Source organism: Caballeronia ptereochthonis (assembly GCF_001545075.1).
Classification (GTDB): Bacteria; Pseudomonadota; Gammaproteobacteria; order Burkholderiales; family Burkholderiaceae; genus Caballeronia; species Caballeronia ptereochthonis.
Window position 1 is genome coordinate 1 of record NZ_FCOB02000007.1, and the last position, 57,671, is coordinate 57,671.

Consider the following 57,671-nt stretch of genomic DNA (forward strand, 5'->3'; position numbering starts at 1 on the left):
GGCGTGTGTGGCGCGGGGTCGGGCGCGGCACTTATCTGGGCGCGCGTCCGTTGAAGTTTTCGGCGTCGCTACGCAGCTTGCGCGCCGGTTCGAGTCCGGCTGATATCGCGGAGATGCGGCTCGTGCTCGAACCTGCGTTCGTCGAGCTGGCGACGCGCAAGGCGAGCCCCGACGACCTCGCGGAACTGGAGAAATGCGCCAGGCGCAACGCCATGGCGAATGACGACGACGAATGGCAGCAGTGGGATCACCGCTTTCATCTGCTGATCGCGCAGGCCACGCGCAACCCGGCGATCATCGCGCTGATGGAGGTGGTCAACGGCATGCGCATGAAGCCGAATCTGCGCGAAAAGACCGCCGATCAGGAAACGCGGCGGCATTTCGCCGAGCAGCATCAGGCCGTTGTGAAGGCGATGGTCGAGCGCGACGGCGCAACGGCGGCAGCGTGCATGCGCGACCATCTGCTGAACGTGCAATGGCGGATGCCGTCGAAGCCGCCCTGAGTTTGCGCGCGTGGTCGCGCATGCGCCGCATCGACGCGATCATCGGCATGCCGGAACGGATGAACGCGGCGCGGCGCGGCGAGTGAGGGAGGCCAGTACTCAGCGCAGCCATGCGAAGGCCGCGAGGGCGGCCATTACCGTGATCGCGCCGCCGATGCGCGTCGCGATCTGCGCGAACGGCATCAGCTCCATGCGGTTGGCGGCGGTCAGAATGGCCACATCTCCGGTGCCGCCAAGCCCGCTGTGCGTCGCGTTGACGATGGCCGCCTCGACCGGATGCATGCCCGTCCAGCGCGCGACGAAGAAGCCCGTCAACGTGAGCGTAAGCACGGTCGACACGGCCGTTACGATGTTGACCCAGTGGAACGCGGTGACGATCTCGCCCCACGGCGTCATCGCGACGCTGATCGCGAACATCAGCGGATAAGTGACGGCAGTCGAGAAGAAGCCGTACATGAAGCGCGCCCCGCCTCGCACGCGCGGCGACACGACCTGGAAGAACTGCGCGGCGACGACCAGCACGAGCATCACGACGGGCGCGGGCCAGTCGAAATACTGGTGGCTCAGCACGCCCAGCAGATAGAGCGCGACGGCCGTCGCCCCTGCCGCCGCGACGGAGCTCACGTCGAATTCGAACGAAGCGCCTTTCGAGTCGGCGACCTCGTCGCCGCCTTCGGCGATGGTGAGCCGCCCGTTGCCCGTGAGACGCGGGCGGCGCGCGCCGAGATAGTTGAGCAACCCCGCGCAGCAGATCGCCGCTATGTTGCCGAGCATCACGGCCGAAAGCACCTGCGCGAAAAGCGGTCCCTGTTCGGCGCCGAGAATCTGCGCATAGCCGGCTGACAGCGGCAGTGCGCCTTCGCCGACGCCGCCCGCCATGATCGGCACGACGACCATGAAAAGTGCGTGCTTCATGTCGAGGCCGAGCGCCGTGCCGAGCGCGGTTCCCACGATAGCCGCCGCCACCGATCCGCTCGCGACCGGAATGAAGATGCGCACGAAGCCCTTCACGAGCGTCTGCCGATCCATGCTCAGCACACTGCCGACGATGATCGCCGCGATGAAGAGGTAGAGGAAGTTCGACTGCTTCGTGAACGTCGTCACGGCCTTCGTAATCGGCGCGGGCATCAGCTTGTAGTAGACCAGCATCGACGGGATGAAGGCCGCGAAGATCGACGTCGCGCCGATGTGGCGTATCCACGGAATGCGCTTTGCGAGCTCGGCGCAGGTGAAGCCGCCGACCGTCACCAGTGCGATGCCCGTCGGCAGATCGGAGGCGAGCGCGCCGTGAGCGCTCATCGCGGCGAGCACGGCGATCAGCACCAGATAAACGGGCAACGGCAGCGCGCCGATGCGCACGTCGAACACGCGCCACCAGCGCTCTTTAAGGCTCATGCTTTCACGGGGCTGCAGAGATTGTGTCGTCGTGGACTTCATCGATTCGTCTCCGTTCATCGTGCTTCAGATGAAGATCAGCAAGGCGGCGCCATACACGATCAAGCCGACCGCGAACGTCATCACCGTGAAGCCGAGCACGCGCTGCACGCCGACGCCCGCCATCGCGACGACGGGCGCGGCCCAGAACGGCTGCATCATGTTCGAGACCTGCTCGCCCATCGCGACGGCCATCGTCGTCGCGGGAACGGAGGCGTGCAGCGCGACGGCCGCGGGCACGACGAACGGCCCTTGCACGGCCCAGTGTCCGCCGCCGCTCGGAATGAAGAAGGTGACGATGAGCGAGCACACGTAGCTCCAGAACGGCAGCGTGTGCGCATTCGAGATCGCGATGAAGAAGTGCGAGATCACATCGGGCAGGCCGGTCGCGTCCATCATGCCCATGATGCCGCCATAGAGCGGATACTGAAGCATCATCGAGCCGGTTTGCTTCGCGGCGTTCTTGATGGCGTCCGCATACGCGAGCGGATAGCCATGCAGGATCACGCCCGCGATGAACATCACGAAGATGACCGCATTCACGCCTGAAAACGCGATGTGCCGGGACTGCCCACCGACGAAGACAAGCACGATCAGCGCGATGCCGGCCGCGCCGATGAACGCGCTGCCGATCCACGAATGCTCGATCCAGCGCGCGAAGCTCAGCTTGCCTTCGGGCTTCTTGCGAAGCGGCGCGTCCGGATGCTGTTCGGTGTCGAGCACGACGGCGTCTTCGTCGCGCGGCTTGAGCCAGGTGAGCACGAAGGGCATCGCGAAGAGCATCACGAGCGTCGGCACGAGATTGAAGCGCGTGAACACGGTTTCGCCGAATGGCAGCACCGCGCCCGTCAGCTTCTGCACGACGTTCATCGAACTGCCCGGTGTCGACTGCGCGAGGGCGATGGAGCTCGAAATGCCGCTTGCCCACACGACCCAGCCCGAGAAGCCCGCCGCGACGATCCACGCGAAATCCACGCGGATGCGTTTCGCCACTTCACGCGCGAGCAGCGCCGCGACGACGAGACCCATGCCCCAGTTGAAGAACGACGTCACCGCGACGAGCACGAACGTGAGCGTGGCCGCCTGCGCAGGCGTGCGCGCGATCGACACGAGCGCCTTGAACATGCGCTGCACGGGCGGCGCGTGTGCGAACGCGTGGCCCGTGACGAGCACGAGCGTGATCTGGAACGCGAACGTGAAGATGTCGAAGAAGCCCTTGTACCAGCCGCCGATCATCTTCGGCACGGACGCGTGCGGCGCGAAGATCAGCGACAGCGCCGCGACGATCGCGGTGATCAGGATCGCGAGCACGAACGGATCGGGAATGGTGCGCTCGAAGAGCCGGATGGTTGCTTCGGTGAAGCGTGTCTTGCGCACGGGTGACGGCGCGGTGGCGGATTTCATGCTGTGTCTCCTGAGGTATTTGTTCTTTTAGATCGCGAAGCCGTACAGCATGGCGGGATTCGTGACGAGGATGCGCTCGCGGGTCGCTTCGTCGTCGACCCATTCGGAGAGCAGGTCGATCAGGAATACGTCGTCGGGCTTGTGCGTCTCCGTCACGTGCGGCCAGTCGCTGCCCCACACGAGGCGTTCGGGCACGGCCTGAACCCATGCGCGCGCCATCGGCGCGATGTCGGCGTAGCGGTGTTCGAGACCGACCGCCGAGTCCAGATAGGGGCCGGAGAGCTTGATCCACGCGCGGCCCGCATCCGCGAGACTGCGCACGATATCGAATGCCGCGTGATGCACGCCGTCCTTCGACGGCAGGCGCGCACGATGGTCGAAGACCATCGGCGCGGGCAGACGTCGCAGCATCGCTTCATGCTCGACGATCTGCTCCGCGGTCCAGTGCAGTTGCACATGCCAGCCGAGTTCCGCGACGCGCCGCGCGAGCGGCTCGACCATATCGAAGCCGACCGCCGCGTTCTTCGCCGTGTAAAGCGTGAAGCGGATGCCGCGAATGCCGCCCTGGTCCAGCGCGGCGAGCTCATCGTCGGTGACATCGGGATTGAGCACCGCGATGCCACGCGCATTGCCGATGCCGAACTGGCGAATGGCATCGACGGTGACGGCGTTGTCCGTGCCGTAGACGCGCGGCGTGACGATCACCACGCGCTGCGTGCCGATGCGCGTCTGCACCTTGCGATATGCGGCGACATCGTCGTTGTCGACGAAGCCTTGCGGGCGCGGTTGCTTCAGGAATGCGCGGTCATGGATATGGATGTGGGAATCGCATTTCATCGCGATGTGTCTCCGAGTTTCTTATGTCGTCGCACGGGTTCAGAGCACCGCGCGCTTCGCACGCAACGCTTCGATCCGTTCATCGCTCAGGCCGGCCTCGCGCAGCAAGGCATCGCTGTGCTCGCCGAATGCGGGCGCCGCGAACGGCTCGGGCAGGGGCGTCGCGCCGAAGCGCACCGGATGCTTGAAGCCGCGATACGCGCCCACCCCGGGGTAATCGAAGCGCGCGACCATGTCCTCGGCGAGCACTTGCGGATCGTCGAACATGTCTTCGACACTGCGCGCGGCGGCGCAGGGCACGGCGTCGCCGAAAAGCGCTTCCCATTCCAGCGCGGTGCGTTGCGCGAGCGCCGCGTGGAGCTTCGGCACGATCTCGTCGCGATGGATCGCGCGCTTGCGAACGGTGTCGTAACGCTCGTCGCCGGCGAGCGCTTCGAGGCCCGTCAGCTCGCAGAGCGATTTCCAGAAGTGCGGGGTATTCGCGGAGAGATACAGATAGCCTTCCCGCGTTGGATGGATGCCCGTGATGCCGCCCGAACGCATGTCGCGGCCGACGTCCTTCGGTTCGCTGTCGGCCCAGATCATGCGCGCGGATTGCATCGTGAGCGCGCTGCGCAGCAGCGACACGCCGACGTACTGCCCGTCGCCGCTCTTCTCGCGCGCGAACAGCGCCGACGACACGCTCGACGCAACCAGCGCCGCCGCGTAGTAGTCGACGACCGAGCCATACAGCACTTCAGGAGGCCCATCGGCGGGGCCTTGCAGCGTGCACATCCCGGTCATCGTTTGCAGCACCTGGTCGTAGCCGGCCTTGTCCCTGCTCGGACCGGTTTCGCCGTAACCCGTCACCGCGCAATAGACGAGACGCGGGTTGATCTCACGCAGCTGCTCGTACGCGATGCCGAGCCGCGCCGGCACGCTCGGACGAAAGTTATGCACGAGCACATCGGCCTCTTTCACGAGCGAGAGCAGCACGTCGAGCGCTTCCGGCTGCTTCAGATCGAGCACGAGCCCGCGCTTGCCGCGATTCACGCCGAGAAAGGCGCGGCTTTCCGCTTCGAGCGTCGATGGATACTTGCGCAGATTGTCGCCCGCGGGCGGCTCGATCTTGATGACTTCGGCGCCCTGATCCGCGAGCAGCGTGCAGCCGTAAGGCCCCGCGATATACGCGCTCAGATCGAGCACGCGCACGCCGGAAAGCGGACCGCCTCGCCCAACGTTCTGTTCCATGAAACCTTCTCCTTCTTCAAATTCCGGCGGCCACGCGCTGCTCTTGCGAGAGCAGGCCGAGGCGCGCCGCATCCCGCACGAGCGCGCGCGCACGCTCGACGAATGGCGGATCGATCATCTTCCCGTCCACGACATAGGCGCCGATGCCTCGTTCATCCGCCGCGCGCGCCGCCTCGATGACGCGCACCGCATGCGCGACGTCTTCATCCGAAGGGCGGAACACGTCGTTGGCAATCGCGATCTGGCTCGGATGAATGCAGCTCTTGCCGATGAAGCCGAATGCGCGCGCCATCTCCGCTTCGGCACGAAAGCCGTCGATGTCCTTGATGCTGGCGAACGCGGTGTCGTAGGCGAACACGTTCGCTTCGCCCGCCGCGATGCGCAGCGTGAACATCGCCTGGGCAATCGCGGCCGTTTCGCGACGCGCGATCGAAAGCGGCTCGAACAGATCGCCGAGACCGAGCTGCAGGCCCGCGACACGCGGATGGGCGTGCGCCAACTCGGCGGCCATGCGCAACGCGCGCGGCGATTCGACATTGAGCAGGAGCCCGATCGGCGCGGTGACGCCGTTCGCGCGCTCGGCGGCTTCGAGCGCCTGGGCGGCGGCGCGCACGTCGTCGGGATGCTCGGGTTTCGGCAGATTGACGAGCGACACGCCGTTGCGCGCGACGGCATCGATATCGGCGGCGAAATGCGGCGTCGACAGCGCGTTGACGCGCACGATCAGCGTCTTGTCGCTGGCGAGCGCGTCGTCGGTGGCGAGCAGCGCGCGAAGGTCGGCGCGCGCCTGCGGCTTGCGTTCGGGCGCGACCGCATCTTCAAGATCGAACGAAAGGGCGTCCGCGGCGCTCGCGAGCGCCTTGGCGAAGAGTTCCGGGCGCGATGCCGGCACGAAGAGCTTGCTTCTCATGCGTCTCCCTTCATTTTCGATATGCCGGCCAGTCTACGGATGCCGATGTTTTAGATAAACTATCCGTGTCTATCTTTAAAAGAAAGCAAATCTATCCGATGGATACGGCATTTCTCGCCAGTCTGCTGCTCGTCGTCGATACCGGCTCGATGGCGGAAGCCGCGCGGCGCGTGGGCGTGACGCCGGCGGCGATTGCGCAGCAGATGTCGGCGCTCGAGCGCGAGCTGGGCGTCACGCTCCTGGTGCGCGCCGGGCGCACGGTGATTCCAACCGAGGCGGGGCATCGCGTGATCGAGCGGGCGCGCGGCCTCGTCGCCGATTTCGCCGATCTGAAAGCGCACGCGCTCGAAGGCGAGGCGGCGGGCGAATTGCGCATCGGCACGATCACGACGGCGCTGCTGAGCCTTCTGCCCGATGTGCTCGCCAATTTCGCGCGCTCGTTTCCGCGCGCGAAGGTGCTGATTCGGGCGGGCACGTCGATGGAGCTGTACGACACGCTGCAGCGCGGCGATCTCGACGTCGCGATCTGTCTGCACCCGGCGTTCGCGCTGCCGAAGGCGTACGACTGGCATTTGCTGCGCGAGGAGCCGCTCGTCGTGCTCGCGCCGGCACGGCTCGCGAAGGACGACCCGCACGAGCTGCTGCGGCGCGAGCCGTTCATCCGCTACGATCGCTCGCTCGGCGGCGGCAAGCAGGCGGATCAGTATCTGCGGGCGGCACGCATCGTGCCGCGCGAACTCTTCGAGCTGAACGCGCTGATGGCCATCGCGATGATGGTCGATCGCGGACTCGGCGTGTCGCTCGTGCCGGATATCGTCTCGCCGATGACGGCCGCGCTTTCAGTCGCGCGCCTGCCGCTGCCGATTCCGACCGAGCCGCGCCGCTTCGGCGTGGTGTGGCAGCGGGCATCGCCACGGGCGCGCCTGATACATGGTTTGCTGAAGTGCGCGGATGAGGTGGTTGCGGCGAGTGCTGGGCTTCGCTTCGCCGATCCGCGCGATGACAAGTAATCCGCTCTTCGTTCATCGATCCGTGCCTCGTCCCGACGAACGCGCAGGCGCGAAAGCGGATCGCATCGCGGCGCCGCAGCCGCCGGAGGCAATGCGGCTCATGCCGTGTCCGGAGTCGCCGCGGCTCGATGTTAGTGACCGGCGCGGCGATATCTGCTTTTCGTGAACGGTCGAGAAATTGCGCACTGAGTAACCCCGGTAGCTACGCGGCATCGGGCTCGTGCCGAAGTGGCATCAGGTCGATGCGGACGTCAGCTGCGCGCTGTCCAGGCGCACGGACATCCCTATGTCGATGATTTACCAGCGGCTCGCGGGCGTGCGTCACCGCTTCCGATGCTTTGAACCGTCAGCGCGGGACGGCCTTCACCGGCGCGAGGCGGCCCGCGCTTCAACCCGGCCGCGTCTGCTGGCATTCCGTTTGATACCAGCGGTCGACCAGCCGCTGCGCCGCGTGCAAATCATCGGGATAGTAAGGATCATAGAACGGCGACGGGTTGTAGCCGGCCTTCTGCAGCGCCGCCAGTTCGCTCATGTTGCGCTCGTGGGTGATGGGCGCGTTGCTTCTGAGCGCGGTGAGGTCGCGGCATTCCTGCAAGCTCAGATGCGTCGCGCCTTCGGGCATGGGGGCGGTGACGCAGCCGGCGAGCAGCAGCGCGCATGCGCAAATCATCGGATGAATGGTCGGCGGGTTCTTCATGTGGCGTCTCCTTCCGGTCACGGAACACACTCACGCCGCCGCGCGATGACGCAGGACACACAGGTCGATGCAGCGTTCACGTCGCCTATCATACGTCGCCCGATATGGATGAGCGGAACGTGCCGATGATCTGGGTGGGGGCATGAGACGGGGAACGGCAAGGGTGCAGCCACCGCTTTTCAAGGGGCCCGATCACGCCGCCGCCGATTTCCATTAAAGCCGTGGACAAATTTGCCGATAGTTATACCAACCAGTTAATAAACACACCTTGCGGACCCGCATGAAACTTTCGACAAAACTGCTTGTTCTCGTTGTTACGGCGCTCGTGGGCGTGGCGAGTGTCGTCGCCACGGCGCTCTATTCGCTCAATGCGTCGCTCATCGAGAGCCGCCAGAGCCAGATTGTCAATCTGTTGACAAAGGCCGAGCATCTCGTCCAGTTCTACCGGCGGCTCGAAGCCTCTGGGCAGATGACCCGGCAACAGGCGCAAGACGCCGCGAAGCAGGCGCTCAACCAGTTGAACGCCGACAAGAAAAGCTACTACTGGGTCACCGACACGGACAGCATCAACCTCGTTCATCCGAACGCGAGCCTCGTCGGCACGAAGACGAGCGGCAACCGCACGCCGGGCGGCAGCACCGATACGGAAGCGTACAAGCAAGGGCTCGCCGCCCATCACGTCGCGCTCGTCGACGTGCTGATCCGGCGCGCGCAGGACGCGCCGCTCGAAGCGAAGCTGCAGGGCGTGGTCTCGATTCCCGAATGGGGCTGGTGGATCGGCACCGGCTTCTTTTATGACGACATCAACGCCACCTTCTGGAAACTCGCGACGACGCTGCTCGTCATCTCGCTGGCGATCTTCGCTGCAGTCGGCGCGCTAGCGTTCGTCATGGCACGCAGCGTGCGCCACGCGCTCGGCGGCGAGCCCGCCGACGCTGCCGCATTCGCCGCACAGATTGCGGAGGGCAATCTCGACGCCGAAGTGAAGCTCGCGTTCGCCGACCGTTCGAGCCTGCTGTTCGCGTTGAGCCAGATGAAGACGAAGCTGCGCACGCTCGTCGCCGAGATCCAGCAGTCGAGCGAATCGATCGCCGCCGGATCGGGCGAGATCGCGCAGGGCAATACGGACCTGTCGCAGCGCACTGAGGAGCAGGCTGCCGCGCTGCAGGAAACGGCCGCCAGCATGGAGCAGCTTACCTCGACGGTCAAACAGAACGCCGAAAGCGCGCGGCAGGCCAGCCACCTCGCGGAGCTCGCTTCGCAAGCGACCGGCCGTGGCGGCGAAGCGGTCGAGCAGGTCGTCAGCGCGATGCGCACCATCGCGGACGAGTCGCGGCGCATCGGCGACATCATCGGCGTGATCGAAGGCATCGCGTTCCAGACCAACATCCTCGCGTTGAATGCCGCAGTGGAAGCCGCGCGGGCCGGCGAGGAAGGCCGCGGGTTCGCGGTGGTCGCGGGCGAAGTGCGCGCGCTGGCGCAGCGCAGCGCGACGGCGGCAAGGGACATCAAGGAGCTCGTCGGTTCGTCGGTATCGAAGGTCGATGACGGCACCGGTCAGGTCGCCATCGCGGGCGAGCGGATGCGCGAGATCGTGCAATCCATCAGCCGCGTCAGCGAGATCATGGTCGAAATCGCGGCGGCCTCCGCCGAGCAGAGCACCGGCATCGAGCAGGTCAACCGGGCGGTGGCCGAAATGGACGACGTGACGCAGCAGAACGCCGCGCTCGTCGAACAGGCCGCGGCGGCGGCCGCCTCGCTCGATGAACAGGCCGAGCGCCTGCGCGACACCGTCAAGGTGTTCCGCGTCGCGGCCTGACAGCACGTTACGTCGCCAGAACGATGACGAGTTTGGTTAAGTAGCCGGCCGGATTCTCGAGATAGCAAGGAGCGTCGAACAGAAACATGGAGCAGCGGAACGCGATTCCTGTTTCCGGCCCACATTGATTCACTCTGCCATTAGCGATATCCTTAATTCGTTCGTGGTCGTCGAATGCTGCTCAACCCGGAGGCAACCGTTTCGTGAAGCGAGCGTGGGCTTTCTCTTGCATCCTCGCCTTGAACGCGATCCTCGGCGGATGCGGCAAGGACGGATCGCAAAACGCTGCTCAGGAATCGGGCGCATCGGCGAGCCAGGCGCCCGTTCAACTCGGGCAGTCCGCGAGCGGCACGGCCGCCGCATCGGGCGCACAGGAGCGGAGCGCGCCGGCCGCCGTCACTAAGGCGCAGTTGCCGGGAGAAGCAACCGAAACACTGCGTCTGATCAAAGCGGGCGGCCCGTTCCCTTTTGGCGAGGACGGTGTCTTGTTCCGCAACAGCGCGGCATTGCTGCCGCAGCATCCGCGCGGCTACTACCATGCATACACAGTGCGCACGCCCGGCTCGGCGGATCGCGGGCAGCGACGGATCGTATGTGGTGGACCGCGCAGGCAGATCAGCGACTGCTATTACACCGACGATTACTATGCCAGCTTCAAACGCATCGCAGAATAACTTGAGCCAATGATAAAAGCCACGGGCTCCTACCAGGGAGACGCCGTGGTGTGTTGTGTTTTCAGAGACTGTGCCGCGATGACATCAGTGGCCGAGGTAACGGGGCTGCTTCTTCACACTCGTATTCGATCGACCCGCGACAGACCGTGTCTTCCTCGGCGTGGGGGCTTGCGACAAGAAGGTGCACCGAAGCTTGAACTGATGGTTCAGCCAGCTATCCAGTATTAGCGCCGATCGCGGCGAATCGGTTATAGCCGCTCCGGCGACATCGTAGGCAAGAGGCCGTGCCATCTTACGTTTCTGCTTCTGGGAAGACCGAAATGCGTCAGTCGCTTCCGGCTTACGTCAATCGCACGCCAGATGCGCTATCCACGTCCTATAGTTGTTCGACGCGCTTCAAAGAGGAACGAGAGGCGACAGCGCCTGAAACCTCCATGCAGCGGGGTGTTTTGACGTGGCGCCCGCAATTTGCGCGCGCCGGTGAGGCCATTCCAGCGATGCGGTACCGGCGTCTTGGCTCGCCATCAAGACGTTGGCCTCACGATGAGGGAGGGAAACCAAATGGCAGCTTCCCGCTTTGTTATGTACATGGCGCATGTTCTCTCTCGTCGGATATATGCGGTTGCACTGGCCGCTGGACTAGGCATGACCCTGCACGGTTGCGGCGGTAATGACACGCTCTCATCGAGCGAGCCTGCGTTTGCCACCGCAGCTCGCCCCCAGATCAATACATTGCTCGCAGACACGATGACATCGGGCGCCGTCGTGTATGTGCAATCGCCAAACGGCGACTGGCTCGAATCGTTCGGAACGGCAGTGAGAGGCACGAATACACCGATTCCGACGACCGCTCACTTTCGGGTCGGCAGCGTGACGAAGACCTGGACTGGCACGGTGATCCTGCAACTCGTGCAGGAAGGAAAGCTGGGGCTGAGCGACCCCGTCAGCAAGTACATTGCGAACGTGCCTAACGGCGACAAGATCACGATCGAGCAGTTGCTGGCGATGCGCAGTGGCCTCTACAACTACTCAACCAGCCTCGCGTTCAATCAGACTCTCGACGCGGAGCCGAACAAGGTGTGGACCGTCGGAGAACTGCTCGACATCGGGTTCAGCCAGCCGGTGTATTTCGCGCCCGGTGCCGATTTTCGCTATTCGAACACGAACACGGTGTTGCTTGGACTCATCATTGAGCAGCTAACCGGCATGAGCGCCGCGGACGCAATGAAGGCGCGTCTTTTTGCGCCGCTCGGTTTGACCGATACGCTTCTTCCGCCGCAGGACGATACATCGCTGACCGCTCCGGCGCCGCATGGCTATCAGTGGGGAACCAATGCGGAGACGGCCGACAGCGAGGCGTTATCCCCTGAACGTCAGGCGGCCGCGAAGAACGGGACGCTGCAACCCACCGATGTAACGTCCGTGAGCACATCCTGGGCCTGGACCGCCGGCTCAGGCATTTCGACCGTGACGCAACTGGCGGCATACGTACAGCGGATGGTGGGCGGCGGCTACCTGAACGCCGATCTCCAGGCACAACGGCTCGCGAGCTGCAAGTCGGTCCAGCCGTCGGACCCGATGGCCGCCAGTTACTGCCTCGGCCTTGCCAAGTTCGGCACGTTTTACGGCCACACCGGCGAGATACCAGGATTCAATACGTTCATGGGCTACGATCCGGCGACGAAAACGACGATCGTCACGTGGGCAACGACGGCTGCGGCGCCCGATGGCCGCGCGCCCGCGAACGTCATCGCGCAAATCCTTATGGGAGAACTCAGCAAGGCATCAGAGGTACCGAGCGAGGGACGGCCCTAGCTGTTCCGAGGGCCCGCACCAGGGCATCGCAAGAGGAAAGTGACATGACCCTGTTCGGCCCGTGTTGGCGTCGTCGCCGCTTTCGCGTGGCACGAAGATGCGCTTTCTGTACAACGAGCGCTTGATCGCGGCCGTCGGCTCAGCGAGCCGCCGTCAGAGACAGAGCGTGCTCGCGGGGCCACGGCACCTCGTGCCGCGGCCGCCCCGCGGGGACGCCATCACCGCTCAGGTTTGGCGGACTGCCCGGCACAAAGCCGGGACTCACTCACCCATTACGGGCGCTTCGCTTGAAGAAAGAAGAGCAGTTATCCGACTTGCTTGTCGGCACTGTCATGCCCTTGACGACCAGGTTTCCTGTTCACTTTCGCTAGACGTGCCTCCCTCGAAGTTTGCCAACGCTTCCTCGCCCCTGCGAGTACCGAACTCGCCTGGTCGATTACGCGTCGAAACGGTAACGAATGGTTCTTGACGGACTGAGTCATCGCATTTCCCTGAATGCCTTGTATGCGACGCATCGTCGTTTTGCGCGACCACGATAAGTCGCACAACCGGCGTCGCATTGCCTTTAACGAGATCGAATTTAGTAACGGCGGAATGGAGAGTCAATAAACCCGCCGAAATATATGGCGCCGCCCCACATAAACGCGCTTTTATGTCACTGCAGCGGCGGGACCGCGCCGAACTTTTCCGCGAGCATCCTCTCGTAGACGCCGAAGTGCAAGTCGACCTCTTCCTGCGCTACGGTCTGCACAAAGATATTGACCTTATCGGGCGGCAGTCCCATGACCGTTGCCACGGCAGCTTCGAGTTGTGGTGCGCAAATCCGGTCTTCGGGTAACGTCGAGCCGACAGTGATGTCATAGATCTTCTCTTCACGCAGGACGATGTCAACAATGCGCGCTCGAGCGCTCATATTGTTGTCGACGGCAAGCCGCGTCACTTCGGCGAGCTGGTGCATGACTTCAGTCGGAAAGCCCTTAACCGAGCGGAGTCTAATGCGGTGTTTGCCATGCGTGCGCCAATCTGTATCGAATTCCACGATGTCCTCCCAGTCACTACAGGTGCGCGAATGGTATGGGCGAGGCGGCTGTTTTCAAGTCCCCGAACTGAGCGCAATAGGCTCTTGAAAAGCATCGTTAGATTCCTATATTAGGCCTTGTCAAGGCAGCAGCTCGCAATCGCGCGCGCTGCGTATTTCAACTTGTTTTTTCCGCGGCAGTGGGGCGGCTCGGCTGAAGCGCGTATGCAGCTTCCCCTTTCCGCCGCGAGAGGAGAGCGAAAATGAGTGATGCTTTCATTGGACCCGACCTCTTCAGTGAACTGGACCGGCTGCAACAGCAGATGTCCAGTTTGTTCGGCGGGCTCCCTACGAGTCTACGTTCGACACGCGTCGGCACTTTCCCGCAGATCAACATCGGGTCGACTGAGGATACGGTCGAAATCGTGGCGTTCGCCCCTGGTCTGGACACGGGCAAGCTGGACGTGTCGGTCGACAAGGGCTTGCTTACCATTGCAGGAGAAAGAACGACGGGCCATGAGCAATTGCCCGAGGGCGCTCGGCAATACGCGCAAGAGCGTTTCAACGGCACTTTCCGTCGGGTGATCGAGCTGCCTCAGCAGGCGGACCCCGACAAAGTGCAGGCCCGGTACGTCGACGGGTGCATTCTGATTTCGGTCGGGAAGCGTGAGACTTCCAAGCCACGTTCGATCACTGTGCAATGAGGTGACATCATGAGTGACAACACGCAAATCGCCGAACGCGACCAGGGCGCTGTGACTCGTCAGGAGGGCACTGAGGCACGTCGCCGGGCTACATTGACGCCGAGCGTCGACATCATTGAAGATGTTCACAAGGTTACGCTTTGGGCCGACTTGCCCGGCGTTTCCAGAGACAAGCTCGAGGTCAAGGTCCATGACGGCAGCCTGACCATCGACGCCGAATCGGTAGTCCCGGTGCCAGCGAACCTGCAGCTTGTGCACACCGAAGTTCGCGCGCCTTACTTCTCTCGCACCTTTACGGTAAGCGAGGATTTCGACACTTCCAAAGTCGAGGCGTCGTTGAAAGACGGTGTGCTGACACTAACCATACCGCGTCGGGAAGAAGCCAAGCCACGGCGCATTGAGGTTTCAGTTGGCTAATCGCATGAGGAGCAGCGAGGACGCGCGCCTCGCTGCTCCAGGCGAGAACTCAGTGGCGGTTACCACCGCGGTCTTGCACATCTCGCCCGGATAGCGTCCGTACATCTGAACCGACCGAACGTGGCCGCCAAATAAGTCGACTGACAATCCGCAGGTGCGTCTTATCGCGAAAAGCTCAGGTCCAGGGCCTTCATCAGTTCCGCGAGGCTATACGGCTTGCGCAACGCCTGCCAGGGAAACCCCTGCGCCATGTCTGAGAGAACCACATCTCCAGAAGCGAAGATGATGCGCGTTTTTCCATATGCCTCGATTACCCGCCGGGCTAGTTCGGTACCCGGCATATCGGGAAGGCGAAGATCCGTCAGCAGAACATCGAAAGAGCCATCGTTTAAAGCGCGAAGCGCTTCCGTCGCGTTCGCCGCTCGGACGACTTGATAACCGAGCACTGAAAGGAGCTCGCTAACCGCTTCGCGGGACGGGTCGTCGTCTTCGACCACAAGCACGCGCTTGGCCGATCTATCCGGCGCGCTCGTCGCTTGCGGCTGGTTGGCGTCCGGGGACATTGGGAGCGCCGGCCCATCAAAGCCGAGCACGCGGCGAATTTTGAACGCGAGCTCCTCACGGCTGTACGGCTTGCTGAGCAACTGCACGCCTGGATCGAGCCGTCCGCCATGGACGATCGCGTTCTGTGTGTAGCCGGACGTGAAGAGGACGTGGATATGCGGTTGAATCTGTACGGCCCGGCGGGCCATCTCGGGACTCTTGAGCGAGCCGGGCATGACGACGTCCGTAAAGAGAAGATCGATGTGGACGCCGCTGCTCAACACAGCGAGCGCCTGTTCGGCGTTATCCGCCTTGAGCACGCTATAACCGAGCTCGGCCAGCATCTCGATCACGGTCGCTTGCACCTTCTTGTCGTCCTCGACGACGAGCACGGTCTCACTGCCTCCCGTCATTGGAGAGTTCCATCGAGGCGCCGGTTCATACGCATCCGCCAAGGATCGCGGCAGGTAAATGCGCACCGTGGTGCCGTGTCCCACTTCGCTGTAGATTCGAATATGACCGCCGCTCTGTTTCACGAAACCGTAGGCCATGCTCAGCCCAAGTCCAGTCCCTTCGCCTTCGGCTTTGGTCGTAAAGAACGGTTCGAACGCTCGTTCGATGACTTCGGGGGACATGCCGGTCCCGGTATCCGTCACGCCGAGCATCACATACTGGCCGGGTGGTACGTCCGATAGCGAGCGCACGTAACTGTCATCGAGCATGGCGTTGGCGATTTCCAACGTGAGCTTTCCGCCATCGGGCATGGCATCTCGCGCGTTGATGGCCAGGTTCAGGACGACGTTTTCCAGTTGATGGGTATCGACGAATGCGTTCCACAAACCGCCTGAGACGACCGTCTCAACCTTGACGGTCTCGCCAAGCGCGCGACGCAGCAACTCGTCCATGTCACGGACCATGGCGGCGAGATTTACAGCGACGGGTTGAAGCGCTTGCCGCCGGCCGAAGGCGAGCAACTGAGCGGAGAGCTTGGCGCCGCGCTCCACCGCGTCGATGGCGTTGGACACGCGCTCCATCATCCACTCGTCCCGCGGACACCGGCTTTGGAGCAATTCCAGGTTGCCTCGGAGAACCTGCAGGACATTATTGAAATCGTGCGCCACGCCGCCGGTCAGCTTGCCAATCGCCTCCATCTTCTGAGATCGAAAGAGTTCAGCTCGGGTCTGTTCGAGAAGTTGCTCTGCCTCGCGCTTTTCGGTGACATCGCGGGTAATTTTGGCGAAGCCAATGAGCTCCCCCGATTCGTCGCGTATCGCATCGACGATGACATGCGCCCAAAAGCGGGTGCCGTCGCGCCGCACGCGCCATCCCTCGGATTCGAAGCGTCCCGCGTGCGCGGCCGTATCCAATGCACGTTCGGGCAGTCCGGCCGCGGCATCTTCCGGCGTGTAGAAGCGAGAAAAGTGCGACCCTATGATTTCTTCAGCGGTATAGCCCTTGATGCGTCGGGCACCGTTGTTCCAGTTCGTCACACGGCCTTGAGGCGAAAGCATGAAGATCGAATAGTCTGTCACGCCTTCGACGAGTAGACGAAACCGGCGCTCGCTCTCGATCACGGCGTCATGAGCCTTTCGCTTATCGCTTTCGTCCCTGACGACCTTCACGAAGCCTCGGGGGAGGCCGTCGCTTCCTGGAAGCGCGCTCGTAACGACGCTCGCCCAGAAGACTGAGCCGTCCTTGCGCTTTCGCCACCCTTCAGTTACGTAGCTGCCCCGCTTGCTCGCTTCATCCAGCTCGATTTCGAGGGTATGGCGATCCGGCTCACCGTCCGAAAAGAAGACGCGGTAGTGACGACCCACGATTTCGTCGGGGGCATATCCGTAGATGGCCGTCCCTCCGGCGTTCCAGCTCGACACGAATCCAGCCGGGGTTAGGGAAAAAATGGCGAGATCGGCTGTGGAGTCGCTCCAGGCCTTTGCCCACTCGGCGGAGAGTCCGCTGTCCTTTTTTTCGCTGCTCGGCATGGGAAATCATCCGTTTGGTCCGCACGCAAACCGATATTGGAGCGTTTATCCGCGATTATGCTGACTTTTAATTCTAGCGGCATTACGCGTTACCGTCGGCGGTCTGTTGCTGCGGTTGCGAACGAAACCTTGCAGGCGCATCGGCGATCGAAGGTGCGACGAATTTTGCTAGCGGATGACGAGCCGGCTCTCGTCGACGCCTCGGTGCAATTCTGCGAGACGCTCGTCGTGCCCGTTCCCGCTAGATGATGGGTTTGCCTCCCGTCACGGCGATGGTCGCGCCCGAGATGTAACTGGCCTCGTCCGATGCGAGCATCACGTATGCGGCGGCGAGTTCGGCGGGCTGGCCGGGCCGCTTCATCGGCGTTTGCTTGCCGAAGTTCTCCACGCTCGATGGCGGCATCGTCGATGGAATCAGCGGCGTCCAGATCGGCCCGGGCGCCACGCAGTTGGCGCGAATGCCGCGCTCGGCCAGCAGCTGCGCGAGCCCGCCCGTGAAGTTCTGGATCGCGCCTTTGGTGCTCGCGTAAGCGATCAGGCCGGGATTCGGCGCGTCGGCGTTGACGGACGTCGTGTTGACGATCGCGCTGCCGGGCTTCATGTGAGCGAGCGCCGCCTTGGTGATGCGAAACATCGCCCCGATGTTGGTCGAGTAGGTCTTGTCCCATTCGTCGTCGCTGATATCCTCCAGCTTGTCGTAGGTCATCTGATAGGCCGCGTTGTTCACGAGCACGTCGATGCGTCCGAACGTTTCCGCCGTCTTCGCGACGAGCTGCCTGCAATGCTCACGGTCCGTGATGTCGCCGGGCAGGAGCAGCGCCCGTCTTCCGGCCAGCTCGACCCAGCGCGCGGTTTCCTCGGCGTCGCCGTGCTCGTCGAAATAGGCGATGGCGACGTCCGCGCCTTCACGCGCATAGGCGATCGCCACCGCGCGCCCGATGCCGCTGTCCGCGCCCGTGATGAGCGCGATCTTGCCCGCGAGCCTGCCGCTGCCCTTGTAGCTCGATTCGCCGTGATCCGGCGGCGGGTCCATCGGGCCGGTGTGCCCGGGACGATTGCCCTGCTGTTGCGGCGGCAGAGGAGGGCGAGGGTAATCGGTATCGGTCATGACGTTCTCCCTGTATGAGATTCATTCAGGCCGCGGTCTTGAGCACGACCTTGGTCCAGCCTTCCTTGCGCTCGTCGAAGTTCCTGTAGCCTTCGGGCGCCTGTTCCAGCGGCAATTCGTGCGAGATGATCCGGGATGGCTTTACCTTGTCCGCCGCGATCAGGTCGCGCAGCTTGCGGTTGTAGGCCTTCACGTTGGCCTGGCCGGTCGCCATGTGCTGCCCTTTCATCCAGAACGTGCCGAAGTCGAACGCGAGCTGTCCCTTCTTCATCAGCTCGTCCGGTGAGCCGGGATCTTCCGCGACGAACACGCCCACCACGCCGATCCCGCCGGTGGCGCGCACCGACTTCACCAGATTGTTCATCGTGAGGTTCGGCACCTCGTGGCCCTGACACGTGCACTGATAGCCCACGCATTCGCAGCCGCGATCCGCGCCTTCGCCGCCCGTCAGTTCGAGCACGCGATCGACGGCGCCGCCGTCGCTGTCGTCGACCGGTATCGCGCCGAGCTTTTCCGCGAGCCTCAAGCGATCGGGGTGCGAGTCGACGACCATCACTTTCGATGCGCCCTTCAGGTCGGCCGCGATCGTCGCCATCAGACCGACGGGGCCGGCGCCGTAGATCACGACGCTGTCGCCGGCCTCGACGCCCGCGAGGACGGCAGCGTGATAGCCGGTCGGAAAGATGTCGGACAGCATCACGTAGTCGTTCTCCTTCTCCTGCGCGTCGGGCGGCAGCAAAAGGCAGTTGAAGTCGCCGAAAGGCACGCGCAAATACTCGGCCTGGCCGCCGCTATAGGGTCCCATTCCCGCGAAGCCGTAGGCCGCGCCCGCCATGCCCGGGTTGGCCGTCAGACAGAAGCCGGTGAGTCCCTTCTCGCAGTTCTTGCAGAATCCGCAGCCGATGTTGAAGGGCAGGCAGACGCGATCGCCGACCTTGACATGCACGACCGCCGGGCCGACTTCCACGACCACGCCGAGATTTTCATGACCGAGAATGCGGCCGGTTTCCATGTTGGTGCGACCTTCGTACATGTGCAGATCGGAGCCGCAGATGTTTGTCGTGGTGATCTTGACGAGTACGTCAGTAGGCTGTTCGATGCGCGCGTCGGGCATGTCCTTCACGACGACATTGCGCGGTCCTTCGTAGACGAGTGCTTTCATTCATGGCTCCAGTGCTGGTCGAAAAAAGAGGACCGCTTGCGCGGCCATGCAATCAAATTCAGCATTGGATGTTCCCGAAATCACGTCGACGGGCGGCTCGCTGAATCGAGTCCATGCGCGCCGGGTTCGTCATCGATCTGGCGTGGGCATTGCTGAACAACCCGGACTCGGACTCGCGCGACCCGTATCGCCTCGCAAAGGAAAGGGCCAGATGAATCGCATTCTCCGATCCGGAATGATCCCCGCGCTCGCATGCGCATGTACGACTGGCGCCACGAACGCATGCGCGCGGCACAACGGCGCGCCACCCGGCAATATTTCATCGGATGGCGGTGCTTCCGGAAAGTCCGCGGGCTTGGCCGGCGGCGCGGACGCCGCGGGACAATCCGGAACCGACCCCGCGAAGCGCGAGGACTGGAACGCGTGACGCCGCACGCCTCGTCCGACAGGGAGCGCGCGCGCCTGCGCGGCCGCATCGTGGCCGATCTGTGGCGCGCCGTGTGGGCCTGGCGCCATCAGACGGCGGCAGCGGTCGTGCTGATGATCGGCGCGCGGCTCGCGGTCGTTTCGGTGCCGCTGATGCTCAAGCGCGTCATCGACGAGTTCAGTCACCCCGCATCGACCGTCGTATTCCCCGTCTTTCTGGTGCTCGCCTACGTGCTGCTGCGCTATCTCGGCGACGTGCTCAACGAAGCGCGCGATGTCGTGTTCAGCATCGTCACGCAGCGCACGGTGGCGTCGTTCACCGAGCGAACGTTCGAGCATCTGCACGCGCTCGGCGCGCGTTTTCATGCGCAGCGCGAAACCGGAGCGGTGGTGCGCGACGTGCAGAAAGGCGCGGACGGCATCGGCTTCCTGCTGGGCACGGCGTTCTTCACCATCGTGCCGGTGATGATCGAAATCGGCACGATCGTTGCCGTGATGGTGAGCAATTATTCGCTCGAATTCATGGCGATCATCGCCGTGACCTTCGTGCTGTATTCCGTTCACACCTTCGTTTTCACGCGCTATCGCATGCGCTTCCAGCGCACGGTCAACCAGCTCGAGGCGCAGTCCGACAGCCGTCTCGTCGACAGCCTGCTCAACTACGAAACCGTGAAGTTCTTCGCGAGCGAGAGCACGGAAACGCGGCGTCTGTCGGGCGTGCTCGAGGAATGGGTTCATGCGCGGGTCGCCAATCAACGCGCGCTCACGCTGCTGCACGTGGGGCAGAGCACCATCATCGCGCTCGGCGTCGCGGCGGTGATGCTGCGCGCGGCGCAGCTCGTCGTGGCGGGCGCCATGAGCGTCGGCGATCTCGTGCTCGTCAACGCGTACATCGTGCAGGTGTGCAATCCGCTGAACACGCTCGGCTTCGTGTTCCGCGAAACCAATGATGCGGTCGTGAACGTCGAGCGCATGTTCGATATCCTGCTCGCGCGCGGCCGGGTTCGCGAGGACGTGGATGAGGCGCACGCGAAGCCGCTCGTCGTGAGCGCGGGCGAGATCGAATTCGATCATGTGGCGTTCGGCTACGATCCGGCGCGGCAGATTCTGCGCGACGTCGATTTTCGCGCGCACCCGGGCAGGAAGCTCGCGGTCGTCGGCGGTAGCGGATCGGGCAAATCCACGCTCGTGAAGCTGCTGTTCCGGCTCTACGAACCGACCGCGGGCGCGATCCGCATCGACGGACAGGACATCGCGCAAGTCACGCAGAGCAGCCTGCGCGCGACGATCGGCATCGTGCCGCAGGACACCGTGCTCTTCAACGACACGATCGCCTACAACATCGGCTACGGCCGCCGCGACGCCACGCGCGCGGATATCGTGCAGGCGGCGCGCGCGGCGCAGCTGGACGGCTTCATCGAACGCCTGCCCGATCACTACGACACGCGCGTCGGCGAGCGCGGCGTGCGGCTCTCGGGGGGCGAGCGTCAGCGCATCGCGATCGCGCGCGCGATTCTCAAGAACCCGCGCATCATCGTGTTCGACGAGGCGACTTCCGCGCTCGATACGCGCTCGGAGCGCGCGATCCAGACGGAGCTCGACAGGCTCGCGCGCGGACGCACGTCGATCGTCATCGCGCATCGTCTCTCGACCGTCGTGAATGCCGACTGGATTCTCGTGATGGAGCACGGCCGCATCGTCGAGCAGGGACAGCATGACGAGTTGCTCTCGCGCGATGGCGTGTACGCGCGCATGTGGTCGCTGCAATGGCAACAAGGCGAGCTGGAGCATGCGCAGCGCAAGGTGTCCGCGCAGGCGGTCGGGCTCGATGCGCTCGTCGCGGGCGTGGTCGATGCGCTGCACGAAGAGATTGCCGCGCGAGGCGTGAATCTCTATACGGTCATCACCGAGCCTGGTTTGCGCGTGAGCGGCGACGCGAGCGTGCTGCAGCAGATCGTAGCCGAGCTGTGCCGCGTGCAGATCGGCGCGGCGGCGCGCGGCGAGCGAGTCGAACTGCGGGTTTTCCGCGAGGGCAATCACGCAAGCCTCACCGTGATGGGGCAGCGCGCGAGTCCCGCCGAACTGTCGCCGCGCCAGATGCGCCGGCTCGAAGCCGCGTTGAACGAGACGGGCGGCGGTTTCGCTGCGCGCTACATCGACAGGCATGTCGCCTACGTGGCGACGATGCCCCTGCGCCCCGTGCTCGACGACCCTGCGTTTGCCGCGGCCGCTCCCGCCGATGCGCTCATGGGAGTCACGGTCATGGTGCTCGACGATCAGGAAGATGCCCGTGACGCGCTCGAGGCGGTGCTCGAATCGGTGGGCGCGCATGTGGTGCCGTGCGCCTCGGGCGACGAAGCCCTCGAGCGCCTGCGCGGCCTGTCCACGGCGCAATGGCCCGACGTGCTCCTGTGCGATATCGTGCTCGGCGGCGAGCAGGACGGCTACGAGGTCTTGCGGCTCATCCGCGAGGAGGAGGCGAGCCGCGGAGTATCGCTCGGCGAACGCATGCCGGCGATCGCCCTGACGGGGCACGCGCAGGCCGAAGCGCGCTTGCGCGCGCAGGCCGCGGGTTTTCAGGCGCACCTGACGAAGCCGGTGCCCGCGCCCAGGCTCATTGCGGCCATCGCCGGCGTGACCGCGCGCACGCCTTAGGCGCTGTAAGCGGCGCGTGACTCGGCGGCTTCGAGGACGCGGCGGAAATGCTGCGCCGTGCGCCGCAGTCCCTCGTCGAGCGGCGTCGTGGGCGTCCAGCCGAGCGCATCGCGCGCGAGCGCGATATCGGGCCGACGATGCCACGGATCGTCGAGCGGCAAGGGCTTGAAGACGATCTCCGAAGACGAACCCGTCAGCGCGACGATGCGCCGCGCGATATCGAGCATCGAAAGTTCGTGCGGGTTGCCCAGATTCACGGGCCCGGTGAGCTCATCGGGCGTGTTCATGAGGCGGATGAAGGCGTCCACCATGTCGTCGACATAGCAGAACGAGCGGGTCTGCATGCCTTCGCCATAGACGGTGATCGGCTGTCCGGAAAGCGCCTGCATCATGAAGTTGGAGATCACGCGGCCATCGGATGGATGCATGCGCGGTCCATAGGTATTGAAGATGCGCGCGATCTTGATCGAGAGGCCGTGCTGCCGGCGGTAGTCCATGAAGAGCGTTTCGGCGCAACGCTTGCCTTCGTCGTAGCAGGAGCGCGGACCGATCGGATTCACGTTGCCCCAATACGCTTCCTGTTGCGGATGCACGTGCGCGTCGCCATACACTTCGCTCGTCGATGCCTGGAAGATCCTCGCGCGAACGCGCTTTGCGAGCCCCAGCATGTTGATCGCGCCATGCACGCTCGTTTTCGTCGTCTGCACGGGATCATGCTGGTAATGAATCGGCGATGCCGGACACGCGAGGTTATAGATCTCGTCGACCTCCACATAGAGCGGAAAGGTGACGTCGTGACGCATCAGCTCGAAGTTCGGGCTGTCGAGCAGATGCGCGATGTTGTCCTTCGTGCCCGTGTAGAAGTTGTCGACGCACAGCACGTCGTGGCCTTGCGCGAGCAGGCGCTCGCATAGATGCGAGCCCAGAAAGCCCGCGCCTCCCGTCACCAGAATCCGCTTTCTGAAGGTCTCTTTCATTTCGCCATGTTCCCTTGATGTCGAGTGCTAGCTGCACACGTAGCGCAATGTCTCGTCCCAGTCGCGGGCGAAGCGTGCAATGTGAAATCGTTCCAGCGCGGTTCGCCGCGCGCCTTCGCCGAGTCGCCGCGCTTCGGCGGGATCGCGCAGCAGGTGCTGCATCGCATCGACGAGCGCCCGGATATCCGTATGGATATAGCCGCTCTCGCCATTGCGAATCACGGTGGCGAGCTCGGTCGTGGCCAGCCCGACAATCGGCATGCCGATCGTCATCGCCTCGACGACGGCCAGTCCCAGGCTCGTCCAGCGGATCGGATTGAAGAAGAAGCGATAACGCGCGCTGAACGCCGCGAGCTCCAGATTGCCGACTTCGCCGATGCCGCCCGCCGACTGCGCATCCATGCCGACGAGATCGAGCGGCACGCGGGCGGCCGCCTGCGCATAGACGTCGCTGCCGAGCCGCCTGCCGCGCTGGCGCAGATGATTGATCACCGCGATGCCGCGCTCCAGTTCGCCGCTGTAGTGCACCCCATCGGGCACCAGCACGCCGTGCTCGATGACGCGCGTGGGCGTCTCGCCGCTGTCCCACATCAGCCGGTTGAAGTGCGTGACGTGCACGAGCAGCGTGTTGCGCTCCCGTACCCAGTGCGGCTGCTCGAACGGATTCTCCTGCGGTGGATCGTGCTCGATGTAGACACGCGGCAAGCGCCGCTGCGCATCGGTGAGGAGAGCGAGGCGGTCGTCGTCCCATTGATGTCTGTGCTGGAATAGCACGACATCGAACGATCGGGACGGCACTTCGCTTGCCGGCACTTCACGCACGTTGCCGCCGAACGGCAGCGCGCCGGCCGTGCCCGCGTAACCGGGCGGATAGCCAGGACGGGTAACGAGATAGAAGTCGTGCGGTGCCTGGCTCAGGTAGTACAGGTAGTTACCGTGGATATGCCACGTGAGCACGCGCAGGCGGCGGGAGCTAGTCGCGGGCATGAAGAAGCGTCTCCTCTCGGACGGTCGATCGAAGCTGCGCGAACGCCGCGTCGAGTACGGCCTGCACGCTTATGTTGAGCGCGCATTCGTGCCCATGAGGGCATGTGCGGAACGCGCAAGGGCGGCACGCCGGCCAATCCGCCAGCACGCGATGTCGCGCGTGATCGAGCGGCGCCCAGCGGCGCGTATCGCTGCCCGATGCGATCACGACGCTCGGCGTGCGCATCGCGGCCGCGACGTGCGAGAGTCCGGTGTCGTTGCAGACGATGAGCCTCGCTTTCGCGACGAGCGCGGCGAGCGCGCCGAGGGAGGTGCGCCCGGCGAGGTCGATGGCATGCGCGCCCGCATCGCCCGTCACGCGGACGGTCAGTGGCGCCTCGCTCGCGCTTCCCGTGACGGCGACTCGACAGCCTGCGTTCGATAGCGCGCGGGCCACTTCGCCGAAGCGTTCAACGGGCCATCGACGTGAAGGCAATTGCGCGCCAGGATGAACGAGAACGAGTTTGTCGAGATCTATCGCGTAGGTGTCGACGAGCGCATCGTATTCGCGTTTGTCGGTATCGGTTAGCGGAATCTCGAGATCGAGCGCATGCGCATCGATGCCGAGGCGTTGCATCAATGCGGTGTAGCGCGCGGGCTCGGGCAGTTCATCGGGCCACGGTATGAAAACCCCTTCGCGCGTGGCTTCATCGAGTTCGAGAAAGCCTGCGTTCAGACGCGCGCCCATGCCTTCCACGATGTCGTTCGCCACGCCGCCGCTTCCATGCAGCTGGATCGCGAGATCGAAGCGGCGCTCGCGCAGCGCGCGCAGGAATGCGGGCAGATGCGCATCGGTTTCCTCCTGTTCGGGGAAGCCGACCGCGCCCGGAAACACGATCAGTTCATCGAGCAGAGGCGCGTATCGGTTCACAAAGCTCGTGGCCCACGGCAAGCCGACCAGCGCGATATGCGCATGCGGATATGCATGGCGCAGCGCGCGCAATGCGGGCACCGCGCACAACATGTCGCCCAGTTGCAGCGCGCGAAAGATGACGATGTTTTCGATCGGTCCGGCGCTCATAGAAACAACACCCTGAATTTGAGCGCGCCGCGAATGCGCCAGTAGATCGACAGGTATGGGATGACCGCCGAAGTCCACAGCATCTCGGCGATATGTGCGGGCGTGTGAGCCGCGGTCTCGAGCCGCTTCAAGGTGAACCGGATCGTCATCATCGCCCACGCGAGCATGGCAAGCAACGCCGCTTCCGGCGCGCCCGCCACGAGCGATAATAGTGCGGCGATGAGCGCCGCGAACATTGCGTAGTAGAGAAGCGGCGGCCCGCGCCGGATGCGCGCGCGGAACAACTCGGGGTGCTTCTTGTAGAGCAAGGCATCGAACTGGCTCTTCTTCTGCTGTGAAATGCTTACGCCCCAGCGTGCGGGGCGAACGGGATGCAGCACCATTGCATCGTCAGCGCGCGCGATGACGAGTCCCGCCCGCATCAGCGTGAATTGCAGATCCGAATCCTCGCGCCAGGCCGCCGTGAAGCGCGCGTCGAATCCGCCCGTGCGTTCGAGCGCCGCGCGCGTGGCGAAGGCGTTCGCGGTGGCGAATTCCGCGGCCACGAGCCCGGCGGCATCGAGTTCGTAGTCGGTCGGGCGCTTCGGCAGCGGCACGACGATGCGCCCCGAGACCGCGTCCGCGCCCGCGTCGATCGCGCGCATGCCGTTGGCGAGCCAGCGAGGATCGGGGATGGTGTCGTCGTCGGTAAAGGCGATGCTTCTTGCGAGCGACGCGCGCCAGCCCGCGTTGCGCGCGCCCGCCGGGCCTTGGGTCGCCGTCACGGGCACGTAGCGGATCCGCGGCCCGTGTTCCGCGTGCTGTCGCGCCAGGCGCAGCACGCAGGCCCGGGTCGCTTCGTCGGGACCGTCGTCGCACACGATGATCTCGTAGCGCGCCGGATCGTACGCTTGCGCGGCGAGCGCGAGCACGCAGCGTTCGAGCATCGCGGGACGGCGATACGTCGGCACGACCACCGACACGTCCGGGATGAAATCCCCGCGCGGCAAGGTTGGCGCATTCGTCGCGCTCGTCTCGCCGTTTTCGAAAAGGCCGGTGTATGTGCTCATGTTCCAGCCTCCGGCTTTTCGACGAGGAACGAGCCGATCACGAGCGCATCGAGCGGCGAGGTCCAGAACGATTCGAGCGCATCGCGCGGCGTGTTCACCATCGGTTCGCCGCGCGTGTTGAACGACGTGTTGACGAGCACCGGCACACCCGTGCGTTCCCTGAACGCCGCGATCAGGTCGTAATAGAGCGGATGTTGCGCGCGATTGACCGTTTGCACGCGCGCCGTGCCGTCGATGTGCGTGACCGCCGGTATGCGCGCCTTCATCTCCGGACGCACATCGAAGACGAACAGCATGAAGGGCGCGATGCGCGCGTCGACGAACCAGTCGGCCGCATGCTCTTCCATCACCACAGGCGCGACCGGGCGGAAATCCTCGCGATCCTTGATCTCGTTCAGGCGCGCCTGCATCGACGCATCGATCGGCGATGCCAGGATCGAGCGCGCGCCGAGCGCGCGCGGCCCGAACTCGGTGCGCCCCTGATACCAGCCGATCACGCGGTTCCGCACGAGCAGATCGGCGGTTTCGCCCGCGATGTCCTGAAGCCTGCGATAAGGCGCGTGCGTCCATTTCAGGAGCGCTTCGATCTCTTCGTCACCGAATGCGGGGCCGAGATACGCGTGATCCATGCGCCACTTGCGGCTGCGATCGCCAGCTTTTTCCCGCTCGCAATAGTCCGTCCACAGCGCGGCGCCGAGCGCGGTGCCGGCATCGCCCGCGGCAGGTTGCGCCCACACTTCCTCGAACGGCCCCCGATCGCGCAGGCGTGCGTTCATCACGCAGTTGAGCGCGACGCCGCCCGCCATCGCGAGATTCGACAGACCGGTACGTTCGTGAAGCCACCTCGCGAGCTCCAGCGCGGTCTCTTCGAGCACGACCTGCAATGAATGGGCGATATCGAAATGACGTTGCGTCAGCGGGCCGCCACGTTCGCGCGCGGGACCGAAACGTTCGACGAGGCGCGGCGCATCCACGGTATAGCTGCCGTCGTGTCGATACCTCACGACCTGCCGAAAATGATCGACGTAAGCGGGCTTGCCGAACGAAGCAAGCGCCATCACCTTGTACTCATCCGACGAATGCAGAAAGCCGAGATAGCCGGTCACGGCTTCATAAAGCAAGCCTAGGGAATGTGGCAGCTCCACTTGTTTGAGCCGCTGATACTCGCCGTTCACGAATTGCCCGAGGCTCGTCGTGACGCCTTCGCCGCGTCCGTCCATGGTGAGCACGGCTGTGTCCTCGAACGGCGCGGCGAGAAACGCGCTTGCTTCGTGACAAAGGTGATGATCGACGTTGTGCCATGCGAAGCGCGGGGCGCGTCCGCCGCTCGCGAAACGCCGCTTCAGATGATGCGGCGCGCCGTCGAGCAATTGCCCCTTGGCGTTGACGATATAGCTCAGAAACAAGGGGTCCCAAGGCGATTCCGAAGGGTTACTGCTGGCCTGCGCAGAAGGGATCAGCGGCAACGCGATGCTCGCCTTCATGTCCTTCGGCATGCCGGAGAAAAGCTGCGGATCGTACGAATACGCGATGTGATCGACGTCGGCCAACTCGATGCGCGCTTCCTTCAGGCAATAGTCGATGGCATCGAAGGGAAGCTGCCACGTCGAGAACGGCACGGGGCGCTTCGCGTGCTTGACGTGCGTGAAGCGCTCGTCCTCGGCCGCGGCGATGACCATGCCGTCCTGTACGAGCGCCGCTGCGCTGTCGTGATAAACCGCATTGATTCCCAATGTGTACATGGCTAGAAGGTTCGTGTTGGCTTGTTGACAGGCGATGGGTTTTCTTCGATCAGCTCGAGCGCTGCCGCCACGACCTCGTCGACACTGACGCCGACGAGGCACGCATGATGTCCTTCCGGACACACGCTGCGATAGCACCAGCGGCACGGCACGTCGCGATAGAGCACGCGATGCGGCGTCTGCCACGGCATGTGCTGCGGATTCGTGAGCGCATAGAGATCGACGACGGGCGTGCCGAGCGCCGATGCGAGATGCACCGGTCCGCTGTTGTTCGAAACGAGCACGCGAGCGTGCTGTATCAACGCGGCGAGTTCACCGAGTTCGAGCGCGCCCGACAGATCGGTCGCATGACGGTTTGCGCCGCATGCTTCGCGGCATAAAGGACGCTCGCCGCGCGAGCCGGTGACGAGAATCGGCCATTGCAGTTGCCCGCTTAATCGCGCGATCACTTCCGCAAACCGCGCGACCGAATATCGGCGCGATTCGGCGCTCGCACCCGGATGCACGACGATGAACGGCGCGTGCGGATCGACATCGCTCGCGTGCAGCTTTTGCTCAAGCGACGCGGCGTCTTCGGGGCGCACGTTGAAGCGCATGTGTGTATCCGCCGTGCACGCGCCGATTCGAGCAACGAGTTCGAGCTGACGTTCGACTTCATGCCGCGTGCCGTGCTGCGGCTCGGTTTCCTGCGCCCAGTCGGTGAGAAGGCCGTAAGGGTTTTCGCGGCAATGCGCGAGGCGCAGTGGAATGCCGGCGAGATGACACAGCATCGCGGCGGGCAGCGGGTTCTGGCTGTACACGCTGAAGATCACGGCCGCATCGAATTGAGCGGCGTTGAGGCGTGCGCGCATCGCGAGATCCGCGAGGGGGTCGACGGGCGCATCCTGCTTGACCCACGGCGCGTCGTATTCGATCACGTCGTCGATCGCATCGATGAAGGGCGCTGCCGCCTTGCCCGCGCGCGATGCGAGCAAGGTCAGATGCCGTCCCGGCTGCGCCGTGCGCAGCGCGTGCAGCGCGGGCGTGGTCATCAACACATCGCCGAGATTGTCGAGACGGACGCAAAGGATGCGCTTCACGTCCGGGCCCCAGTCGCGCGCCTGATTCGCCGCGCTCTTGCGCGCATGCGCCTCGATGACCGGGGGCAACGTCGACGGAATCACCGGATCGCGCTTCATGCCGGACACTCCGCGTTGACGATGGCTATCGCAGCCTCGTGCATGTCCTTCACGACGATATCGGGCTCGCGTCCCGCGCCGCGCAGCCATTCGGTCTCGTTGCCGCTATCGATGAGCACGCTGCGGCAGCCCGCGCGATGACCGGCTTCGACGTCGTCGAGTATGTCGCCGATGAACCAGCTTCGCGAGAGATCGATATGATGCTCGCGCGCCGCGCGCAGCAGCAGTCCGGGCGCGGGCTTCCGGCATGCGCAGGTTCGTGTGTATTCAGGCACGACGCCTTGCGGGTGATGCGGGCACCAGTAGACATCCTCGAATAGAGCGCCCGCTTCCGCGGCGAGTTCATGCAGACGCGTCTCGACTCGATCGAGCGCGTGCCATTCGAACTTGCCCAGCGCGACTCCGCTCTGGTTGCTGACGACGAAAAGCGGCACGTCGCGCGATGCGAACAGGCGCAGCGCTTCGAACGCCCCGGGTGCGAGGCGCATCATGTGCGGATCGACATTCCAGGGCACATCGTCGAGCAGGGTGCCGTCCTTGTCGATGAAGACGGCGGCGCGTGGCGTCTTCATCATCGCGATCCTCCGCCCATCGCGACGCGTGCGTCCTGCGCTTCCTCTCCGCTCACGCGCGCGTAGACCTCCGCGAGCGCTTGCGCGACGCTCGACCACGTAAACATCGCGTTGGCGCGCGCGAGGCCCGCCTCGCCCATGCGGCGCGCGAGCATCGGATCGCGTTTGAGCGCGGCGATTGCATGCGCGAGCGCGGCCGGAGCTTTCGGCGGGACGAGCAGACCGGTTTCACCATGTGCGACCGAATAGCGGATGCCGCCCACGTCCGCGCCGATGACCGGCCTGCCGCACGCCATCGCCTCCAGCGGCGTGATGCCGAACGGCTCGTACCACGGCGTCGTCACGAACACATCGGCGGCGTTATAGAAGTGCTTCAGCTCGGCGCGTCCATGACGGCCGGCGAAATGCACATGCGTCTCGACGCCGAATTCGCGCGCGATGCCGCGCAGACGGACGATCTCCGGCGTCGCGATCTCGTTGGCCTCGTCGGAATTGCCGCCGACCACATAGAGTTCGGCACTTTCGCCATGCTCGGACTGGCACACGCTGAGCGCACGCACGACATTGTCGACGCCCTTGCGCGGCACCATGCGCCCGAGCTGCAGCACGATGAAACGGTCCTGCGGCCAGCCGAGCCGTTCTCTTGCTGCCGCCTTCTCGAGCGGGTGAAACTCCGCACGGTCGAAACCGCAAGGAACGAGATCGATGCGCGCGGGATCGGCGGCGTAGAGGTGGATCAGGTCGTTCTCGTCCTGCGGGCATTCGGCGATCACCGAGTCGGAACGCTTCACGAGCTCGTCCTCGATCTCGAAGCGCGCATCCGGAAAGCCGTCGGATTCGCCCTGATGCAGGCGTCTCACGCGGCCGAGCGCGTGAAACGTCGTGACGAGCGGCAGGCCGAGCACATCCTTGATGTGCAAGCCGACGAGGCCCGACATGAAGAAGTTCGCATGCACGATCGCATACGGCTGTGCTTCCTTCCGCATGAAGTCAATCATGAAGCTGGCGAACGCGCCCATGTACGGTAGAAGCTGCTCCTTGGGCAACTGCACAGGCGGCCCTGCCGGCACGTTTATCACGCGGAGATTCTCGAAGCGAGAGACGAGCGGCAATAAGGAACGATCGCGGCGCGTGAAGACGTCGACATCATGACCGATGCGAACGAGCTGGCGCGCGACATTCGCCACATAAATGTTCTGTCCGCCACTGTCCACGCCGCCTGCGATCGCCAGGGGCGAAGCATGTTCACTGATCAAAGCGATTTTCACGGGAGCCCCCTGTCATACGATCCCCATCGGCGCGTGCGAGGTGCACAATCGCGTGGATCAGTCGCCAGGTTTCAGCATTCGACGTGCCACTCGTGGCGTTGGTCGGAAGAACTACGAAACGATTTGCGGTTCGTCGTGGAGCGGACCAAATATCGTTTGGTTCGATGCACGGACGCGCGCGTTTTTACGCATCGCGTGTAGAACGGAAAGACGCCGATGCGTCTGCCTTCTTCGCGCGGCGCTCATCGTCTTCACGGACGATGCGGCGCATGTCCTGAACGTGCGGCGGGATCACGCGGCGCCTGACCATGGCCCACGCGATGCCACCAGCGAGCGCGGGCAGATCGCGCTTGAGCGAGTGTTCTGCGCGCATCACCGTCAGGGCTTCACGCGTGGCGTGCAGCGCTTCGATGAGAGGCAGGCGCATCCATGCGACCCACGCGGCGTTGCGCGCGAGGAGCCTGCGCCGTCGTGCGCTGTCGCGCAGCGGAGAAGGATGATGATGTAGAACGAGCTCATCCATGTAGACGATTTCGTATCCCGCGGACAGGACGTCGAGCGAGACGAGCGTCTCTTCTCCGCCAATGTGGAACCTGGGCTCGTAGCCGCCGACCTGCCGGAAGACGTTCGTGCGGAATACGCAGGCGCCCGCCATGTAGCCGACGAGAGAAGGGCCCGGCAATCCGTGGGTCGCAAGCGGGCTTTCGCGCATGCGCTCGCACGTCTCATCCACCGCGCCGTGTTCGCCGACGACGACGCGCGCGTTCAGCACTGCGACGCGCGGCGCGGCATCGAGTATCTCGACCGCGCGCGAAAGGGAGCCGGCGCTCCACCAGGTGTCGTCGTCGCAGAACGCGACATACTCCGTCGCGACGCGCGCGACGCCTAGATTGCGTCCTGACGCGCCGAGATTGCCCGGTGCGACGATGAGCTCGACGAAGGGAAAGCTTGCCGCGATGCGTTCGGCGGTTGCGTCGGTGGAAGCATTATCGACCGCAATGATCCGCGCGCGGTCCGGCAACGCGGCAAGTCTTGCGAGCGTCTCAAGAACCTGATCGGCACGGTTGTAAGTGAGCACGATCAGCGTGAGCCGTGCGTGGCACGAATCGGCAAACATTGCCCGTTCATCCATTTCGATCGGTCGTTCGAAGGCGCCAGAAGCGTTCTGGGGAGAGGACGTCGTCATAGCCATGCGGGCCGAAGGCTTTGAGCTGACTCGCATAGCATTGCACGGCGCGTTGCTTCGTTGCGCGACACGCAAGCGCTTCGGCATCGATCGGATCGGGGAGCGGTGTGGCTTCGATATCGCTGTTTGCGAGTTCGGCGAGCCGCATTTGCACGAGGCCGTTCATGCGCCGGTACAGACAGTCCTCGTACGCAATGCACGCAATGGATGTGTCGGAAAGGCTCGCCTCGCGCGCGGCCGCATGGGTGAGATGGTGATCCGAATGGAAAAGGCCGAGGGGAATGAACAGCGTGTCGCAGGTGCATTCGCGGATCACGTTGCGAATGGCTGCTGCGATTTCCCTCGCCGTGTTCGTCCTGCCTTGCGCATATTGCGAGTCGAGGAAGCCGAGATGCGCGGCACGAGCGCCGAGTATCTCCAGCGCGGCCACGTCCTCGGCCCGGCGCGCGCGCATGGCCTGATGCGCGTTCGCGAAGCCGCACTGCGTGTCCCAGTCCGTGACGAGCGCCGCGCGTGGCGCGCCCGTGAATACCGTGCACACGACTGCGCCCGGCGACGCCGCGAGCATGGCACCGCAGCTGAATACGGCATCGTCGAGATGAGGCGAAATCACGATCGTTCTGCGGGAGAACCGGGGCATGGTCGGCAGGTCCTGGCAAGTCGGTTTGCAGCCTTCGCAATGGACGTGCCTCAGTGCTTTTCGCTTTTGACTGACGATATGGGGCATGCGCTTCACATTGCGTCGTGACGCGCGAAGTTGCATGGCCGGCCGGGAAGGTGGTCAGGCGCGCGCGGGCGCACCTATTGCTGAAGCGCTGAAGTGGGCTCACTGAGTGTGCTCACTGAGAGCCGGACAGTTACTCCACGAGGAGCGTGAAATGAAAGCGGTGGTGTTTCATGCAATAGGCGAAATCTCGCTCGACAACGTACCGGACCCTCGCATCGAGCACGATCAGGATGCCATCGTGCGCCTTACGACGAGTGCAATCTGCGGGACCGATCTGCACATGGTGCGCGGCACGCTGCCGGGCATGGTGCCGGGCACGATACTGGGCCATGAGGGCGTCGGCGTGATCGAGCAGGTCGGCCGCGGCGTGCGCAACCTGAAGGCGGGCGACCGCGTGCTGATTCCGTCGACCATTTCCTGCGGCTGCTGTTCGTACTGCCGCGTGGGTTATACGGCGCAATGCGATCGCGCCAATCCGAACGGCGCGGCGGCGGGTACGGCGTTCTTCGGCGGGCCGAAGGCGACAGGCCCGATCAACGGGCTGCAGGCCGAGTACGCGCGCACGCCGCTCGCGCACGCAAGCCTCATCCGGCTGCCCGAAACCATCGACGACGAGCGCGCGATCCTGATGTCCGACATCTTCCCGACCGGCTTTTTCGGCGCGCAACTCGCCGAAGTGCGCCGGGGCGACACGGTTGCCGTGTTCGGCGCGGGGCCGGTGGGCCAGTTCGCGGTCGCCAGCGCGTTCATGCTCGGCGCGGGACGCGTGATCGCGGTCGATCGGCTCGTCGACCGCCTCGGCATGGCACGGGCGCAGGGCGCCGAAGCGGTCAACTTCGACGAGGAAGACCCCGTCGAGGCGATTCTCGCGCTGACGGGCGGAATCGGCGTGGATCGCGTGATCGACGCAGTGGGCGTCGATGCCGTTCGTCCGCAGGCCGGCCCGGCCGCGTCGCGGGACGGCGCGAAGCAGGGCGAGGCGGAAAGCCGCGCGGTGACGGGCGAGCGCAACGAATACGACGGCCACTGGATTCCCGGCGATGCGCCCACGCAGGCGCTCGACTGGGGCGTGGCCGCGCTGGCGAAAGCCGGCACGCTGGGCGTGATCGGCGTGTATCCGCCGAACGATCGCTTCTTTCCGCTCGGGGCCGCGATGAACAAGAACCTCACGATCAAGATGGGTAACTGCCATCATCGCGCGGTGACGCCCGCGCTCATCGAGCGCGTGAGCAACGGCTCGTTCGATCCGCTGCGCGTGCTCTCGACGCGCGAGCCGCTGATGAACGTGATCGATGCCTACAAGGCCTTCGACGAGAGGCAGCCGGGATGGATCAAAGTTGCGCTCGATCCCGCCGAGTGAGACCGGCGCATGTGGACCGGCGCACGGTTGCGCTCGCCGCGGCCGGTGCTGGCGCATGCGCGCTCGCCGCATGGGCGGCGATCGAATGGACGCGCCTGAAGCGCACGCCCGCGCTGAGCGACGCGAGCGCGCACGCGGGCATCACGGTGCGCTATACGCGGGCAGGGCCGTATCGCATGTTCTCGCGTCATGCGTCGTGCTCGGGCGGCCATGCGCAGCGGCTGCCCGTCGTGCTCGTGCATGGCCTCGTGATCTCGAGCCGCTACATGGAGCCGCTCGCGCTCGCGCTGCATGACGACTTCGACGTGCACGCGCCCGATCTGCCCGGCTTCGGCGAAAGCGCGCTGCGTGGACGTGCGCTCCCGGTGGCAGGGTGGGCGGCATGTCCGAGGGAATCACGGCGCGGCAGGCGCGCAGGCTCGATGTCGAAGGGGGCAGCGAATGGCTCGCGGGACTTGGCGCGCGCTGCTCGGGCGGGCGAAGCGCGAAGGGCGTTTTCTCGGCGTCGATGCGCGGCGCTATCCGCGCGACTTCGCGACCTTCGTTCGCTTCGGCCGCGCGCTCGCGCAACTCGGGCCGCGCTATGATCTTCCGCCGCCGATGCCGCTCGCGTTCTTCGAGTCCGCGTTGCGCGAGCACGGCGCGAAGCATGGCATCGTCGCGCACGACTGCAGCGCGTGAAGGGCGTGATCGGCGTCATCGAAGAAGCCGACGCGCGCATCGTCCGCCGGCAGGAAGCCACGCAGCGAAAGCAGCAGCGGGCTCGGGTCGCGTTTCCATGCGTCGCGCACTGGATGCCACGGTTGATCGCGAGCCGCGCCATCATCTTTCTCAGCCACATCCTCCGGCTTGGGCTTGCACTCGCCGGCGAAATGCATCGAGCATTTCAGCGGCCGGCCTTGACATGCGGCTCGCCGCTCGCCGGATGGCTTTCGCCATCGAGCCGCGCCACTTCCGAGCGCGCGTCGATCGAACGATCGGGCCGAATCTTCAGCGTCATCACCGTACCGAGCAGCAGGAACAGTAGCGAGCCCGCGAACGGCAGGCTCCAGTTGCCAGTCGCATCGATCACCGCGCCGAAAACCACCGGGGAGATGATGGTCGCGAGCGCGGCGCCCGTGTTCAGCGTGCCGCTCGCCGTGCCCGCGTGTTGCGGCGCGACGTCCATCGGCACGGCCCAGATCGGTCCGATCGTCAGTTCCAGCATGAAGAACGCGCCCGACAGGCAAGTCGTCACGACGGTGAGATCGCGGCTCATCATCACGGGAATCATGAAGACGAACGCGCCGATCAGGCTGAGCGCGATCACGCCCTGACGCGCGAGCTTGAGGCTGCCGGTGCGCTTGAGCACGCGATCGCTCAGCAGGCCGCCGAGCACGTCGCCGACCACGCCCGCGAGAAACACGCCCGACGAGAAGATCGCGGATTCCTTCAGGTTCAGTCCATAGCCGTGCAGGAAGTACAGGGGCACCCAGCTAAAGAACAGCGTGTTGCTCCACACCTGGCAGAAGTACACGAAGATCGACGGCGACATGCGGCCCAGAATGCGCCGCCACGGCGTGGCCGTGCGCGTCTGCGATTGTCCGGCGATCTGCGCGGGCAAGAGTGCGAGCTCGGTGTCGTTGATGCCGCGATGCGCGCGCGGATCGTCGCGGTAGTACAGCACCCACACGACGATCCACGCCGCTGTCAGCACGCCGACGATGATGAACGACAGACGCCACGAATACAGCGTCGCGAGCAGCGCGACGAGGGCCGGCGCGACCGCATTGCCGAGCCGCGACGACGAGTGCGTGATGCCCTGCACGAAGCCGCGATCCTTGGTCTGAAACCAGTTGGCGATGGCGCGCGCCTGCGCGGGCAGCGCCGCGCCTTCGCCGATGCCCAAAAGCAGCCGCGCCGCGCACAATGACGCAAGCCCGCCGACCAGTCCCGTCGCGATGGTGGCGACGACCCAGATCGAGCCGCAGATCAGGAGCGTGCGGCGTGCGCCCATACGATCCGCGAGCCATCCGCCGATGATCTGGAAGATCGCATAGGTGTAACCGAATGCCGAGAATGCGATGCCGAGCGTAGTGTTGGATAGCCCGAGCTCCGCCTTGATCGGACCGGCTGCGGCTGCGAGATTGACGCGGTCCAGATACAGGATGAACGACATCGCGCACAGCAGCGCGAGCACCATGCGCTGGACGTGTGTGCGTGCGGGACGCATCGATTGCGAATTCATGTCTCCTCCGGGGATGAATGCCGTTGCGGCGCGATATGCGCCGTCGGTCTGCGTTCAGTTTTTTTATGCGGCTCGGACGGTCGCGGTCTGCTTCGAGCGCGCCATCCGGCAGGCGAGATCGAAGGCGTGCGCCATCGCGGTGGCGCTTGCCTTGCCCTTGCCAACGATGTCGTAGGCCGTGCCGTGCGCGGGCGTCGTCACCGGAATGGGCAGACCGCCTTCGACCGTCACGCCGACTTCGAAGCCGAGCAGCTTGGTCGCGATCTGCCCCTGGTCGTGATACATCGTGACGATGCCGTCGAGTTCGCCCGCGCCGGCGCGCAGGAAGATCGTGTCGGCGGGAAACGGCCCGGTCGATGCGAAGCCGCGCGACTGGGCGAGCGCCATGCCGGGCTGGATGATGTCGGCCTCTTCGCTGCCGTAGTTGCCGTGATCGCCATTATGCGGATTCAGCCCGCACACGCCGATGCGCGGCGCATCGTTGCCCGAGGCGCGCAGCGCGGCCGTGAGCATGCCGATGGCATCCGCCACCGCCTGCGGCGAAAGATGCGCGGAGACGTCCTTGAGCGGGATATGCGACGTCACGCGCGCGGTCCACAGCGGGTCGAGCACATTGAGTTCGCCGCACACGCCGCGATGCTCCAGGAGCCTGGCGAACCAGCGCATCTCGTCTTCTTCCTTCATGCCGCCGGCGCGCAGTGCGCTTTTGTTGAGCGGGCCGAAGCACACCGCATCGGCGCGGCCTTCCTGCACCATGCGCACCGCGAGACGCAGCGAATCGAGCATGAAGCGGCCGCTCGCCTCGCTGATCACACCGGGCGCGAACACGGCATCGCTGCCCGCCCAATCGGGAATATCGAGCCAGTCGGATGCTTGCGGAACGGGCACGCCTGCAGCAGCGGCGCCTCGCGCCAGCGCTGCATGATTGGAGATGAGCGTAATGTGCGCGCTGGCGTGCGTGGCCGGATCGGCCAGCAGATGCGCGATGATTTCGGCGCCGATACCGGCAGGGTCGCCGATGCTGAGTGCGATACGAACGGGTTGATCGGACATGAATTCTGAAAGCGATGGCGGTGGGAACAAGCCGCGCCTTGAGGCGAGGCGATTCCCTACGATAAGGACAATCGCCGCCGCTGGCCATCGCTCATTCGGCTATGCAGGTTTCGCGTTTTGCGAAACCGGCTGCGACAGCAGATCCAGTATGGAGAGGGTCGATGAGGCAATGTCGTCGGCGGGCAGATGGCAGAGCAGGAACTGCCGCGTGGGCCAGATGCCCTCGACGTTGTCGCCGTCCGCGATCGGCAGGATGCGGAAGCGCTTGCCCTTCGCCAGCGCGCATGCGACCCCGCGCGGCATCACGCCGATTCCGACGCCCGCCGCGACCATCGCCGTCATGCTGTCGAAACTGCCCACCCGGATGCGCATGTGCAACTGACGGTCTGCCCGATTCGCGAGCCGGACGAGCGCCGTGGAGATGGCCGAGCCTTCGGTCAGGCCGATCACGTCGCAGCCGAGAATGTCGTCGACGCTGACCTGCCTGCGCGCGGCGAGCGGATGACTGGGCGTTGCGAGCACGACGAGCCGGTCCTCGCGATACACGCGCGTCGGAAACGCCAGCCGCCCGAGTGAGGCTTCATAGATGCCGATATCGACGACGCCGCGCGTGAGCGCCTGCATCACGCCATGGCTGTTGAGTTCCTGCAGATCGATATCGATGCCGGGATGCGCCGCATGGCAGCGCTGGATATCGTCGGCGAGAAACTGTAGCACGGCCGATGTACATGCCGCGATCTTCACGATGCCGCGGTCGCCCTTGAGGAAGGCGGACGCATCGTCGGCCATGCGCGCGGCCGAGTGAATAATGCTGCGGGCGTGGGCGAGCAGCGCGCGGCCGGCGTCGGTGAGCGTCATACCGTGGGGCCGGCGTTCGAACAGCGCCACGCTGAACTGCGCTTCCAGCTCGCTGATGCGCCGCGATGCGGCGGCGGGCGCGAGCGCGAGCCGCTCTGCGGCCTTGGTGATCGCGCCCATTTCGGCGGTCGCCTCGAACAGGCGCAGAGTGGTGAGATCGAACCGTATTCGGTCGGCGCGGCGGTGCAATTGGATGGTAACCGGAAGGAAAGTGCTTCGATTCTAGCGCGTGCCTGCGATATGAGCTGAAAGTCCGGGTGCGGCCATAAAGGGACAACTGCGTCCCGAACGCGAATGTCGGCTGACTGTGCGAAACCGGTCCGTCACACTCATGTCAGTGGCACCCCATCAAAGGCTGCGGAGACGACCGTCGTTCGGGTGGAGGGGATCTCGGCTGAATCATGCAAAAATAGTCGGCATCTAAAATGCGGAGGACGGCCGTGGGCGTTAACTTCGACTTGAACGACTTGCAGGCCTTTCGCGCGGTGGTGGAACTGGGAAGCTTCCGAAAGGCCGCCGAGGCGGTGAGCATTTCCCAGCCGGCCTTGAGTCGTCGGATCGACAAGCTCGAGGAAGCGCTCGGCGTGCGTCTCTTCGAGCGCACCACGCGCAGCGTCACGCTTACCACCGTCGGTCGCGTGTTTGCCCCGAGCGCGGAACAACTGCTCGATGACCTTGACGTCGCGCTGCTCGGCATTCGCGATGTTTCATCGAGCCGCCTGGGTCATGTGACTATCGCCTGCGTGCCATCGGTGGCGTACTACTTTCTGCCGAGCGTCATCGCGAGCTATCATCGCCGCTTTCCACGCATCCGGGTCAAGCTCCTCGATTCGAGCGCGAACGAGGTGCTGGGCGCCGTCATCAGTGGCGAGGCTGATTTCGGTGTGAGCTTCATGGGCAGCCAGGAGTCCGAGATCGAGTTCAAAGTCCTGCTGCAGGAGCGGTTTGTTGCTGCCTGCCGCCGGGACCATCCCCTCGCACGCAAGAAGCGCGTGACCTGGAACGAGCTTTACGAGCACGATTACGTCTCGGTGGACAAGACTTCCGGCAACCGTCTGCTGCTCGACCAAGCCCTCTCGACCGTGGCGCCACGTGCGCCTAGCGTCTGCGAGACGCGACACGTGACGACCATGCTCGGGTTGATCGAAGCGGGGCTCGGCGTCGCCGCAGTGCCGTCGATGGCCATGCCCGGACATGACCATCCGATCCTCACGAGCGTGCCGCTCGTCGAACCGGTGGTCAAGCGACGCGTGGGAATCGTAAGACGGCGCGGACGGCCGCTCACACCGGCCGCACAGGAGTTCCACCGGACGATCATCGAGACGAAGCGCGCCAGCGTCCCAAGCAGTGATGCCGTGGGCAATAACGTAACGGCTTCAGTGAAGACAAGAAGGAAGACCGCATCGTGAGGTTGGCAAGACCGCTTCGTTTGCTCTATGTGCAAGTCCTGCTGGCCATGGTGCTCGGTATGACCCTCGGGCACTTCTGGCCGGCGACGGGCGCGCTGCTCAAGCCCCTCAGCGATGCGTTTGTCGGGCTCGTGCGGATGATGATCGCGCCGATCGTCTTTTGCACGATCGTCTCGGGTATCACGTCGCTTGCCAGCGGGAAGGCCATCGGACGCACGATCATCCAGGCCCTGGCGCTTTTCTATCTCCTGACGGCCGTCGCGCTCGTGCTCGGACTCGCCATCGCGTTCGTGCTGCGACCTGGCGCCGGCATGCACATCGACGTGCTTCATCTGGATTCAAGCATCCTCGCGCAATATGCGAAGCACGCGCAGGCGGGCGGGCTTGTGGCCTTCGGGTTGAGCGTGATCCCGGAGACGATGCTCGGCGCCTTCGAGAAGGGCGAGGTGCTGCCGGTGCTGCTGCTCTCGCTCCTCTTCGGCTTCTCGCTGAACTCTTATCCGCGAGCCGGCCGGCCCGTGCTGACGCTTATCGATGGCATCGCCCAGATACTCTTTCGCGTGCTCGCGATGATCATGCGGCTGGCTCCGCTCGGGGCGTTCGGCGCGATGGCTTTCACCGTGGGCCGCTTCGGCATCCGCTCGGTCGGCTCGCTCGGTATGCTGATGGTGTCCTTCTACGTCGCATGCGTGTTGTTCGTCGCGCTGATACTCGCGCCGCTCGCGCGCCTGCATGGTTTCGCGCTTTGGCGACTCTTGCGCTATATGCGTGAGGAACTGCTCATCGTTATCGCGACATCGTCGACGGAGCCGGTGCTGCCGCGTTTGATCGTGAAGCTGGAGGCGCTCGGTTGCGACAAGGGCGTCGTGGGGCTCGTGCTGCCCGCAGGCTATTCGTTCAATCTGGACGGCACCGCGATCTATTTGACGCTCGCTTCGATGTTCATCGCGCAGGCGTGCGATGTGCCGCTTTCCGCGCCGCAGATCGCGACGATGCTCGCCGTCATGTTGCTGACTTCCAAGGGTGCGGCCGGCGTGTCCGGCAGCGGGCTGGTCGCGCTCGTCGCTACGCTCACGGTGATTCCCGATCTGCCGGTTGCCGGGGTGGCGCTGCTGGTGGGCATCGACCGGTTCATGTCCGAGGCGCGCGCGCTGACGAGCGTCATTAGCAACGCTTGCGCAGTGATCTTCGTTTCGATGTGGGAAGGCGCGTGCGATCGCGCGCGTCTCGCACAGATGCTCAGGACGGCCGAGCCAGGCCGCCCGGACGTTGCAAATGACCCCGCGACGGATACCACGGGGTGACGGGAAGGCTAGCTGAGACAAGCCTTCCGATGGTTCTGCCTCAACGCGCGGAGACGGAATCGAGCCCGGTCGCTTTCACTTCGGCTTGCACATCGGGTGAAGCGAGATAGTCGAGGAGCGCCTTCGCTTCCTTCGGATGCTGCGCGCCGACGGGGATGCCGGCGGCGAAACGTGTGACGGACTGCAGAGACTCGGGAATCTTTCCGACGAACGTGGCACCCTGGACGGGCAGCAATTCGCTCACCTGCTGGAAGCCGATTTCGTAGTCACCGTTCGCCACCACCGACGCCACCGGAATCCGCGGGATCATCTTCGCCTTCGACATGACCTGTTCCTCGATGCCGAGCTTCTTGAACAACTCTCGCTCGATATAGACGCCGCTCGCGCTGTCCGAATAGGCGATCGATTTCGCATGCAGCAGGGTCTGCCTGAGACTTTCTGCCGAGCCGATGTCGGGCTTCGCCGCACCTTCGCGCACGACCATGCCGATGCGCGAATCGGCCAGCTCGACCCGCGATCCGGGGATGACCTTGCCTTGCTTGATCAGCTCGTCGAGGGCGTAGCCGACCATGATGACGACGTCCGCGGGCTCGCCGCGCTCGAGCCGGTTGGGGATCGCTTCGGGCGATTTGCCCATCGACGGCCCGAGCGCGGTGTCGAGCGTGTCGCCCGTCTGGGACGCGAATCTCGGGCCGAGCACCTTGTACGCGGCGGTGAAGCCGCCCGAGCTCATGACGTGCAGGTCGGCGGCCTGCACGTTCGCCGCAGCGGCCGAGTTTGCGACGAGCGCCGCCGCGCAAAGTTTCAGAAGCAGGTTTCTCATGGTCGTGTTCGTGCAGGGTTGCGTTGGGTGCGGGGGAAGCGCATCAGTGCGCCGGCGTCAGTGTTACTGCGCGTCGGCGATAGAGCGCGAACGTTGCCAGAAGCGCGCACGCTGCGGCGAGGCTCATCCAGTAGCCGGGTGCGGCCTTGTCGCCGGTCATATGAATGAGCGCCGTCGAGATCGCGGGCGTGAAGCCTCCGAACACGGCCGTAGCGAGGCTGTAGGCGAGCGAGAAGCCGGCGACGCGCACCTGCACCGGCATCACTTCCGTAAGCGCGACGACCATCGCGCCGTTATAGATGCCGTACATGAACGAGAGCCAAAGGAGCACGAGCAGCATGTTGACGAAGCTCGGCGCGTGAGCGAGCAGCGACAGCGCCGGGTATGCGGTCGCGATGGCGAGCACGGTCATGGCGACGAGGAGCGGCCGGCGGCCGATCCTGTCGGAGAGCGCCCCGCCGATCGGCAGCCACACGAAGTTCGACACGCCGACACACAGCGTCACGAGCAGACTGTCGGCGGTGCTCAGGTGCAGGACCGTCTTGCCGAAGGTCGGCGCGTAGACTGTGATGAGATAAAAGCTCGTGGTGGTCATCGCCACCAGCATCATGCCGGCGACGACGACGGCCCAGTTCTGGACCAGCGTGCTGAATACTTCCTTCATGGTCGGACGATGCTGGCGCGACTTGAACTCCTGCGTTTCCTCCAGATTGCGCCGCAGCATGAAGATGAACGGCACGATCATGCAGCCGACGAAGAACGGTACGCGCCAGCCCCACGCTGCGATGGCCGATGCGTCAAGCCATTGATTGAGCGCGAAGCCGAGGCCCGCGGCGACAACGATCGCCACCTGCTGGCTCGCGGACTGCCAGCTCGTGAAGAAGCCCTTGCGGCCGGGCGTGGCCATCTCGGCAAGATACACCGAGACGCCGCCCAGCTCGGCGCCCGCCGAGAAGCCCTGCAGCAGCCGTCCGAGCAGCACGAGAGCGGGCGCCAGAAGTCCGATCGTCGCATAGCCCGGTACGAACGCGATCAGGATAGTGCCGCTAGCCATGATGGAAAGCGTGACGATGAGGCCCTTGCGGCGGCCGACGTCGTCGATATAGGCGCCAAGCACGATCGCGCCCAGCGGCCGCATCAGGAAGCCGGCGCCGAAGACGGCGAACGTCAGCATCAACGAGGCGAACTCGCTCTGGGCGGGAAAGAAAACGTTGGCGATCTGCGTGGCGTAGAAACCAAACAGGAAGAAGTCGAACTGCTCCAGGAAATTCCCGGCCGTCACGCGGAAAACCGCAGCGGCCTTTGAACGTCCGGTCGAAAGGTTAGACGAGGGGTGCATCGAGGTGTCTCCTGAATTCTTGAAAAGACGCGGTGGTCCGGCCGATTGTGGTTTTGGCAATGTTCGCCCGGAGCCGGCAAAACGATAAGTGCAATTTTCAGAACGATTGATGTTCTATCATTATCAATCAAGGCCTGCCGCCACCGCCGCGCCTCGCAACGCGAGCACGCGACGGTGGCGGCCAGAAGCCTTTGTCATGCCACGAAGCGGCATTGGGAAGCGGCCGTGCGCGTGTCCATGTTGCGTCCGCGATTCAGGTGATCGTCGATTTCCGCCGCGCAGCCGAGCATGCGCGGATAGAGAAAGATCGTGAACGCGGCCGTTTCGAGATCCGCCTCGCTGAACTCCCCGCGCCTGAGCGGCTTCCACAGCATCTTGAGCAGCAGGGCGGCGATCACTGCGTCGACATTGACGCAATAGACGTTACGCGATACTCCGGCGTCGAAAAGCGCCTGAACGAGCGCGCGGTAGTACGCATGGAACGCGTTGTACTCGCCGCGGGCTGCATAGAGGTTCGCGATGAAGACTTCGCGCGGGTCATGATTCACCGGCTTGTCTTTGAAGACCGGATGGTTGACACCCGGAAGTTTGGCAATGTCGAGGCTGCCGATCTGCTTCTGGCGCGCCTTGTACTGTGCGTAGCGCTCGACAGAGCGGCGCGCGAGCGCTTCCAGGTCGACCGTATGGTGCACATCGGAAGGATCATCGAGACCGCTGTCGCGGAACGCCTCGTTGAGGAACGCGATGCCTTCGTAGCCGTTGCCGCCATGCGTATAACCGGTGTGGGTGAGGAACCCCGCCAGCGCCTTGTTCAACTGGACGCGCTCGGGACTCTCGGGGCCATCGGCGGATACCGCGCCCTTTGCGCCCTGCGCCGAAATTGCGCCCGGTCCGTTTGTCAGCAACAAGCCGACGAGCGTCTTGAAGGCGAAGAGATCATCGGCCGTGGGTTTGAGGTTGAGGAGCGCCGCGAAGGCGATCTCGGTCAAGGTGCGCTCGCCGAGCAGCTCTTCAGTGGCAAAGTCGCAAAAGCCGTTGGAACCGTGGCGCGACGCGTCCGCCGAGGCGCCGATCATCGTGCCGAAGAGCTTCATCCACCACGGCAGACTTTCCGCCGTCAGGCGCGAGATGCGCTTACGCATGAGCGGGCCCCAGGCGAGCGTCGTCGTGATGGCCGCGAGTACGGCTTCCGAACGCGGATGGCCCGGACCGCTCGCCAGCCACCGGATGATTGCCGAGCTCACACCGCGCGCGGCGAGCGCCGCGAGCAGCGCTTGCGCCTTCGGGTCGGGTTCATCGCAGAAGAGCGCTGCACTTCCGCTGGTATCGACGGCATCGGTGTCGAAAGTCTCGTCGAACGCGTCTGCGAGCCGCGCTGCCGCGAAACGGTCGATCATGAGCGCTGCCGCATCGCGCGCGGCGCGCTGACGATTCGGCCCAATGATCGCCGCCGCGGCCGCGAGCACGGCGTTGGGCGCGTTGCCCGCCTCGCGCGAGGCCTGCGCGGCGGCCAGTTCCGGCGTGCCGTGCAGGTTCACCGCCGCGCCCACCGCCACGTCGATGAGCTTCGCGTCGTTCGCTCCGCCGAATTCGTGCAACAGCGCGAGACAGACATTCGCTTCGAGCGAGTGCGTCGCCGCTTCGAGCATCGACACGCCGTGCAGGCTGCTCACCTGAGATTTCGCATCCATCTGCGAGGCGCCCGAAGCATCCTTCAAAGGCTGGCGTGGCGGGACCGCGCCTATATGGCTGTTCACCCGCGCCACCTGCTCGTTGTACGGCGCGACTGCTTCTACCACCGGCAGGGAAAGTTCATCGGGCAGTGCGAGACCCTGATTGGAGCCGAACCACGGCTTGAGCGCGAGGCTGCCTTCGGGCTCGAAGTCGGGCATCGTGGCGTTCTCCCGCATCACAGCCGTGAGCGCCGCTGGAATGTGCGCGATGTTCGTCACCACCGCACCCCTGGCCGAACAGCACGGATCGTCCGGCGTGAAGAGCCGATCGACTCCAAACTTCTCCATGAACCAGCGCTCTTTTGCGAGCGCATCGTCTGCGCCGCCCGCCATTGCACCCGCATGCCCCACCGCGCGAGTAAGACGGCTCTTCCAGCGGCCCACCACGCACGCGACCACGGGCTTCGTAAATGCGGCGTCGGCCTCGTAGTAGCCGCCCGGCTCGCAGTACAGCACGGCCGCCTTGCTGCGCGCGTCGTTGGCGAGCGCGAATGCGAATTCCGGCGCCGCATAGTGGATGTAGACGTCCTTGCCGCTGGAGACCACGGTCGACGTGCCCCAGCCGCTCATGCGCAGATATTGCGCGATGGTGGTGCTGAAGCCGCCCGAGTTGGAGAAGATCGCGATCGAGCCCTGCCGCAAGGTCGCGCCCGGATCGTCGCCGCCGAGCGCGCCGCCGATGCGCACGCGCTGCCATGAATCGGCGACGCCCAGTCCGTTTGCTCCAAAGATGTCGATGCCGGCCTGCTGACCCATCGCGCGAATTTCCCGCGCGTCGTGCACGGAGATCTTCTCCGTGATGATGAAGATCTTGCGCAGATCGGGATTCACGCGGATCAGCTCGGCCACGCCGTCGCGCGCGGCCGAAGGCGGCAAGTACACGACGCCGCAATTGAACCGGTGCCCGGCTGCGAGGCCTTCGCGCACGTTGTTGTAGACGGGGAGGTCGCCGGCGGCTGTCGCGAGCGTCTGTCCGCCCTTGCCAGGCGCCGTGCCGAACACGACGTTCGCGCCCGAAAAGGCATGGCTCACCGGCGTCACTTCCGACGATTCGCCGCCCAGAATGTTGAGCACGCATACACGGTCTTCGCGCGTGGCGATCTGTGCAAGCGACTGGATACCGACGAAATACCGGAAATGATTGTTTCCCTGCTTGACCATGTCGATCTCCTTATGCCACGTGCGTTTCTGGGTGCGCCTCGCGCGCGCCGATACGCGCTGCAATCTGCGCGCGTCCGCCCGATTGCATCCACGCATCGGCCGTGCGTGCGTACTGGATCACTTCGCTGATGTCGGAGTCGAACCCGAAAAGGCGATAGGGCAGGCCGAGCGAATCACAGGTGTCGCGCAGCGCGGACATGCCACGCACGAGGTTCGGGCCGCCGCGTCCGAGGACGACATAGAGCGGCGTCGGACCGTGCTCGCTGAAGTGCTCGCGCAGCGCATCGGCCATCGCGCGCAGTGTTTCGTAGATATCGGTGTTGTTGGACTTGCCGCCGATGATGAACAGTACGTTGGATTGCTTGAGCCAATGCCGGAAGCAGATGCGCGCCACTTCCTTCATCTTTTCATAGGGCGGATTGCCACCGAAATCCGACGAGATGATGGCTGCGTCGCCCAACATCTCCGTGACGAGCGAATTCGCCCCGCCGCCGAACGTGGGCGCGAGAATCGTTCCCTTGTCGTTGATCACGTAGACATCGCTTTGGCCCTGGTGGGTGCGTAGCTGATTGATCTCCTGCTCGAAGTCGGAGTAGTCCGCGGCGAACAGGTGAGGGGGCAGGCCGAGGCGCGAGAAGCGCGGATCGTCGCGGTCGAATCCACACTTGAAGTCGCAGGCCACCGGCATGAGGCGACCCTTCTTGTCCTCGCGCATGCGGATCGGATTCAATTCGAGCGTCGTCATGCCGAAGTCGTGAAAGAGCTCCCAAAGCTTCGGCAACTGCTGCACGAGCGGGGAAATGATCTCGCGCGGGGCACCGATCTCGCTCAGCGCATTGGCGACGACGAAGGCCTTCAGCCCGGTCAACGCATCGAAGGGTACCATTGCGACTTGCTTGGGATCGACCTCCTCGATGTCCATGCCGCCCATGTGGGAGAGCGTCATGGTGGGAGCGCGAAAGCGGGTTGAATCGGTGATCGAGAAGTAGACTTCATGTTTGGCCGGTACGCCGGCCTCGAACGTCACGCCGTTCGCCTTGGCCCTCACGTGTCCCACGACATGTTCGGCGAAGTAGAGTCGCTCTTTCTCTGCGAGCGCGGTCTTGAGGTCGGTTGCGCGGCCGAGCAGCCCGGCTTTGCCTTTCTTGCCCACGCCGCCCTTGAATACCGGCTTGATGAAGATCTGCTTGTGACGGTCGATCAGAGACTTGATTTCCTCTTCGCTCGCATCGGGGCCCAGCACTTCGCTGGCCGGAAATCCGACAAATTGCAGCAGGCGCGCGCCGTGCAGCATTCCAGTGATTTGCATGTAGAAGTCTCCTGAATTTCGTTGCGATATGAATGGAAAGCGGCTTTGGTTGTGAACCGTGCTGCGCGTTGCTCGCAGCGGGTGCGAGCGACGCCATTGCCATCGAGCGCGTGCTTGCGGCAGCAGGATTCGACGGCGACGTGTGTCGTGCGAAAGATGTGTCGGGTGCGCGGCCGGATGCGCTGATAGGAACGGCGTCACGCCCTCGTGGGCTCTTCTTTATGTGCTGTTCTATCGAATCGTTTGCTCGGGCTTCTGGTAACAGATAGTTGCGCAGGAAGGCCAAGAACAGAAGTGCGATTTTTGGAAGCATTGATGCATCGATGTTATCAATGCCAATATCGCGACCTGCTCGCGGGAGAGTCTTGATGAGACCGTCTCAGCGGCGCGCCCGAAAATGCCACAAAGGCGACGGAGGTGCGCTGCTCGGCCTGGTTTTTGCCGCGATGCGATGAAGGGTGATAGATACGAACCCTGGCAGCGCTCGTATCTTGACGAACGATCGGATGCTTTACCGGGAGTCGGCTTTGGAGCGCACCTGAGACACTCGAGGGAAAGTTCTGAACGGCGGTGATGGGTGTGCGCCGTGAAAAGGCGGCGTTTTCCAGCGGGTGCAAGCCCCGCCCGGCAACCGCTCCAGCCGGAAGCAACTTAGCAGTCGTGGAGGTAACGAAGTGGCTGAAGCCTCTGGTAATGCGTGTCATAAATAGGTGACAGCGCGAGTGTGCAGGCCGTAACGCGAGTGAACGCCGAGCAAACCTCGAAAAGGACGATGCGCAGGCCGACCCGACAACCCTATCGGGGAAGGCTGATACGACCGGGTGAATGAGCAGGCTGGACGCCCAGTCGCTGCGCCGGGGTAGTGGCGACAGCATGTACACAAGGAAAGCGTACGCAACACGGGAAGTCCCTCGGCGTGGTCAGGGATGACCAACCGGACGCCCGCGAGGGACAGGCCGGGCGTCTTGGGATGGCGGAGAGGCCCGTAGTACCGGTGATAAGCTCAGACGACGCCGGGGCGGGACTTATCCATCCATCCCCGCATCTTTACGGGTACTTCGGTCTCGTACGTCTGAGTGCACGTGGGGGCGTAGCCTGGCGTGTGTGAAGGCGTGATGTCTTGTCCGAGAGCCCAGTGCGGGAGATCTGCACGCTGGGTTCGATGAGCGGGATGTGGAAACGGGGTTACGGCGAGGTTATTGGGGCACCGCCAGACGAAAGAGGCGGCAACAGACACACCGAGCCTACCGCTACCGCGCCACATCTCGACTCTACCGAAAGTGCGCGTTCGCGGGCCGCAAGACTCACCATTCCCGATCACACCAAGGCGAGGTGCCGGATAGGCATGAACGAAGTAAGCGCGCCCGCCAAGGCACAGATTGATTCGACCGGTACTTGTCATTTCAGCGCTCCCGCGCCTTGATTGTTGATGCAAGGAGGCGATGGAGCAGCGCGAAGCGCACCTGTCCGTCGAGTTGCACACCGGTTGAGATCGACGGCGGGAGAGGCGTCAGCGGGCGGAAGCGGAGCGGCCGCGTATGCGTACGGACGCTTTACGCCGGGCTGAACTTTTCAAAGTCCCCGGTGTAGCGCTTGGCGATCGGACGCGCGTATTCCCCATGCTTTGCGGCGCGCAGCTTCAATGCAACGAGCGCTTCACACCATTTCAACGCAGCGGTCACGCCGTCGACAACCGGTACGCCCAGCGCGTCCTGCAACTGCGCGCACAAGTCGGCCATGCCTGCGCAGCCGAGCACGATCGCTTCGCTGCCATCCTCGTCGAGCGCGCGCCGGCATTCGTCCAGAATCGTCGCGCGGGCGGCGAAGCCCGGCACTTCGAGTTCGAGCACGGCAAGCTCCGTCGCGCGCACGTTACGGCAGAAGCGTTCCATGCCGTAGCGCTGGGCCAGATGCCAAACCAGCCCGCGTGTGCGCCCAAGCGTCGTCACGACCGAGAAGCCCGGCGCGAGCACGCTGGCCGCGTGCATCGCCGCTTCCGCAATGCCGATGACGGGCCCGCGCGCCAGCTCGCGCGCCGCGAAGAGGCCCGGATCCCCGAAGCAGGCAATCACGTAGGCATCGACGCCTTGGCGTTCGCCGCGCTCGACTTCCATCAGTAGGCCGGGCGTGGCGAGGGCGTCGTCGTAATGGCCTTCGATCGAGCGCGGCCCCATCGGCGGACTGACCGCGATTACTTCGGTGCCGGGTGCGGCCACGGCGCGCGCACAACGCGCTATCGCGTCGGTCATGCCTTGCGTGGTGTTGGGATTGATGATCTTGATGCGCATGGCGTCTTTTTCGTCTCCTCGTTGTCAGGCGTCGCCGAGCAGTCGGGCGAGCGCCAGCGCGACGGTCTTGGTCGCGAGCCGCATGTCGTTGAGCCTCACATGTTCATCCGCGCGATGCCCGTTCGCCTCCAGCAGCGTGCGCGGCCCCGCGCCATAGATGACGGTCGGCACGCCCGCCTCGCAATAGAGACGCGCATCCGTGTAGAGCGGTACGCCTTCGGCCGGAATATAGCTGCCGGTGATCTCGCGCGCTGCGGCCTGCAGCGCGCGCGTGAGCATGTCGGCGCCGGGAAGCGAGCGCATCGGCACGGTTGCCAGCACTTCGCGAATCTCGACGCCAATGCCCGGACGATCGCACACGGCGTCGTGCACGACGGCCTCGATGCGCTCGCGCGCCCGCGTCGCGTCTTCTTCCGGCACGACGCGCCGGTCGAGCCGCAGCGTCACGCGGTCCGGCACGACGTTCGTGTTGATGCCACCTTCTATCAGCCCGACGACGAGCGTCGGATGTTCGATACCGGGCGTCGCCGAGCGGATCGCCTGAAGTTCGCACCGATGCCCATACAGCGCCTGGAGCACGCCGGTGGCGGCTTCGAGCGCGTCGTGGCCCGAGTCCGGGCGCGCGGCGTGGGCCGACTTGCCGCTCACCGTTACTTCGAGGTGCAGGCATCCGTTGTGGGCGACCGTTACCGCGTAACTGAAGCCCGCGCAGATCGCATAGTCGGGCGCGACGATGCCTTCTTCCAGCAGCCACGCCGGCCCGAGCAGCCCGCCGGTCTCCTCGTCGTAAGTGAGATGCAGCTCGACCGTTCCGCCGATGCGAGCGCCGCTGTCGATGAGCGCCTTCAGCGCGAAAGCGTACGTGGCGAAGTCCGATTTCGATACCGCCGCGCCCCGGCCGTATAACGCATCACCGCGGATTTCGGCGCCGTACGGGTCGGCGGACCAGCCTTCGCCGGGCGGCACGACATCGCCGTGGGCATTCAGCGCGATGACCGGGCCATCGCCAAAACGATGCCTCACCACGAGATTCGTCACGCTTTTCATGCCCGCCGCTTCGACGCGCGCCTGCGGAACGGGATGCCGCTCCACGCGAAAGCCGAAGCCTTCGAGCAGCGCGGCCGTCATGGCCGCATGCGGCGCGCAGTTGCCCGGCGGGTTGTCGGAAGGCTCGCGTACGAGCGATGAAAGAAATTGCACTTGCGCGTCGAAACGCGCATCGACCAGATCGAGAAGGGCCTGCACGTCGCATTCCCCTTCAGACACGCGAGGACGGCGCATAGAACGGCTCCGGTGGCGCAACGCGTTCGCCCGTCAGATAGCCGTCATAAAACGCCTTCACATGCGGGAACACCGCCCGTCCAAGCTCGCGCCGCGCGATTTCATCCTCCGTGCGCGGTTTCGACAACGCGCGGGCAATGTCTTCGAGCACCGCATCGCGATCCACGCGCGTGAAGCGACCATCGCGATACACCACTTCGCCGCCGATCATCACGGCATCGACGGCGTTGGTCTTCGCGCGCATCATCAGCGCGTCGAGCATCGGCACATCGTCGTCCTGATACGGCCACGTCGCCGTCTTCCAGTTCATCAGCACGAGGTCCGCGAGCCGGCCTTCTTCCAGACGCCCGATGCGTGCGCCAAACGGCGTCGTGCGCGCACCGTCTTCGCTCGCCATCCTGAGAATCTGCGGGCACGTGGGAACGTCGTCGTCCATGCCGGGCGTCCGGTGGACGTTGAGCGCGAGTCGCATTTCCTGGAGCATGTCGCGGTCCTCATTGATGCCGGCTTCGTCGAGTCCCATGCCGACGGTCACGCCGTGCCGCGCGAACGCGTTGAGCGGCGCAACGCCGCTGCGCAGCCGCAGGTTCGAGCTGCAGTTATGGCAGATGCAGGTGCCCGTATGCGCAATGGTCTCGATGTCCGCCTCGGTCAGCCACACGCCATGGCCAAGCGTAAGCGACGGCCCGAGCAACCCGAGATCCGCGAGATGACCGACCGCGGTCTTGCCCGAGCGACGGCGCGCATATTCCTTCTGATAGGCGGTTTCGACGAGATGCATGTGCATCGGCACGCCGTGCGCGTCCGACTTTTCCTTTAGCGCGAGTAGCGTGTCGTCGCTGCACCAGTGCAGATTCGCCGGCGCAAGCTGGATGGCGGTCAGCGCGTGGCCTTCGTTTTCACGTGTGAGCGTGTCGAAAAGTTGCAGGTAATCGGACAGCGGAATGCGGAAGCGCCGCAGGTGCGCGCGCAGCTTTTCGCCGATGTCGGGCGGCAGGCGATCCGCGAAGTCGTCGTCGGCTTCGTAGACGAGCAGGTTCTGATCGCGCACCGCGAAGCTGTACGACGCGCGCATGCCGAGATCGCGATACGCGTCGAGCACGCGCGATGCAGCGCGATGCACGGCGTCGAGCGGGCCGGGTCGCCAGCCGTGAATGTGCTGAACTGTCGTGATCCCCGACGCGATCATTTCGAACGCCGAATACAGGGTGTCGAGATACAGATCGATCTCGCGCGCGCCCATGCGGCCCGCGAACCAGAGTTCGAGCGCGTAGTCGGGCGAGCCGAGCTGCACGGGCGTGAGGCCGACATGATGATGGCTGTTGACGAAGCCCGGCATCAGCACGGTATCCGGCGAACCGAGCCGCAAGGCGTGCCGATACTTCTGCTCCATTGCATCGCGCGGGCCGATTTCGACGATCACACCGTCGCGCTGATAGAGCGCCGCATCGCGCAGAATCTCCGCCTTATGGCGGTCGGCCGCGCCGTTGACTATCCAGCCTGCCACGATCAGTGTTTCGGACATTATGGTCTTTGCTCTCTCGATATGATGGTGGTGATCAGAACGATGGCGTGCCATACAGATCGGTACGCCGATGCAAGAAGTAGGGAAGCCGCTCACGGGTGCGCGCAATCTCCGCATGACTCAGCGATGCCGACACGACGCCCGCGCCCGCCGCGCCGGAACGCCGCGCGAGGACCGCGCCGTCGGCGGCGATGACGCACGACTCGCCGAAATTGTCGATCCGCGCGTCATCGAGAAATTCATCGCCGGCCTTGTTCGCGCACAGCACGGCGAGGCCGTTCTCGCGCGCGTGAGTCCGCATCTCGCCGACGAAAAAGTCCATGTCGTCGCCGCCGCTGCCCGCCACCGGCACGATCACGAGGTCGGCGCCGGTTGCGCGCAGCGCCCGCCAGCATTCGGGAAAGCGGCGGTCGTAGCAGACCAGCACGCCGATGCGCCATGCGCCCACGCGCACCACGTGCAGCGCGGAGCCGGGCGTGAAGTGCGCGGGTTCGTCGAAGCCGGGCGGCGGTTCGCCGCCGACTGGCAGATGCAGCTTGCGCGCGATGGCGCCGCCGTCATCGCGCAGCGGCGCGCCGTTCGCGTCGAAGCCGAGCACGGCGTTGTGAAAGCAGCCGCTGGCGGGATCGTGTTCGTAGAACGGCACGACGAGCGCGGCGCCGCATTCCTTCGCGAGCGCCGCCCACCGATCGGCGAACGCGCCGTGCGCGGGTTGCGCCCACCCGCGATACCGTCCCGCCGGTGAGCCGGCGAAGTACGGCACGGTCACGAGTTCCGGCAACGCGATCAGACGCGCGCCGGCGTCGGCCGCGCGCCGCACTGCATCGAAGGCAAGGGCTTCGTTGCGGGCGAGATCGGTCGTGGATGGCGGCGACTGGATCGCCGCGACGCGGAGCACATCGCCCGAATCATCGATCATGACTTGATGCGCTCCTGTTCGGCGAACGCGCGGTCGACTTCGTCGCGCAGCAAGTCGGTGAGCTGGTCGGCGAGCGCGTGGAACCGTGGGTTGCGGGAATCGCGCGGGCGTGGCAGATCGACCGGAATGATGGTCTTGATGCGCCCCGGCCGCGCCGTGAATACGACGATGCGATCGGCGAGCGCAATGGCTTCGTCGATGTGATGCGTGACGAAGATCATCGACACGCCAGCCTGCCGCCAGACCTGGATCAGAAAGTGCTGCATGCGTGCGCGCGTCTGCACATCGAGCGCGGCGAAGGGTTCGTCGAGCAGCAGGATCTCCGGCTTCAGCGCGAGCGCGCGCGCCACCGCGACGCGCTGGCGCATGCCGCCGGACAACTGATCCGGCCGCTTGTCGATGGCTTCCGACAATCCGACGCGCTCCAGAATCTCCTCCGCGACGCGGCGACGGCGCTCCTTCGGCGCGTGCTGCATCTTGAGCCCGAAGGTGACGTTCTCGCCGACGGTCAGCCACGGAAACAGCGACGCTTCCTGAAACACGAGCCCGCGATCCGTGCCCGGCGCGTTCACTTCCGCGCCGCCGCAGACGATGCGGCCCTGAGTTGCCTGCTCCAGCCCGGCGATCAGAAAAAGCAGCGTGCTCTTGCCGCATCCGCTCGGACCGAGAAACACGACGAACTCGCCGCGCGCAACTTCCAGCTCGATGTCGCGCAACGCGACGAACGGCTCACCCTGCGTCGGCCATATCTTCCCCACGGCACTGCACGTGACGAGCGCCGGCTGCGCGCGCGCTTCAACTGCGATGTTGGCTTGATCGCTCATGTCATTTCCTCAGTCCGCTTTCCGGCACCCAGAACAGCACCTTGCGCTGGACGATGCGCAGCAGATAGTCGAACGCGAATCCCAGCACGCCGATCAGCGTCATCGTGAAGAATGAAAGGCTTGCGTTGAATGTATTGCGCGAGAGCATGACGACCTGGCCGAGCCCGCTGCCGACGCCGGTCGCTTCCGCGATCAGCACGACCATCCACGCGCCGAACAGGTTCATACGCAACACCATGAAGAGCGAAGGCAGGATGGCCGGCAGGATCACGTGCCGGAAGGTTTGCGCGCGCGTTGCGCCCATCACCGCAGCGACGTTCAGATGCGTCCGGCTCACGCTGTCGATCTGTCCGATGGTCGAGACGGTCATCACGAAGAAGAGCGAGATGAAGACCATGAACACCGCGGGCCCGTTGCCGATGCCGAACACGAAGATCGCGACCGGCAACCAGGCGATCGGGGAAATCGGCGCGAGCAGCGTGATGGTCGGCAGCGTGAGGTTGCCAAACAGCCGGAAATAGCGGATCGCGACGCCCATCGCCACGGCGCAGACGAAGCCGAGCGTGAGGCCGGCAAGCACGCGCAGCGTCGTCGCGACAATGGTCATGGCAAGCGCGCCGAATGCCGTTCCGCTCGACTGCTCGCCGATCACGTCGCTCGGCAGGAAGTACTGCGCCTGCGAGCCGAAGTTGCGCAGAAAGATATGCGGCGGCGGCAGTAGCAACGGATCGGCCCAATGGAGCGCCCACGCGGCTTCCCAGACGCCGATGAAGCACGCGAGCGACGCAATGCCCCATAACAGCGGCACGAGCCGGGCGGCCAGACACGACGCACGGCCGGCAGCGGCGCGGTCAGCCGCCTTCTTTTCGCCGCTGCGCCTGAGCACGGAGGTAGCGATTCCCATGGGGCTGCTCATGCGGACTTGCGCTGCAACTGGCCGTACAGGTCCGCGTTTTCCTTGATGACTTCGGTGAGCGGTCCCCAGTCGAACATCTCCTTGCCCGGCAGCTTCTTGATATAGCGCAGCTCCTTCAGGTTCTGGGCGCGCCCGAGGATGAACGCCTCGTTGGCGCGCTGGTCGATCATCGGCGGCTGCTTGGTTGCGGCGTCGAGCGTGGCGTCATAGCTCGTCTTGAAGTACTTGCCGACCGTGTCCTTCACCGCCGCCGCGCGGTCCTGCTCTTCCTGATGCTGCGCGACCATCATTGCCTTGATGAGCGCCTTCACCGCGTCGCGGTTATCGTGCAGCAGTTTTTCGCGCACTGCGAGCACGCAATCCGAATAGTTCGCGCCGTAGACATCGACGCCGTTCGACAGCATCACCGAGCCGGGGCGCGACTTGAGCGCCTGCGTCGCGTACGGCTCGATGTGACACATCGCGTCGATATTGCCGGCGATGAACGCTTGCGCCAGTTCCGGCGACGTGCCGAAGTAGCGCACCTTGACGTCCTTGAAGCTCAGACCCGCCTTCTTCAGATAGTCGTACGGCAGCATTTCGAGCGTGTCCGCCTGAAAGGTGCCGATGGTCTTGCCGCGCAACTGCTCCGCCGATGTGATGCCGGGCTGCGCCGCGATCACGCAGCCCTGCACGCCGGAACCGGCGACCACCTTGATCGGCGCGCCGGCGTCGTAGAGCGTCATGAAGTTGGTGTAGGGCACGACGCTCACGTCGACCACGCCCGCGCCGAACAACGCCGCGATATCCGCGTTAGTCGGCGTCGTGACGAAATCCAGCGCGACGCCCTGGGCCAGATTGCGCTCCTTCACGAGGAAGAACGGGCAGTTGCAGAGGCCCGTGCCGTGCGTCGCCTTGAGCGTGACCGAGCCGGCCGCCGCGGCGTCGGTCAGCCATGCGCCGCCGAGCATCGCACCGCCGGCAAGGCAGGCGCCGCGTGCGAGAAAGTCGCGTCGGCCGTGGCCGAGCGCGCTCAGGTGCAGGGATGCCGCGTTTCCATCGATGAATTTCCTGAACATCGTGTGAGTCCCCGTCAGAAGGAAAGAAGGCGTTTCATTGGCTCGACGCCGCATGGCGGTGATCAAGCAGTTCGTCGAGCAGATCGAATGCGAAGATGTCCGCGAGACGCGAGGTCATGCGCATGCGCCCGAGCGCTTCGAGCGCCGGCGCGCGCGCGAGCACGCTTTGGGCGAACGGGCGAATGTCGACGGCGGGCGGCTGCCTGGCGATGCCGGCCATCAGTTCGTCGTGCGAGAACGCCGGCCAGCGATGCGCGCTCGCACGGGCCGCGGCCCGTGGATCGCGCTGGATGAGCGCCTGCGCGTCGAGCATGCAGGTGAGCACCTCGCGCACGACATCCGGCCGCTTGGCAAGAAAGCTCGCTCGCGCGACGAGTACGGTGTCCGGATATTCGCCGTGCCAGGCTTCGAGGCCGTCGCACAGCACGTCGAAGCCCTGCGCCTGAAGTCGCGAGATCCACGGTTCCACGACGGTCAGCGCGGCGATGCGGCCCGTGCGCAGATCGCTGACGGCGTCGCCGAGCGTAGGGAAGCGAACGCACTCGACCTCGTCCATGCCGACGCCGTGAATGTGCAGCGCATCGAAGAGAAGGGCCTCCATCGGGTCGTCGGCGAAGGTACCGACGCGCTGCCCGCGCAAGCGGCTCACGTCCAGGCCGGCTTGCCCGACGAGCGCCATGCCGAGCTTGCCGCTGCCGCCGACGATGCGCAGCGGATCGGGCAGCGCGTGATCGACGAGCGCCTGCGTGAAGCCCGTGGTGCCGATCGACGCCGCGCCGGTTCTCAGCAGTGCCGCCGTCGACTTGAATTCGGCGAGTTCCGGTGCTTCCGCCTGGATGCCGCGCGCCGCGAAGATGCCCGCGTCGATCGCGACGAAGAGCGGGAGATTGGAGAGCGCACTGCCGTGCGCCAGCAACAACGTTCGCATCGTATTCCCGGTGGAGTGGGTCGGTAAGTCGTCGTGCAGCGCCGCGGAGCAATCGCCCGACTCTTTTAGCGAGGACCGTGCCACTTTTTGCATACACACAAACGTGCGTTTATGGACGCCTGTGTTTACTGGGTTGCCGACTTCTCGATACAACAATTTGCGATTTTGTATACGACTTATGTCGGGTCGCCCGCATACCCCAAGCACCAGTCAAGGGTATCGATGCACCATGATCGGCGCTGTCGGCACCATGGAGGGGAGG

The 57,671-nt window shown here is 64.6% G+C and carries 47 protein-coding genes; 12 read left to right on the top strand and 35 right to left on the bottom strand.

Annotation, left to right across the window (positions count from 1 at the left end):
* Window positions 1-503 (top strand): FadR/GntR family transcriptional regulator (locus tag AWB83_RS08915; protein WP_087044398.1); only part of this gene is annotated, 503 nt, incomplete at its 5' end.
* A 99-nt stretch (window positions 504-602) separates the two neighbouring features.
* On the opposite strand, the gene AWB83_RS08920 is transcribed toward AWB83_RS08915, so the two are convergent.
* From AWB83_RS08920 to AWB83_RS08940, 5 genes are all read right to left on the bottom strand, one after another.
* Complete coding sequence (locus tag AWB83_RS08920; protein WP_244197636.1) at window positions 603-1,898, bottom strand: 2-hydroxycarboxylate transporter family protein; 1,296 nt, start codon at window positions 1,896-1,898, stop codon at window positions 603-605.
* A 66-nt stretch (window positions 1,899-1,964) separates the two neighbouring features.
* Entirely contained in the window at window positions 1,965-3,341 is a 1,377-nt protein-coding gene (locus tag AWB83_RS08925; protein WP_087044401.1) for a short-chain fatty acid transporter, read from the bottom strand.
* A gap of 27 nt (window positions 3,342-3,368) precedes the next feature.
* Window positions 3,369-4,178: an amidohydrolase family protein gene (locus AWB83_RS08930; RefSeq protein WP_087044403.1), complete on the bottom strand. Its 810-nt coding sequence runs from the start codon at window positions 4,176-4,178 to the stop codon at window positions 3,369-3,371.
* A 39-nt stretch (window positions 4,179-4,217) separates the two neighbouring features.
* Complete coding sequence (locus tag AWB83_RS08935; protein ID WP_087044406.1) at window positions 4,218-5,408, bottom strand: CaiB/BaiF CoA transferase family protein; 1,191 nt, start codon at window positions 5,406-5,408, stop codon at window positions 4,218-4,220.
* A gap of 16 nt (window positions 5,409-5,424) precedes the next feature.
* Window positions 5,425-6,318, bottom strand: a complete 894-nt coding sequence (locus tag AWB83_RS08940; RefSeq protein ID WP_087044408.1) for an HpcH/HpaI aldolase/citrate lyase family protein — start codon at window positions 6,316-6,318, stop codon at window positions 5,425-5,427.
* Window positions 6,319-6,416: 98 nt separating this feature from the next.
* Between AWB83_RS08940 and AWB83_RS08945 the strand changes: the two genes are divergently transcribed.
* Window positions 6,417-7,328, top strand: coding sequence for a LysR family transcriptional regulator (locus AWB83_RS08945; RefSeq protein WP_087044410.1), 912 nt, complete (start codon window positions 6,417-6,419; stop codon window positions 7,326-7,328).
* A 388-nt stretch (window positions 7,329-7,716) separates the two neighbouring features.
* On the opposite strand, the gene AWB83_RS08950 is transcribed toward AWB83_RS08945, so the two are convergent.
* Entirely contained in the window at window positions 7,717-8,025 is a 309-nt protein-coding gene (locus AWB83_RS08950; RefSeq protein WP_087044412.1) for a DUF4148 domain-containing protein, read from the bottom strand.
* Between the two features lie 280 nt (window positions 8,026-8,305).
* On the opposite strand from AWB83_RS08950, the gene AWB83_RS08955 reads away from it, so the two are divergent.
* The 3 genes from AWB83_RS08955 (at window position 8,306) to AWB83_RS08965 (ending at window position 12,333) form a co-directional block, all read left to right on the top strand.
* Window positions 8,306-9,844, top strand: coding sequence for a methyl-accepting chemotaxis protein (locus tag AWB83_RS08955; protein ID WP_087044414.1), 1,539 nt, complete (start codon window positions 8,306-8,308; stop codon window positions 9,842-9,844).
* 203 nt (window positions 9,845-10,047) lie between these two features.
* A complete protein-coding gene (locus AWB83_RS08960) occupies window positions 10,048-10,518 on the top strand; it encodes a ribonuclease (RefSeq protein ID WP_087044416.1) in 471 nt (156 codons plus the stop codon).
* A gap of 645 nt (window positions 10,519-11,163) precedes the next feature.
* Entirely contained in the window at window positions 11,164-12,333 is a 1,170-nt protein-coding gene (locus tag AWB83_RS08965; RefSeq protein WP_244197637.1) for a serine hydrolase domain-containing protein, read from the top strand.
* Window positions 12,334-12,988: 655 nt separating this feature from the next.
* Here AWB83_RS08965 and AWB83_RS08970 read toward each other — a convergent pair.
* Window positions 12,989-13,372, bottom strand: coding sequence for a hypothetical protein (locus tag AWB83_RS08970; RefSeq protein WP_087044420.1), 384 nt, complete (start codon window positions 13,370-13,372; stop codon window positions 12,989-12,991).
* 242 nt (window positions 13,373-13,614) lie between these two features.
* On the opposite strand from AWB83_RS08970, the gene AWB83_RS08975 reads away from it, so the two are divergent.
* Entirely contained in the window at window positions 13,615-14,055 is a 441-nt protein-coding gene (locus tag AWB83_RS08975; protein WP_087044422.1) for an Hsp20/alpha crystallin family protein, read from the top strand.
* 9 nt (window positions 14,056-14,064) lie between these two features.
* A complete protein-coding gene (locus AWB83_RS08980; protein ID WP_087044425.1) occupies window positions 14,065-14,472 on the top strand; it encodes an Hsp20/alpha crystallin family protein in 408 nt (135 codons plus the stop codon).
* 161 nt (window positions 14,473-14,633) lie between these two features.
* Here the strand turns inward: AWB83_RS08980 and AWB83_RS08985 are convergent, their stop codons facing one another.
* From AWB83_RS08985 to AWB83_RS08995, 3 genes are all read right to left on the bottom strand, one after another.
* Window positions 14,634-16,997 carry a hybrid sensor histidine kinase/response regulator gene (locus AWB83_RS08985; RefSeq protein WP_087044428.1) on the bottom strand — a complete coding sequence of 788 codons (2,364 nt, stop codon included), beginning with the start codon at window positions 16,995-16,997 and terminating at the stop codon, window positions 14,634-14,636.
* A 241-nt stretch (window positions 16,998-17,238) separates the two neighbouring features.
* Window positions 17,239-18,105 (bottom strand): glucose 1-dehydrogenase, encoded by an 867-nt coding sequence (locus AWB83_RS08990; RefSeq protein WP_087044430.1) that lies wholly within the window; start codon window positions 18,103-18,105, stop codon window positions 17,239-17,241.
* Window positions 18,106-18,130: 25 nt separating this feature from the next.
* Window positions 18,131-19,267 carry a glutathione-independent formaldehyde dehydrogenase gene (locus AWB83_RS08995; RefSeq protein WP_087044432.1) on the bottom strand — a complete coding sequence of 379 codons (1,137 nt, stop codon included), beginning with the start codon at window positions 19,265-19,267 and terminating at the stop codon, window positions 18,131-18,133.
* A gap of 423 nt (window positions 19,268-19,690) precedes the next feature.
* Here AWB83_RS08995 and AWB83_RS09000 point away from each other — a divergent pair, with 423 nt between their 5' ends.
* Window positions 19,691-22,348 carry an ATP-binding cassette domain-containing protein gene (locus tag AWB83_RS09000; protein ID WP_244197638.1) on the top strand — a complete coding sequence of 886 codons (2,658 nt, stop codon included), beginning with the start codon at window positions 19,691-19,693 and terminating at the stop codon, window positions 22,346-22,348.
* Here the strand turns inward: AWB83_RS09000 and AWB83_RS09005 are convergent.
* From AWB83_RS09005 to AWB83_RS09050, 10 genes are all read right to left on the bottom strand, one after another.
* Window positions 22,345-23,325: a UDP-glucuronic acid decarboxylase family protein gene (locus AWB83_RS09005; protein ID WP_087044434.1), complete on the bottom strand. Its 981-nt coding sequence runs from the start codon at window positions 23,323-23,325 to the stop codon at window positions 22,345-22,347. The genes AWB83_RS09000 and AWB83_RS09005 overlap by 4 nt on opposite strands.
* 27 nt (window positions 23,326-23,352) lie before the next feature.
* Window positions 23,353-24,312: a glycosyltransferase family 4 protein gene (locus AWB83_RS09010; protein ID WP_087044436.1), complete on the bottom strand. Its 960-nt coding sequence runs from the start codon at window positions 24,310-24,312 to the stop codon at window positions 23,353-23,355.
* The gene (locus tag AWB83_RS09015) at window positions 24,299-25,372 is read right to left on the bottom strand and encodes a glycosyltransferase family 9 protein (protein WP_087044438.1); all 1,074 of its coding nucleotides are present in this window, start codon (window positions 25,370-25,372) and stop codon (window positions 24,299-24,301) included. Before AWB83_RS09015 ends, AWB83_RS09010 begins: the two co-directional genes overlap by 14 nt.
* On the bottom strand, window positions 25,369-26,421 hold the full coding sequence (locus AWB83_RS09020) for a glycosyltransferase family 2 protein (RefSeq protein ID WP_087044440.1): 1,053 nt from the start codon (window positions 26,419-26,421) through the stop codon (window positions 25,369-25,371). The genes AWB83_RS09015 and AWB83_RS09020 overlap by 4 nt, the downstream gene beginning before the upstream one ends.
* Window positions 26,418-28,163: a carbamoyltransferase family protein gene (locus tag AWB83_RS09025; protein WP_087044442.1), complete on the bottom strand. Its 1,746-nt coding sequence runs from the start codon at window positions 28,161-28,163 to the stop codon at window positions 26,418-26,420. Before AWB83_RS09025 ends, AWB83_RS09020 begins: the two co-directional genes overlap by 4 nt.
* 2 nt (window positions 28,164-28,165) lie before the next feature.
* On the bottom strand, window positions 28,166-29,341 hold the full coding sequence (locus AWB83_RS09030; protein ID WP_087044444.1) for a glycosyltransferase family 9 protein: 1,176 nt from the start codon (window positions 29,339-29,341) through the stop codon (window positions 28,166-28,168).
* Window positions 29,338-29,916, bottom strand: coding sequence for a D-glycero-alpha-D-manno-heptose-1,7-bisphosphate 7-phosphatase (locus AWB83_RS09035; protein WP_374729098.1), 579 nt, complete (start codon window positions 29,914-29,916; stop codon window positions 29,338-29,340). The genes AWB83_RS09030 and AWB83_RS09035 overlap by 4 nt, the downstream gene beginning before the upstream one ends.
* A complete protein-coding gene (locus tag AWB83_RS09040; protein WP_087044446.1) occupies window positions 29,913-31,181 on the bottom strand; it encodes a glycosyltransferase family 4 protein in 1,269 nt (422 codons plus the stop codon). Before AWB83_RS09040 ends, AWB83_RS09035 begins: the two co-directional genes overlap by 4 nt.
* A gap of 184 nt (window positions 31,182-31,365) precedes the next feature.
* Window positions 31,366-32,298: a glycosyltransferase family 2 protein gene (locus AWB83_RS09045; protein ID WP_087044448.1), complete on the bottom strand. Its 933-nt coding sequence runs from the start codon at window positions 32,296-32,298 to the stop codon at window positions 31,366-31,368.
* A 7-nt stretch (window positions 32,299-32,305) separates the two neighbouring features.
* Complete coding sequence (locus AWB83_RS09050; RefSeq protein WP_087044450.1) at window positions 32,306-33,007, bottom strand: PIG-L deacetylase family protein; 702 nt, start codon at window positions 33,005-33,007, stop codon at window positions 32,306-32,308.
* A 238-nt stretch (window positions 33,008-33,245) separates the two neighbouring features.
* Between AWB83_RS09050 and AWB83_RS09055 the strand changes: the two genes are divergently transcribed.
* Entirely contained in the window at window positions 33,246-34,454 is a 1,209-nt protein-coding gene (locus AWB83_RS09055) for a zinc-dependent alcohol dehydrogenase (protein WP_087044452.1), read from the top strand.
* Between the two features lie 441 nt (window positions 34,455-34,895).
* Window positions 34,896-35,135 carry a hypothetical protein gene (locus tag AWB83_RS09065; protein WP_208636730.1) on the top strand — a complete coding sequence of 80 codons (240 nt, stop codon included), beginning with the start codon at window positions 34,896-34,898 and terminating at the stop codon, window positions 35,133-35,135.
* A 205-nt stretch (window positions 35,136-35,340) separates the two neighbouring features.
* On the opposite strand, the gene AWB83_RS09070 is transcribed toward AWB83_RS09065, so the two are convergent.
* From AWB83_RS09070 to AWB83_RS09080, 3 genes are all read right to left on the bottom strand, one after another.
* Window positions 35,341-36,681, bottom strand: a complete 1,341-nt coding sequence (locus tag AWB83_RS09070; RefSeq protein WP_244197639.1) for an MFS transporter — start codon at window positions 36,679-36,681, stop codon at window positions 35,341-35,343.
* A 63-nt stretch (window positions 36,682-36,744) separates the two neighbouring features.
* Window positions 36,745-37,734 (bottom strand): 4-hydroxythreonine-4-phosphate dehydrogenase PdxA, encoded by a 990-nt coding sequence (locus tag AWB83_RS09075; RefSeq protein ID WP_087044456.1) that lies wholly within the window; start codon window positions 37,732-37,734, stop codon window positions 36,745-36,747.
* A 99-nt stretch (window positions 37,735-37,833) separates the two neighbouring features.
* On the bottom strand, window positions 37,834-38,712 hold the full coding sequence (locus tag AWB83_RS09080; protein ID WP_087044743.1) for a LysR family transcriptional regulator: 879 nt from the start codon (window positions 38,710-38,712) through the stop codon (window positions 37,834-37,836).
* 320 nt (window positions 38,713-39,032) lie between these two features.
* On the opposite strand from AWB83_RS09080, the gene AWB83_RS09085 reads away from it, so the two are divergent.
* Together AWB83_RS09085 and dctA are read left to right on the top strand one after the other, a co-directional pair.
* Window positions 39,033-40,001 (top strand): LysR family transcriptional regulator, encoded by a 969-nt coding sequence (locus tag AWB83_RS09085; protein WP_087044746.1) that lies wholly within the window; start codon window positions 39,033-39,035, stop codon window positions 39,999-40,001.
* Window positions 39,998-41,305 (top strand): C4-dicarboxylate transporter DctA, encoded by a 1,308-nt coding sequence (dctA, locus tag AWB83_RS09090; RefSeq protein ID WP_087044458.1) that lies wholly within the window; start codon window positions 39,998-40,000, stop codon window positions 41,303-41,305. The genes AWB83_RS09085 and dctA overlap by 4 nt, the downstream gene beginning before the upstream one ends.
* A 40-nt stretch (window positions 41,306-41,345) precedes the next feature.
* On the opposite strand, the gene AWB83_RS09095 is transcribed toward dctA, so the two are convergent.
* The 12 genes from AWB83_RS09095 to AWB83_RS09155 form a co-directional block, all read right to left on the bottom strand.
* Window positions 41,346-42,128 (bottom strand): substrate-binding domain-containing protein, encoded by a 783-nt coding sequence (locus AWB83_RS09095; RefSeq protein WP_087044460.1) that lies wholly within the window; start codon window positions 42,126-42,128, stop codon window positions 41,346-41,348.
* Between the two features lie 43 nt (window positions 42,129-42,171).
* Window positions 42,172-43,467 (bottom strand): MFS transporter, encoded by a 1,296-nt coding sequence (locus AWB83_RS09100; protein ID WP_087044462.1) that lies wholly within the window; start codon window positions 43,465-43,467, stop codon window positions 42,172-42,174.
* 194 nt (window positions 43,468-43,661) lie between these two features.
* Complete coding sequence (locus AWB83_RS09105) at window positions 43,662-46,361, bottom strand: CoA-binding protein (RefSeq protein WP_087044748.1); 2,700 nt, start codon at window positions 46,359-46,361, stop codon at window positions 43,662-43,664.
* Window positions 46,362-46,371: 10 nt separating this feature from the next.
* Window positions 46,372-47,670, bottom strand: coding sequence for an ATP-grasp domain-containing protein (locus AWB83_RS09110; protein ID WP_087044464.1), 1,299 nt, complete (start codon window positions 47,668-47,670; stop codon window positions 46,372-46,374).
* 1,553 nt (window positions 47,671-49,223) lie between these two features.
* Window positions 49,224-49,958: an aspartate/glutamate racemase family protein gene (locus tag AWB83_RS09120; protein ID WP_087044466.1), complete on the bottom strand. Its 735-nt coding sequence runs from the start codon at window positions 49,956-49,958 to the stop codon at window positions 49,224-49,226.
* A gap of 24 nt (window positions 49,959-49,982) precedes the next feature.
* The gene (locus AWB83_RS09125) at window positions 49,983-51,239 is read right to left on the bottom strand and encodes a M20/M25/M40 family metallo-hydrolase (RefSeq protein WP_087044467.1); all 1,257 of its coding nucleotides are present in this window, start codon (window positions 51,237-51,239) and stop codon (window positions 49,983-49,985) included.
* On the bottom strand, window positions 51,217-52,764 hold the full coding sequence (locus tag AWB83_RS09130) for an amidohydrolase family protein (protein WP_087044469.1): 1,548 nt from the start codon (window positions 52,762-52,764) through the stop codon (window positions 51,217-51,219). The genes AWB83_RS09125 and AWB83_RS09130 overlap by 23 nt, the downstream gene beginning before the upstream one ends.
* A 34-nt stretch (window positions 52,765-52,798) precedes the next feature.
* Window positions 52,799-53,683 carry a carbon-nitrogen hydrolase family protein gene (locus AWB83_RS09135; RefSeq protein WP_087044471.1) on the bottom strand — a complete coding sequence of 295 codons (885 nt, stop codon included), beginning with the start codon at window positions 53,681-53,683 and terminating at the stop codon, window positions 52,799-52,801.
* Window positions 53,680-54,507 (bottom strand): ABC transporter ATP-binding protein, encoded by an 828-nt coding sequence (locus AWB83_RS09140; protein ID WP_087044473.1) that lies wholly within the window; start codon window positions 54,505-54,507, stop codon window positions 53,680-53,682. The genes AWB83_RS09135 and AWB83_RS09140 overlap by 4 nt, the downstream gene beginning before the upstream one ends.
* A 1-nt stretch (window position 54,508) precedes the next feature.
* Entirely contained in the window at window positions 54,509-55,411 is a 903-nt protein-coding gene (locus tag AWB83_RS09145; RefSeq protein ID WP_087044475.1) for an ABC transporter permease, read from the bottom strand.
* Between the two features lie 8 nt (window positions 55,412-55,419).
* The gene (locus tag AWB83_RS09150) at window positions 55,420-56,481 is read right to left on the bottom strand and encodes an ABC transporter substrate-binding protein (RefSeq protein WP_087044477.1); all 1,062 of its coding nucleotides are present in this window, start codon (window positions 56,479-56,481) and stop codon (window positions 55,420-55,422) included.
* 34 nt (window positions 56,482-56,515) lie between these two features.
* Window positions 56,516-57,409 carry an ABC transporter substrate-binding protein gene (locus AWB83_RS09155; RefSeq protein WP_159463029.1) on the bottom strand — a complete coding sequence of 298 codons (894 nt, stop codon included), beginning with the start codon at window positions 57,407-57,409 and terminating at the stop codon, window positions 56,516-56,518.
* Window positions 57,410-57,671: the final 262 nt, after the last annotated feature.

Bases quoted from the DNA above. Each gene is read 5' to 3' on its own strand.
- AWB83_RS08920 (WP_244197636.1), bottom strand. From the start codon at position 1,898: ATGAGCCTTAAAGAGCGCTGGTGGCGCGTGTTCGACGTGCGCATCGGC.
- AWB83_RS08925 (WP_087044401.1), bottom strand. From the start codon at position 3,341: ATGAAATCCGCCACCGCGCCGTCACCCGTGCGCAAGACACGCTTCACC.
- AWB83_RS08930 (WP_087044403.1), bottom strand. From the start codon at position 4,178: ATGAAATGCGATTCCCACATCCATATCCATGACCGCGCATTCCTGAAG.
- AWB83_RS08935 (WP_087044406.1), bottom strand. From the start codon at position 5,408: ATGGAACAGAACGTTGGGCGAGGCGGTCCGCTTTCCGGCGTGCGCGTG.
- AWB83_RS08940 (WP_087044408.1), bottom strand. From the start codon at position 6,318: ATGAGAAGCAAGCTCTTCGTGCCGGCATCGCGCCCGGAACTCTTCGCC.
- AWB83_RS08945 (WP_087044410.1), top strand. From the start codon at position 6,417: ATGGATACGGCATTTCTCGCCAGTCTGCTGCTCGTCGTCGATACCGGC.
- AWB83_RS08950 (WP_087044412.1), bottom strand. From the start codon at position 8,025: ATGAAGAACCCGCCGACCATTCATCCGATGATTTGCGCATGCGCGCTG.
- AWB83_RS08955 (WP_087044414.1), top strand. From the start codon at position 8,306: ATGAAACTTTCGACAAAACTGCTTGTTCTCGTTGTTACGGCGCTCGTG.
- AWB83_RS08965 (WP_244197637.1), top strand. From the start codon at position 11,164: ATGACCCTGCACGGTTGCGGCGGTAATGACACGCTCTCATCGAGCGAG.
- AWB83_RS08975 (WP_087044422.1), top strand. From the start codon at position 13,615: ATGAGTGATGCTTTCATTGGACCCGACCTCTTCAGTGAACTGGACCGG.
- AWB83_RS08980 (WP_087044425.1), top strand. From the start codon at position 14,065: ATGAGTGACAACACGCAAATCGCCGAACGCGACCAGGGCGCTGTGACT.
- AWB83_RS08985 (WP_087044428.1), bottom strand. From the start codon at position 16,997: ATGCCGAGCAGCGAAAAAAAGGACAGCGGACTCTCCGCCGAGTGGGCA.
- AWB83_RS08990 (WP_087044430.1), bottom strand. From the start codon at position 18,105: ATGACCGATACCGATTACCCTCGCCCTCCTCTGCCGCCGCAACAGCAG.
- AWB83_RS08995 (WP_087044432.1), bottom strand. From the start codon at position 19,267: ATGAAAGCACTCGTCTACGAAGGACCGCGCAATGTCGTCGTGAAGGAC.
- AWB83_RS09005 (WP_087044434.1), bottom strand. From the start codon at position 23,325: ATGAAAGAGACCTTCAGAAAGCGGATTCTGGTGACGGGAGGCGCGGGC.
- AWB83_RS09010 (WP_087044436.1), bottom strand. From the start codon at position 24,312: ATGCCCGCGACTAGCTCCCGCCGCCTGCGCGTGCTCACGTGGCATATC.
- AWB83_RS09015 (WP_087044438.1), bottom strand. From the start codon at position 25,372: ATGAGCGCCGGACCGATCGAAAACATCGTCATCTTTCGCGCGCTGCAA.
- AWB83_RS09020 (WP_087044440.1), bottom strand. From the start codon at position 26,421: ATGAGCACATACACCGGCCTTTTCGAAAACGGCGAGACGAGCGCGACG.
- AWB83_RS09025 (WP_087044442.1), bottom strand. From the start codon at position 28,163: ATGTACACATTGGGAATCAATGCGGTTTATCACGACAGCGCAGCGGCG.
- AWB83_RS09030 (WP_087044444.1), bottom strand. From the start codon at position 29,341: ATGAAGCGCGATCCGGTGATTCCGTCGACGTTGCCCCCGGTCATCGAG.
- AWB83_RS09035 (WP_374729098.1), bottom strand. From the start codon at position 29,916: ATGATGAAGACGCCACGCGCCGCCGTCTTCATCGACAAGGACGGCACC.
- AWB83_RS09045 (WP_087044448.1), bottom strand. From the start codon at position 32,298: ATGTTTGCCGATTCGTGCCACGCACGGCTCACGCTGATCGTGCTCACT.
- AWB83_RS09050 (WP_087044450.1), bottom strand. From the start codon at position 33,007: ATGCCCCGGTTCTCCCGCAGAACGATCGTGATTTCGCCTCATCTCGAC.
- AWB83_RS09055 (WP_087044452.1), top strand. From the start codon at position 33,246: ATGAAAGCGGTGGTGTTTCATGCAATAGGCGAAATCTCGCTCGACAAC.
- AWB83_RS09065 (WP_208636730.1), top strand. From the start codon at position 34,896: ATGGCTCGCGGGACTTGGCGCGCGCTGCTCGGGCGGGCGAAGCGCGAA.
- AWB83_RS09070 (WP_244197639.1), bottom strand. From the start codon at position 36,681: ATGAATTCGCAATCGATGCGTCCCGCACGCACACACGTCCAGCGCATG.
- AWB83_RS09075 (WP_087044456.1), bottom strand. From the start codon at position 37,734: ATGTCCGATCAACCCGTTCGTATCGCACTCAGCATCGGCGACCCTGCC.
- AWB83_RS09080 (WP_087044743.1), bottom strand. From the start codon at position 38,712: ATGGGCGCGATCACCAAGGCCGCAGAGCGGCTCGCGCTCGCGCCCGCC.
- AWB83_RS09095 (WP_087044460.1), bottom strand. From the start codon at position 42,128: ATGAGAAACCTGCTTCTGAAACTTTGCGCGGCGGCGCTCGTCGCAAAC.
- AWB83_RS09100 (WP_087044462.1), bottom strand. From the start codon at position 43,467: ATGCACCCCTCGTCTAACCTTTCGACCGGACGTTCAAAGGCCGCTGCG.
- AWB83_RS09105 (WP_087044748.1), bottom strand. From the start codon at position 46,361: ATGGTCAAGCAGGGAAACAATCATTTCCGGTATTTCGTCGGTATCCAG.
- AWB83_RS09110 (WP_087044464.1), bottom strand. From the start codon at position 47,670: ATGCAAATCACTGGAATGCTGCACGGCGCGCGCCTGCTGCAATTTGTC.
- AWB83_RS09120 (WP_087044466.1), bottom strand. From the start codon at position 49,958: ATGCGCATCAAGATCATCAATCCCAACACCACGCAAGGCATGACCGAC.
- AWB83_RS09125 (WP_087044467.1), bottom strand. From the start codon at position 51,239: ATGCGCCGTCCTCGCGTGTCTGAAGGGGAATGCGACGTGCAGGCCCTT.
- AWB83_RS09130 (WP_087044469.1), bottom strand. From the start codon at position 52,764: ATGTCCGAAACACTGATCGTGGCAGGCTGGATAGTCAACGGCGCGGCC.
- AWB83_RS09135 (WP_087044471.1), bottom strand. From the start codon at position 53,683: ATGATCGATGATTCGGGCGATGTGCTCCGCGTCGCGGCGATCCAGTCG.
- AWB83_RS09140 (WP_087044473.1), bottom strand. From the start codon at position 54,507: ATGAGCGATCAAGCCAACATCGCAGTTGAAGCGCGCGCGCAGCCGGCG.
- AWB83_RS09145 (WP_087044475.1), bottom strand. From the start codon at position 55,411: ATGGGAATCGCTACCTCCGTGCTCAGGCGCAGCGGCGAAAAGAAGGCG.
- AWB83_RS09150 (WP_087044477.1), bottom strand. From the start codon at position 56,481: ATGTTCAGGAAATTCATCGATGGAAACGCGGCATCCCTGCACCTGAGC.
- AWB83_RS09155 (WP_159463029.1), bottom strand. From the start codon at position 57,409: ATGCGAACGTTGTTGCTGGCGCACGGCAGTGCGCTCTCCAATCTCCCG.